General features: G+C 69.4%; 50 protein-coding genes (2 of these 50 running past the window's edge). 23 read left to right on the plus strand and 27 right to left on the minus strand.

From position 1 onward, the window contains the following. A protein-coding gene (locus B7438_RS07340) for a CHY zinc finger protein (RefSeq protein ID WP_179150751.1) crosses the window boundary here: on the plus strand, positions 1-183 show its 3' portion. It extends 138 nt beyond the left edge of the window; only the last 183 of its 321 coding nucleotides appear in the window; its start codon lies off the left edge, out of view; it ends in the stop codon at positions 181-183. Positions 184-209: 26 nt separating this feature from the next. On the opposite strand, the gene B7438_RS07345 is transcribed toward B7438_RS07340, so the two are convergent. The 4 genes from B7438_RS07345 to B7438_RS07360 all read right to left on the minus strand — a co-directional run bounded on the left by B7438_RS07345 (position 210) and on the right by B7438_RS07360 (position 7,020). After that, positions 210-1,202: an NAD(P)-dependent alcohol dehydrogenase gene (locus tag B7438_RS07345; RefSeq protein ID WP_256921905.1), complete on the minus strand. Its 993-nt coding sequence runs from the start codon at positions 1,200-1,202 to the stop codon at positions 210-212. A 34-nt stretch (positions 1,203-1,236) separates the two neighbouring features. Then, on the minus strand, positions 1,237-1,455 hold the full coding sequence (locus B7438_RS07350; RefSeq protein ID WP_143465690.1) for a helix-turn-helix transcriptional regulator: 219 nt from the start codon (positions 1,453-1,455) through the stop codon (positions 1,237-1,239). Then, complete coding sequence (locus tag B7438_RS07355; RefSeq protein ID WP_256921906.1) at positions 1,449-1,907, minus strand: hypothetical protein; 459 nt, start codon at positions 1,905-1,907, stop codon at positions 1,449-1,451. The genes B7438_RS07350 and B7438_RS07355 overlap by 7 nt, the downstream gene beginning before the upstream one ends. 109 nt (positions 1,908-2,016) lie before the next feature. Further along, complete coding sequence (locus tag B7438_RS07360; protein ID WP_143465692.1) at positions 2,017-7,020, minus strand: ExeM/NucH family extracellular endonuclease; 5,004 nt, start codon at positions 7,018-7,020, stop codon at positions 2,017-2,019. 214 nt (positions 7,021-7,234) lie between these two features. Here B7438_RS07360 and B7438_RS07365 point away from each other — a divergent pair, with 214 nt between their 5' ends. Beyond that, entirely contained in the window at positions 7,235-8,116 is an 882-nt protein-coding gene (locus B7438_RS07365; RefSeq protein ID WP_085368940.1) for a LysR substrate-binding domain-containing protein, read from the plus strand. Positions 8,117-8,189: 73 nt separating this feature from the next. Beyond that, the gene (locus B7438_RS07370) at positions 8,190-8,756 is read left to right on the plus strand and encodes a GIY-YIG nuclease family protein (RefSeq protein ID WP_085368893.1); all 567 of its coding nucleotides are present in this window, start codon (positions 8,190-8,192) and stop codon (positions 8,754-8,756) included. On the opposite strand, the gene B7438_RS07375 is transcribed toward B7438_RS07370, so the two are convergent. Continuing rightward, on the minus strand, positions 8,695-9,414 hold the full coding sequence (locus B7438_RS07375) for a TetR/AcrR family transcriptional regulator (RefSeq protein ID WP_085368894.1): 720 nt from the start codon (positions 9,412-9,414) through the stop codon (positions 8,695-8,697). The two genes, B7438_RS07370 and B7438_RS07375, sit on opposite strands and share 62 nt — an antisense overlap. A 69-nt stretch (positions 9,415-9,483) precedes the next feature. On the opposite strand from B7438_RS07375, the gene B7438_RS07380 reads away from it, so the two are divergent. The 3 genes from B7438_RS07380 (at position 9,484) to B7438_RS20510 (ending at position 11,923) form a co-directional block, all read left to right on the plus strand. After that, entirely contained in the window at positions 9,484-10,803 is a 1,320-nt protein-coding gene (locus tag B7438_RS07380) for a glycosyltransferase (RefSeq protein WP_085368895.1), read from the plus strand. A gap of 243 nt (positions 10,804-11,046) precedes the next feature. Continuing rightward, entirely contained in the window at positions 11,047-11,493 is a 447-nt protein-coding gene (locus B7438_RS20505) for a hypothetical protein (protein ID WP_179150752.1), read from the plus strand. A gap of 85 nt (positions 11,494-11,578) precedes the next feature. After that, entirely contained in the window at positions 11,579-11,923 is a 345-nt protein-coding gene (locus tag B7438_RS20510) for a hypothetical protein (RefSeq protein ID WP_085368897.1), read from the plus strand. 9 nt (positions 11,924-11,932) lie between these two features. Here the strand turns inward: B7438_RS20510 and B7438_RS07395 are convergent, their stop codons facing one another. Then, the gene (locus tag B7438_RS07395) at positions 11,933-13,519 is read right to left on the minus strand and encodes a phospholipase D-like domain-containing protein (RefSeq protein WP_085368898.1); all 1,587 of its coding nucleotides are present in this window, start codon (positions 13,517-13,519) and stop codon (positions 11,933-11,935) included. 148 nt (positions 13,520-13,667) lie between these two features. Between B7438_RS07395 and B7438_RS07400 the strand changes: the two genes are divergently transcribed. Further along, a complete protein-coding gene (locus B7438_RS07400; protein ID WP_085368899.1) occupies positions 13,668-16,043 on the plus strand; it encodes an excinuclease ABC subunit UvrA in 2,376 nt (791 codons plus the stop codon). Positions 16,044-16,090: 47 nt separating this feature from the next. Here the strand turns inward: B7438_RS07400 and B7438_RS07405 are convergent, their stop codons facing one another. The 6 genes from B7438_RS07405 to B7438_RS07430 form a co-directional block, all read right to left on the minus strand. Then, entirely contained in the window at positions 16,091-18,208 is a 2,118-nt protein-coding gene (locus B7438_RS07405) for an RICIN domain-containing protein (protein ID WP_256921907.1), read from the minus strand. Between the two features lie 141 nt (positions 18,209-18,349). Then, the gene (locus B7438_RS07410; protein ID WP_085368900.1) at positions 18,350-19,885 is read right to left on the minus strand and encodes an alpha-N-arabinofuranosidase; all 1,536 of its coding nucleotides are present in this window, start codon (positions 19,883-19,885) and stop codon (positions 18,350-18,352) included. Positions 19,886-19,897: 12 nt separating this feature from the next. Continuing rightward, complete coding sequence (locus B7438_RS07415) at positions 19,898-21,199, minus strand: family 1 glycosylhydrolase (RefSeq protein WP_085368942.1); 1,302 nt, start codon at positions 21,197-21,199, stop codon at positions 19,898-19,900. 5 nt (positions 21,200-21,204) lie between these two features. Next, the gene (locus B7438_RS07420) at positions 21,205-22,083 is read right to left on the minus strand and encodes a carbohydrate ABC transporter permease (RefSeq protein WP_085368901.1); all 879 of its coding nucleotides are present in this window, start codon (positions 22,081-22,083) and stop codon (positions 21,205-21,207) included. Continuing rightward, positions 22,083-23,033, minus strand: a complete 951-nt coding sequence (locus B7438_RS07425) for a carbohydrate ABC transporter permease (RefSeq protein ID WP_085368902.1) — start codon at positions 23,031-23,033, stop codon at positions 22,083-22,085. The genes B7438_RS07420 and B7438_RS07425 overlap by 1 nt, the downstream gene beginning before the upstream one ends. Positions 23,034-23,126: 93 nt before the next feature. Continuing rightward, a complete protein-coding gene (locus B7438_RS07430) occupies positions 23,127-24,389 on the minus strand; it encodes an ABC transporter substrate-binding protein (protein WP_085368903.1) in 1,263 nt (420 codons plus the stop codon). A 167-nt stretch (positions 24,390-24,556) separates the two neighbouring features. Here B7438_RS07430 and B7438_RS07435 point away from each other — a divergent pair, with 167 nt between their 5' ends. Next, positions 24,557-25,156 (plus strand): gamma carbonic anhydrase family protein, encoded by a 600-nt coding sequence (locus B7438_RS07435; RefSeq protein WP_085368904.1) that lies wholly within the window; start codon positions 24,557-24,559, stop codon positions 25,154-25,156. A gap of 9 nt (positions 25,157-25,165) precedes the next feature. Here the strand turns inward: B7438_RS07435 and B7438_RS07440 are convergent, their stop codons facing one another. Continuing rightward, entirely contained in the window at positions 25,166-26,209 is a 1,044-nt protein-coding gene (locus tag B7438_RS07440) for a LacI family DNA-binding transcriptional regulator (RefSeq protein WP_085368905.1), read from the minus strand. 367 nt (positions 26,210-26,576) lie between these two features. Here B7438_RS07440 and B7438_RS07445 point away from each other — a divergent pair, with 367 nt between their 5' ends. The 4 genes from B7438_RS07445 to B7438_RS07460 all read left to right on the plus strand — a co-directional run bounded on the left by B7438_RS07445 (position 26,577) and on the right by B7438_RS07460 (position 30,634). Further along, positions 26,577-27,479, plus strand: a complete 903-nt coding sequence (locus tag B7438_RS07445) for a UbiA family prenyltransferase (protein WP_085368906.1) — start codon at positions 26,577-26,579, stop codon at positions 27,477-27,479. A 13-nt stretch (positions 27,480-27,492) separates the two neighbouring features. Continuing rightward, positions 27,493-28,539, plus strand: a complete 1,047-nt coding sequence (locus tag B7438_RS07450) for a sensor histidine kinase (protein ID WP_085368907.1) — start codon at positions 27,493-27,495, stop codon at positions 28,537-28,539. Further along, on the plus strand, positions 28,536-29,168 hold the full coding sequence (locus tag B7438_RS07455) for a response regulator transcription factor (RefSeq protein WP_085368908.1): 633 nt from the start codon (positions 28,536-28,538) through the stop codon (positions 29,166-29,168). The genes B7438_RS07450 and B7438_RS07455 overlap by 4 nt, the downstream gene beginning before the upstream one ends. 116 nt (positions 29,169-29,284) lie before the next feature. Next, a complete protein-coding gene (locus B7438_RS07460; protein ID WP_085368909.1) occupies positions 29,285-30,634 on the plus strand; it encodes an MFS transporter in 1,350 nt (449 codons plus the stop codon). A gap of 44 nt (positions 30,635-30,678) precedes the next feature. Here B7438_RS07460 and B7438_RS07465 read toward each other — a convergent pair whose 3' ends face one another. Next, positions 30,679-31,713: a LacI family DNA-binding transcriptional regulator gene (locus B7438_RS07465; protein WP_085368910.1), complete on the minus strand. Its 1,035-nt coding sequence runs from the start codon at positions 31,711-31,713 to the stop codon at positions 30,679-30,681. Between the two features lie 206 nt (positions 31,714-31,919). Between B7438_RS07465 and B7438_RS07470 the strand changes: the two genes are divergently transcribed. Genes B7438_RS07470 through B7438_RS07480 form a run of 3 tightly spaced genes read left to right on the plus strand, consistent with a single transcriptional unit; the run spans position 31,920 to position 35,029 of the window. Further along, positions 31,920-33,233, plus strand: coding sequence for an ABC transporter substrate-binding protein (locus B7438_RS07470; RefSeq protein WP_256921908.1), 1,314 nt, complete (start codon positions 31,920-31,922; stop codon positions 33,231-33,233). A gap of 6 nt (positions 33,234-33,239) precedes the next feature. Beyond that, positions 33,240-34,202 (plus strand): carbohydrate ABC transporter permease, encoded by a 963-nt coding sequence (locus B7438_RS07475; protein WP_085368943.1) that lies wholly within the window; start codon positions 33,240-33,242, stop codon positions 34,200-34,202. Further along, positions 34,199-35,029 carry a carbohydrate ABC transporter permease gene (locus tag B7438_RS07480; protein ID WP_085368912.1) on the plus strand — a complete coding sequence of 277 codons (831 nt, stop codon included), beginning with the start codon at positions 34,199-34,201 and terminating at the stop codon, positions 35,027-35,029. Before B7438_RS07475 ends, B7438_RS07480 begins: the two co-directional genes overlap by 4 nt. Positions 35,030-35,038: 9 nt before the next feature. Here B7438_RS07480 and B7438_RS07485 read toward each other — a convergent pair whose 3' ends face one another. The 8 genes from B7438_RS07485 to B7438_RS07520 form a co-directional block, all read right to left on the minus strand. Next, the gene (locus tag B7438_RS07485; RefSeq protein WP_085368913.1) at positions 35,039-36,004 is read right to left on the minus strand and encodes a Gfo/Idh/MocA family protein; all 966 of its coding nucleotides are present in this window, start codon (positions 36,002-36,004) and stop codon (positions 35,039-35,041) included. 14 nt (positions 36,005-36,018) lie between these two features. Further along, complete coding sequence (locus B7438_RS07490; RefSeq protein WP_306293888.1) at positions 36,019-36,966, minus strand: aldo/keto reductase; 948 nt, start codon at positions 36,964-36,966, stop codon at positions 36,019-36,021. Next, on the minus strand, positions 36,963-38,042 hold the full coding sequence (locus B7438_RS07495) for an NAD-dependent epimerase/dehydratase family protein (RefSeq protein WP_085368914.1): 1,080 nt from the start codon (positions 38,040-38,042) through the stop codon (positions 36,963-36,965). Before B7438_RS07495 ends, B7438_RS07490 begins: the two co-directional genes overlap by 4 nt. Beyond that, complete coding sequence (locus B7438_RS07500; RefSeq protein WP_085368915.1) at positions 38,039-38,395, minus strand: tautomerase family protein; 357 nt, start codon at positions 38,393-38,395, stop codon at positions 38,039-38,041. The genes B7438_RS07495 and B7438_RS07500 overlap by 4 nt, the downstream gene beginning before the upstream one ends. A 19-nt stretch (positions 38,396-38,414) precedes the next feature. Beyond that, the gene (locus B7438_RS07505; RefSeq protein ID WP_085368916.1) at positions 38,415-39,203 is read right to left on the minus strand and encodes a carbohydrate ABC transporter permease; all 789 of its coding nucleotides are present in this window, start codon (positions 39,201-39,203) and stop codon (positions 38,415-38,417) included. Next, positions 39,203-40,138: a carbohydrate ABC transporter permease gene (locus B7438_RS07510; protein ID WP_085368917.1), complete on the minus strand. Its 936-nt coding sequence runs from the start codon at positions 40,136-40,138 to the stop codon at positions 39,203-39,205. Before B7438_RS07510 ends, B7438_RS07505 begins: the two co-directional genes overlap by 1 nt. Continuing rightward, entirely contained in the window at positions 40,135-41,511 is a 1,377-nt protein-coding gene (locus tag B7438_RS07515) for an ABC transporter substrate-binding protein (protein ID WP_085368918.1), read from the minus strand. Before B7438_RS07515 ends, B7438_RS07510 begins: the two co-directional genes overlap by 4 nt. 247 nt (positions 41,512-41,758) lie before the next feature. Continuing rightward, positions 41,759-42,790 carry a LacI family DNA-binding transcriptional regulator gene (locus B7438_RS07520; RefSeq protein ID WP_143465696.1) on the minus strand — a complete coding sequence of 344 codons (1,032 nt, stop codon included), beginning with the start codon at positions 42,788-42,790 and terminating at the stop codon, positions 41,759-41,761. Between the two features lie 138 nt (positions 42,791-42,928). Here B7438_RS07520 and B7438_RS07525 point away from each other — a divergent pair, with 138 nt between their 5' ends. Next, positions 42,929-43,708, plus strand: coding sequence for an SDR family NAD(P)-dependent oxidoreductase (locus tag B7438_RS07525; protein WP_085368920.1), 780 nt, complete (start codon positions 42,929-42,931; stop codon positions 43,706-43,708). Continuing rightward, positions 43,705-44,568, plus strand: a complete 864-nt coding sequence (locus tag B7438_RS07530; RefSeq protein WP_218775146.1) for an SMP-30/gluconolactonase/LRE family protein — start codon at positions 43,705-43,707, stop codon at positions 44,566-44,568. The genes B7438_RS07525 and B7438_RS07530 overlap by 4 nt, the downstream gene beginning before the upstream one ends. Position 44,569: 1 nt before the next feature. Here the strand turns inward: B7438_RS07530 and B7438_RS07535 are convergent, their stop codons facing one another. The 5 genes from B7438_RS07535 to B7438_RS07555 are packed head-to-tail and all read right to left on the minus strand — an operon-like array spanning position 44,570 to position 51,208. Beyond that, positions 44,570-46,027, minus strand: coding sequence for an aldehyde dehydrogenase (NADP(+)) (locus B7438_RS07535; RefSeq protein WP_085368921.1), 1,458 nt, complete (start codon positions 46,025-46,027; stop codon positions 44,570-44,572). Beyond that, positions 46,024-46,908 carry a fumarylacetoacetate hydrolase family protein gene (locus B7438_RS07540; protein WP_085368922.1) on the minus strand — a complete coding sequence of 295 codons (885 nt, stop codon included), beginning with the start codon at positions 46,906-46,908 and terminating at the stop codon, positions 46,024-46,026. The genes B7438_RS07535 and B7438_RS07540 overlap by 4 nt, the downstream gene beginning before the upstream one ends. After that, positions 46,905-48,674, minus strand: a complete 1,770-nt coding sequence (locus B7438_RS07545) for an IlvD/Edd family dehydratase (RefSeq protein WP_256921909.1) — start codon at positions 48,672-48,674, stop codon at positions 46,905-46,907. The genes B7438_RS07540 and B7438_RS07545 overlap by 4 nt, the downstream gene beginning before the upstream one ends. Beyond that, positions 48,643-49,746: a zinc-binding dehydrogenase gene (locus B7438_RS07550; protein WP_218775147.1), complete on the minus strand. Its 1,104-nt coding sequence runs from the start codon at positions 49,744-49,746 to the stop codon at positions 48,643-48,645. The genes B7438_RS07545 and B7438_RS07550 overlap by 32 nt, the downstream gene beginning before the upstream one ends. 4 nt (positions 49,747-49,750) lie before the next feature. Beyond that, complete coding sequence (locus B7438_RS07555; protein ID WP_218775148.1) at positions 49,751-51,208, minus strand: glycoside hydrolase family 5 protein; 1,458 nt, start codon at positions 51,206-51,208, stop codon at positions 49,751-49,753. Between the two features lie 139 nt (positions 51,209-51,347). On the opposite strand from B7438_RS07555, the gene B7438_RS07560 reads away from it, so the two are divergent. The 6 genes from B7438_RS07560 to B7438_RS07585 all read left to right on the plus strand — a co-directional run. Next, positions 51,348-51,638 (plus strand): hypothetical protein, encoded by a 291-nt coding sequence (locus tag B7438_RS07560; RefSeq protein WP_085368948.1) that lies wholly within the window; start codon positions 51,348-51,350, stop codon positions 51,636-51,638. A 71-nt stretch (positions 51,639-51,709) separates the two neighbouring features. Then, positions 51,710-52,267, plus strand: coding sequence for a MarR family winged helix-turn-helix transcriptional regulator (locus tag B7438_RS07565; RefSeq protein WP_085368924.1), 558 nt, complete (start codon positions 51,710-51,712; stop codon positions 52,265-52,267). Continuing rightward, a complete protein-coding gene (locus B7438_RS07570; RefSeq protein WP_085368925.1) occupies positions 52,264-53,043 on the plus strand; it encodes an SDR family oxidoreductase in 780 nt (259 codons plus the stop codon). Before B7438_RS07565 ends, B7438_RS07570 begins: the two co-directional genes overlap by 4 nt. Positions 53,044-53,149: 106 nt before the next feature. Continuing rightward, the gene (locus tag B7438_RS07575; protein ID WP_085368926.1) at positions 53,150-54,466 is read left to right on the plus strand and encodes an MFS transporter; all 1,317 of its coding nucleotides are present in this window, start codon (positions 53,150-53,152) and stop codon (positions 54,464-54,466) included. Then, positions 54,463-56,286 (plus strand): glycoside hydrolase family 2 protein, encoded by a 1,824-nt coding sequence (locus B7438_RS07580; protein WP_085368949.1) that lies wholly within the window; start codon positions 54,463-54,465, stop codon positions 56,284-56,286. The genes B7438_RS07575 and B7438_RS07580 overlap by 4 nt, the downstream gene beginning before the upstream one ends. Continuing rightward, positions 56,261-56,685 carry the 5' portion of a DUF2804 domain-containing protein gene (locus tag B7438_RS07585; protein WP_085368927.1) on the plus strand. 586 nt of this gene lie beyond the right edge of the window, so the window shows 425 of its 1,011 coding nt (coding positions 1-425); it begins with the start codon at positions 56,261-56,263; its stop codon lies off the right edge, out of view. Before B7438_RS07580 ends, B7438_RS07585 begins: the two co-directional genes overlap by 26 nt.

Genomic DNA, 56,685 nt, shown 5'->3' on the forward strand with positions numbered 1-56,685 from the left:
GCTGCGGACCATCCGGCGGAGCAGTGGCCGCTCGACCGGCGCGACGAACGCGCGGTGCTGTGCGGGGTGTGCGAGCACGAGCTGACCGTCGCCGAGTACCTCGGGGTGGATGCCTGCCCGGCGTGCGGCGCGGCGTTCAATCCGGGGTGCAAACTGCACACCGAGCTGTACTTCGAGGTCTGACGCGACGGGCGGTCGGGGTCAACCCCTCACGGAACCACGACCACCTTCCCGCACACCGCGCCGGACGCGACCAGGTCGATGGCCTCGCCGGCGCGGTCGAGCGGGAGCACCACATCCACCATCGGCGTGAAGGCCCCGGCGTCGACGAGGTCGGCCAGGTCGGCGAGGTCGGACGCGTTCTCTTTCGAGACCAGGCCGATCAACCGCTGGCGGACGAACCGGTTGGCGACGGCGGCGGCGAGCACTCGCTCCATGCCGCCGAGGACCGGACCGCCCATCCCTCCGACGATGACCAGGCTGCCCGACGGCGCCAGGATGCTGCGCAGGCGGGACAGTCGGCGGTCGCCCGCCGTGTCGATGATCGCGTCCCAGCGGCGGCCGGTCGCCGTGACGTCGGTGGCGCGGTAGTCGATGACCTCTGCCGCGCCGAGACCGCGCACGAACTCGGCCTTGGCCGTGCTGCACACCCCGGTGACCGTCGCGCCCGCGGCGACGGCGAGCTGCACGGCGTAGTGACCGACGCCGCCCGATGCTCCGAGCACCAGCACGCTCCCGCCCGCGGGGACGGCCGCGGCGCGCAGCGCCTGCAACGCGGTCACCGCCGAGACGGGGACCGCGGCCGCCTGCTCGTAGCCGATGGATGCGGGCAGCCGCACGAGCGCGGACCGCTGCGCGCGCACGAACTCGGCGAACGCACCGTCGGCCGAGCCGAACACGTCGTCGCCGGGCCGCAGATCGGTCACCTCGGCGCCGACCGCCGAGACGCGGCCGGCGAACGCGAGGCCGCGCACCCGCGCCTTGGGGCCGCGGACACCGAAGCCGATCAGCCGCATCAGGTACGGGCGGCCGGTCATCAGGTGCCAGGTGCCCGCATCCACTCCGGCGGCGCGCACGGCGACGACGACATCGGTGGGGCCTGCAACGGGGACGGGGACGGTCTCGACGCGGAGGGCGTCGCTGGTTCCGTATGCGTGCTGCACGACGGCGGACATTGTCGTCGCTGTTGCGGTGTCGCTCATGGGTCCTCGATCCGGTGGAGGGGCGCGGACGCGCTCAGCCTTCGGGGTACTGGAACACGTCGTCGAGCGGCACCCCGAAGACGCGCGCGATCTGGAACGCCATCTCGAGCGACGGCGAGTACCGGCCCTGCTCGATGGCGATGACGGTTTGCCTGGTCACTCCCACCCGCTCGGCCAGCTCGGCCTGCGTCATCTCGTCCGCCGTGAACCGCAACGACCGGATGCTGTTGGTCACCCTGGTGGGCTTCACCATGCCGGCAGCCCCTTGCGGTAGGCGACCAGCGTGGCGATGGAGCCGACGACCGCGGAGAGCACGAACATCAGGTAGACGACGTTGGCGATCCAGAACCAGTCGGCGCGGACCAGGGCGAGCAGGAGGGCGGCGACGGCGCCGATGATGACGAACGCCTGACCGACCCTGTCGCCGAACGCCTTGACCTCGCGGTCGCGCTGGTCGCGCTTGTCAGCGCCCTTCGGCTCTGCCAGGCCGATCACGATGCCGGCGACGATGCCGGCCACGATCGCGCCGCCCACCGTCCAGAGCAGGATGGGCGCGTAGTCCACGTCGGTGAGCGGAGCGCCGGCCGCGGTGCCGAACAGCACAGCCAGGTAGGTGGTGTACCCGGCGATCGCGATCACCAGGAACGCCCACGCGTTCTTCTCGTCGTACGTCATCTCAGCTCCCATGTCAAACAAACCTGACATGATCAAAGTAAAGCAAACTCCACTCCATGTCAATGATTCTTGACACGTGATGGAAAGCGAGTGGCCCCGGACGTCCGCCGTGCGCGGAGGTCCGGGGCCACTCGGTTGGCTACGCCTGCGAGCCGCGCCTGCGCGCGACGATCAGCAGCACGACGAATCCGCCGAGGATGCCGAGCAGTGCAGCACCGAACGCCGGCGCCAGGTCGGCGCCCGTGTTCGCGAGACCGGACTGGATGACGTCGTTACCGCCACCCGAGCCCGCCGCGCCGTTGCCGTTGCCGGTGCCGGTGCCGGGGTCGCCCGGCGTGCCGGGGTCGCCCGGCGTGCCGGGGTCGCCCGGCGTGCCGGGGTCGCCGGGGCCGGTCGCCGCCGCCACCGTGATGGCGGTCCAGCCGATCACGTCGCCATTGGCGTCCTGCACCGCGATCCGGTGCTCACCGGCGGGCAGGTCGGCGGGCAGGGTCACCGTGAGCTGACCGCTGGCCGGGACCTGCATCCACCCGCCGCCGAGCTTCTGCGGGGTGGAGTGCACCCACGCGGAGACCCAGCTGCCGGAGAAGGCCGAGCCGACGTTGATCGTCACCGTGCCGCCGGGGTGGAACACCCCGTGGTCGCTGCCGAGCGCATGGATCAGATCCTTGAGCGCCTGGATCAGCTTCTCGATGGCGGCCGCGATGGGGTTCGTCGGCGGCTTCGGGTGCGTGCCGGGTCCGGTCGCGTCCGCGACCAGCAACGGCACACGCACCGTCGTTCCGGAGTCGGGGGCGCGCAGCACGAGCACGCTCGCTCCCGCCGCATCCGCCGGGACCGTGAAGCTCACGGTCGCCGCTCCGTCCGCATCCACCGGGATGGACGGGAGGGTGGATGCGCTGCCCTGCCAGGTGAGGTCCAGCGAGGTGTTCGCCGGGCTGCCCAGGGAGGTCAGGTTGAGCTTCGACACCTGGAAGGTGACCTGCTGGCCACGGTCGAGGGTGCCGGTCGGCACGCCGGAGACGGCGACGCCGCGGCGCTCGAAGCTGGGCGAGAGCGGGCTGTTCGCGGTGATGTACGCGATCCAGGCGTCGCGGTCGATCAGGCCGGAGTCCTTCGTGTTCGCACCCTGCGCGAAGGCACGGAAGTTGTCTCCGCCCTGCAGCAGGAAGCTGAACGATCCGATCCGGTAGGACTTCGCCGGGTCGATCGGGGCTCCGTTGACCAGGATGCTCGTGATGCGGTCACCGGCGGCGCGGGCTGCGTCGTAGGTGTAGCTCACGTTCTTCGACAGGCCGAGGTTGAGGAACGGACGGCTCGGGACGGACCCGTCCGCGTTCGTCTGCCACTGCTGTTCGAGCGCCTGCTTGAACTGCGCGCCGGTGAGGCTCGTGGTCCACAGGTTGTTCACGAACGGGAGCACCGCGTTGGCCTGTGCGTACGTGACGGAGCCGTCGGTGCCCTTCAGCAGTTCGGCCCGCAGTCCGCCCGGGTTGACCACGCCGATCTCCGCGCCGCCGAGGTCGGGGGCGGAGAGCGTCGACACCAGCGAGTCTGCGACGAGGTTGCCGAGCGTCGACTCGGACATCCGGTCGTCGCGGGCCGCGCCGATGTACGCCGTGGTGATGTCGGCGGTCACGGAACCGATCTTCTGGTTGCCGATCACCGCCGCGTCGGCGAGCGCCTTGTCGACGATGGTCTTCACCGCAGCGACCCGGGGGTACGCGGCGACGAGGTCGCTGTCGGCGTCGGTCGTGCGCGCCACGTTGGCCGCGGTGTATCCGGTGACCTTTTTGGTGTCGCCGTCGACCGAGAGGGTGATCTGGCCGATGTTCTCTCCGTAGCTCCCGGTCTGGACGATCGGCCTGGTGGCACCCGAGACGCCGGGGATCGGCGCATCCCACGCGTACTGCTTGTGCGTGTGACCGGTGAAGATCGCGGACACCTTCGCCGAGGTCTTGGTCACGATGTCGGCGAACGCTCCGCCGGCCGCGACCTCCTTGTCGAGCGTCGCACCGTCCGGCGTGCCGAAGCCTGCGCCCTCGTGGTATTCGGCGACGATCACGTCGGCCTCGCCGTTGGACGTGTTGCCGTCCGTCAGCTTCGCGGCGACGCGGTTGACGGCGGCGACGGGGTCGCCGAAGTCCAGCGATGCGACGCCGCCCGGCGACACGAGCGTCGGGGTCTCCTGCGTCACGGCTCCGACCACGGCCACCTTCAGCCCGTCCACGGTGAAGGTCGCGTACTCCGGCAGCGCCGGCGTGGTCGTGCCCTTCGTGTAGACGTTCGCACCGAGGTAGCTGAAGTCGGCGGCGGAGGTGACCCGGCCGGTGAGGTCGGAGAAGCCCTTGTCGAACTCGTGGTTGCCCACGGCGCTCGCCTTCAGGCCGAGCGTGTTGAGCACCTCGATCGTCGGGAGGTCACCGGCGGACGCCGAGGCGAACAGCGACGCCCCGATGTTGTCGCCGGCGGAGAGGAAGAGTGTGTTCTGCTCCCCCGCTGCCGCACGCAGCTTCTCGATGGTTCCGGCGAACTTGACCGTGTTGCTGTCGATCCGACCGTGGAAGTCGTTGATGTTCAGCAGGTTGACGGTCTTCGCGCCGGCGCCGAGCCCCATCCCGATGACGATCGGGTCGTGGTCGCTCGACCGGTACTGGTCTGCGACGTAGAAGTTGGTCGCGTTGTAGTTGTACCGGCTGTACTCGAGCGCGATGGACTCACCGGAGTTGATGTTCCAGACGTCCGCGCCGGTGATGACCGCATTGGCGGCAGGAGAGGCGAGGACGTGGTCGAGCGAGCCGACCGTGCCACCGAACGAGTACGTCGCCTTGGTGGTGCGGGTGTGCACCTGGTCGATGTACCCGGCGTCGGTGATGACCTTGATCGGGTCTTCGTTGAGGTAGGCGTTGAAGTCGCCGATCAGCAGCACCTTGTCGGAGCCGAGCGTGGACTTCAGCGTGTTCGCGAACCCGACGAGCGCCGTCGCCTGGGCGACTCTGGAGGCGTTCGACGCACCCTGCCCGTCACCCTGGTCGGCGTCGGCTCCCGTTCCCGACCCCTTCGACTTGAAGTGGTTCACGACCGCGATGAACGCCGAGGAGTCCGGCGTGCCGACCTTCTTGAACGCCTGGGCCAGCGGCTGGCGCGCATTGGCGAACGCCGCATCCATCAGGATGCGCGACTCGCCCACCGGCACAGCGTGCGCCTTCTTGTAGATGAACGCGGTGCGGATGACGTCCTCGCTGGACGGCACGGCTGCCGGAGACGGCACGAACGCCCAGACCTGGCTGCCCGCCGCGGTGTTGAGCGCGGTGACCAGCTTCGAGAGGGCGTCGTCGCGGTTCTTGCCGAAGCGCGCGGAGTTCTCGATCTCTTCGAGGGAGACGACGTCGGCGGAGAGCCCGTTGATGGCCGCGACGATCTTGTCCTGCTGGCGCTTGAGGTTGGCGGCGTCCGCTGCTCCTCGCGCGTCGCATCCACTGTTCACCGTGATGTTGTTGCCGTCGCGGTCGGTGTAGAACGTGCAGCCGGTGAGCTGGTCGCCGGTGGTGGTGAAGTAGTTCAGCACGTTGAAGGTGCCCAGCTTCAGGTCGCCGCCCACGGCGGCCGGGGCGGCGGCGCGGGTGTTGCCGAAGGTGACCGGCTGCACCGTGGATGCGGTGGCCGGCGTCAGCTCGGAGGTGGGCTGGAACTTCCACACGTTGTTGCGGAAGTCGAGGACGACCGGCTTCGTGAAGGTGACCGGCGCGCCGACGCGCACGGGCGCGGTGACCGACAGGTACGGCAGCGGCTTGGCCTTGTTGGCCGCGCTGAGGAAGTTGGTGGACGCTCCGTCGTCGAGCGTGACGGCGCGGGCGGCGTTGTCCGCCACCGCCGCCGCGTACTCCGGCGTGCCGGGGCGTGCGGTCTCCGTTGGCTGGACCAGCGGCGTCTCTCCGGCCGCGAGGCCGATCTCGCCGTACTGGTTCGTGGAGTACACGTCGGTGACGGTGAACGCGCCCTGCGGTGCGAGCAGCATGCCCTCGAGGGACTCGCGCTGCGCTGCGGTCGCCGGGAGGCCGACAGTCGCGGGAGCAGGGGCGGTGAGTCCTGCGGGGTCGAGCGCGACGACACCGGCAGCAGATGCCGGGGTGATCTCGGTGAGGCCGGCGAACTCGCTGACGGCGCCGGTGACCTGCACGTACTGGCCGACGGTGACCGCTGCGGTGGCCGCGGAGCCGTAGACGTAGACCGCGTCGGAGGCCTGGTGCATCGCGAGGTCGATCGCGCCGCCCGTGCCAGGGGTCTGGATGTAGAAGCCGTTGAAACCGCCGGTCGCGTACGCGGCCGTCACGAATCCGCTGGTGGTGACCGTCGTGCCCGCCTTCGGGCTGACATCGGTGGTGCCCTGCACCTCGGCGATCGGGATGCTGTCACCGGCCGGTGGGCTGGGGTCGCCTCCCGTGCCGGGGTCGGTGCCTCCGGGTGCCGGCTCCGTGGCCGGGCCGCCCGCGGGCGTCGCGGCGTTCTGCGGCGTGATGGTGGCGGTCAGGGTGAGGTCTGCGCTGTTGTCGTCGCTGTCCCAGAACCCGGTGCGGGTGAGCGACTTCACGTCGGTGTTGCCTGCCGGCGCCGCGGCTGCCTTCGTCTCGAATGTGTTCGACGTGCCGTAGCCGACGAGGTCGACGATCCCGGATGCGTTCCTCGCGTCGCCGACGGGCGGCGTCACTGCGGTGGCGGTGTTCGAGAGGATGACGGTGCCGCCGGAGCCGGACGGGTTGAGCGTTCCCGTCGCATCCGGAGTCGGAAGAGCCGCGCCGTTCGCCCCGTTCGAGCTGCCCTGCACGAGGTAGTAGCCGTACGCGGCGATGCTGCCGGTGAGAGCGGTGAGGCCGGTGGCCGCCGCCGTGCCCGTGGCCGGGCGGTACTGCACCGACCAGCCGTCGACCGTGACGGGCTGGCTCGACGGGTTGTAGAGCTCGACGAACTTGCTGGAGTACGCGGCGCCCGCGCTTCCCCCTGACAGGTACACCTCGTTGATGACGACGCTCGTGGCGTCGACGCTGGCGGTGGCCGGCACCGCGGTGAGAGGCGCGGCAGCGAGCCCGACCCCCACAGCGGCTGCGGTGGCGATCTGCCACGCTCTGCCGAATCTTCTCAACATGCTTCTCCTCGGTCGGGACTGGTCGGACGGCTGGGTCCTGGCACACCGTATGGAGCGCAGTGAACCGGACCGTGACTCCTGAGTGAACGTACAGACAACACCCCCTGTTCGAGGGTGCTCATTCGAGCACGGGTTCCGGCTGATATACTCACATGTGACATTGAATCACGGGCCACCGACACACGAAGGGGCGATGGTCCGGCATGATGGCACCATGCGGATCGAAGAGATCGCCCAGTTCAGAGCGCTGGCGGCAGACGGACATCTCGCCGACACAGCGGACACTCTCGGCGTCTCCCAGTCCACGCTGACCAGGACCATCGCCAGGCTCGAGGCGGAGATGGGCGTCGAGCTCTTCGACCGCAAGAAGAACCACCTGGAGCTGAACCAGTACGGCGAGATCCTGCTCGCCCACGGCATCCGGGCGCAGACCGAGCTGGAGGAGGCCCGCGCGCGCATCGACGCGCTGCGCGACCCCTCGGCGGGCACGGTGTCCGTCGCGTACGTGTCGTCGTTCGGCCACTGGCTGATCCCGCGCGTGGTGAGCGAGTACCGCGCGCTGTTCCCGGACATCCGGTTCGTGCTGCGCGGAGGGACGGCGGACACGGTGCTGGATGCGCTGCGCGAGGGAGCGGCCGACCTCGCGTTCACCAGCCCGGACCCCCGCGACCGCGAGATCGAGTGGCGACCACTGACCTCCGAACGACTGGCGGTCGGGGTGCCGGATGCGCATCCACTGGCCGGACGCGCGGTGATCGACGTGGACGACCTCGAACCGTTCGAGTTCGTCGCGCTGCGCACCGGATCCGGGCTGCGGCACATCGCCGACGCATACTTCGCCCGGCGCGGGATCGTGCCGAACATCGTGCTGGAGGTCACCGAGCTGGTGACGCTGCAGGCGCTGGTGCGCGACGGGGTCGGGATCGCGCTGCTGCCGGACTCCTCGACCGAGCCGGGCGTGACGCTGGTGCCGCTGGCGGAAGAGGCGGTGCGCGTGATCGGGCTTGCCAGGAACCTGGCGCGCAGCGAATCGGCCGCCGCGTCGCAGTTCGCGCGGTTCGTGCGCGAGGAACTGGGGCTGGACGGGCGGCGGTAGGCCGGCCGGCGGTAGGGCGGGCTGCGACAACGCTGCTCGCGCCGGTGTCGGTCGCCGCCGTTACGCTTCCCGCATGACAGGCACCACCCCGTGCGCCGTCGTCACCGGTGGCGTCGCGTGCACGAACCCCGCGCATCCCGGGGCGCCGCTGCCGCTCTGCCTGCAGCACCTGCTCGTCGCGGCCGACTGGGTGGCCGACGAGTGCGGGCAGATGGATGCGCTGCCGTCGCCGTGCGCGCTCTGCGGCTCGCGGCTGGGGGTGCGCTACCCGTCCGGCTGGCTGTGCGCGGTGTGCGAATGGCGGGTGGGCGAGACCGTGTCCGGCGAGCTGCCGCCGCCGCGGGTGGACGTGGTCTACTACCTGCGATTCAGGGACAGGGTGAAGATCGGCACCACTGCCAATCCGCGCGTGCGGTTCTCGAGTCTGCCGCACGACGAGGTGCTCGCGTTCGAGCGCGGCGACCGGGCGCTCGAACAGCGCAGACACGCGCAGTTCGCCGCCCACCGCATCCCGCGCACCGAGTGGTTCGAGCGCAGCGACGAGCTGGATGCGCACCTCGCCGCCGTGCGCGCCGGCGTCACCGATCCGTGGTCGCTGCTGGCGCTGTGGCGGAGTCAGGCGATCGCGTTGCGGGGATAGGAGACGCGACGGTCGACGTCACCGTGGCGATCAGCCAGTCCCGGTAGCGCTCGTAGGTCCACCCGCTCTGCTGCACGAGCTGCTGGTGGCCCTCGGGCGACATGAGGAAGGAGAGCACGTCGGCGAGCACCTGGAGGTCGTCGTCGGACGCGGCCCGCGCATCCACTGCCCCGCGGGAGGCGAGGAGGTCGACCAGGCGGCGGTAGTCGGCGTGGCGGCGGTCGAGCAGGGAGGCGAGGACCTCTCCGACGTGGGCGTCCTCTGCCGCGGCGGCGAGGAAGGCCGCCCAGAGGCCGCTGGTCCTGGCGTTCGCCTCGGCGATCATGCCGACCATCGCCGTGAGGAATTCGCCGGTGTCTTCGATGCCCATGATCGCGGCGACCTCCGGCCGCTCGCTCAGCGACTCCTCGCCGGCGCTGCCGGCGAACGCGAGCTCGAACGCGCCGAGCAGCAGGGCGCGTTTCGGGCCGTGCACCTTCACGCTTTCGACCGAGACCCCGGCGCCCGCGGCGATGTCGGCGAGGGAGGCGCCGGTGTATCCCTTGGCCGAGAACACCTCGAACGCGGAGGCGAGGATGCGCTGCCTGGTCTGCCGCGCCTGCTCCTCGCGGAGCGTCGAGCGGTACTGCCGCGGGGCGACGTTCTCCGAATCAGCCATTGACTACCCTTCGTGTGTAGTGAATACTATCAGCGTTCATCAAACTCTAAACCCGAATGCGAGCATCCCATGACCACCCTCCTCCTCTGCAGCACACCGGTCCACGGCCACGTGACCCCGCTGCTCGCCGTCGCCAGGCACCTCGTCGACCGCGGCCACCGCGTCCTCTTCCTCACCGGCGGCCGCTACGCCGCGCGCGTCATCGCCACCGGCGCCACCTTCCTCCCGCTCCCCGCCGAAGCCGACTACGACGACACCGACATGGATGCGGCCTTCCCCGGCCGCGTCGGACTCACCGGCCCGGCGGGCATCCGGTACGACATGACCACGATCTTCCTGCGCCCGGCCAGCGCGCACCTCGCCGCCGTCGACGCGATCGTCGCCGAGCACGGGGTGGACGTCGTGCTGGCGGAGAGCCTGTTCCTCGGCGCCGCCCTGCTCTCCACGCGGCCCCGCGCATCCCGGCCCGCTGTGGTCAACCTCGGCATCGTGCCGCTCGGGCTGAAGAGCAAGGACGTGGCTCCGTTCGGGCTCGGGGTCCAGCCGAAGCCCGGGATCGGCGGGCGCCTGCGGAACGCCGCCCTCACCGCCGTCGCGGAGAAGATCATCTTCGCGCCGGTGCAGAAGGCGGCGAGCAGGATCGCGCACGAGGCGACCGGCGCATCCCTCGACGGGTTCATCCTCAACTGGCCGGCGCACGCGGACGCCGTGGTGCAGTTCACGGTTCCGGAGTTCGAGTACCCGCGCTCCGACCTGCCGTCGACGGTCCACTTCGTCGGGCCTGTCTCCCGCACCCGGCCGTCGGATACGCCGCTCCCGGCCTGGTGGGACGACCTCGCGGACGGGCGCCCGATCGTCCACGTCACCCAGGGAACCGTCGCCAACCGCGACTTCGGCGACCTGCTGCTGCCGACCATCCGGGGACTTGCGGGCGACGACGTGTGGGTGGTCGCCAGCACGGGAGGGCGGCCAGTCGCCGAACTGGATGCGGACCTGCCGCCGAACGCTCGCGTCGCCGCCTACCTGCCGTACGACGCGCTGCTCCCGCGCACCTCGGTGTACGTGACGAACGGCGGGTACGGCGGCGTGCACTACGCGATGGAGCACGGCGTCCCCGTCGTGATCGCGGGGACGACGGAGGACAAGGTGGAGGTGTCTGCGCGCGTGGCGTGGTCGGGCGTCGGCGTGAACCTCGCGACGAACCGCCCGACCGACGCGGCGGTGGCCGAGGCGGTGCGGACGGTGCTCGCCGAGCCGGGGTACGCCGAACGCAGCGCCGCCATCGGGGACGCGATCCGCGCATCCACGGGGCTGGCCGGACTGGAACGCGCCGTCCTGGGGCTGGTGGATGCGGCGCGCGGCACCCGCATTCATTCGTCGCGTCGCTGAATCGCAGAAACGCGCGCTGTTGGATTCGATGAATGGCGCTGCGTACGATCGGAGAAGGCAGACCACCGTCGCTCGGCCACCCCACCACCGCCGAACGATCTTCGAGGAGTCGCCATCACCGAGTTCCGCATCGAGCTGGTCGCTCGCGACGAGCTCGGCTCGATCGTCACCCTGTTCACGTCACACGGCGCCGTCGACGCCGCGACGGCCGCCGCCGAGATCGCGAACGGCACCGCCACATACGTGACAGGACCGGACAGCTATGTGCGCGCCGTCGTCAACCCCATCTCGTCGCCGGTCGGGCCGTACCTCTACGTGAACTGGGACGGCACCCGCCGCAACAACCTGCACGACCTGTCGACGGGCAGGCGGGTGCCGCTGCCGCGCCGGTCGGCGGCGGCGGCGCGTGCGGCGGCGCGGGATGCGGCGGCTGCAATGGCGCGGGACGCCGCGGCGCAGGGCGCGACGGCGGCGCAGGGCGCGACGGCGGCGCAGGGCGCGACGGCGGCGCAGGGCGCGACGGCGGCGCAGGGCGCGACGGCGGCGCAGGGCGCGTGGATGCGCATCCTCACCTCCCTCACGCGCCCGGCGACCCTGCCGCGCCGGCGCCCCGCCCTCTTCGCCCCGCTCTTCCTCGACCTCCTCCGCCCCCACGGCGTCACGCCGCGCCGCCGCACGAGACACCAGTAACTGCGCCACATCCCGGGCGTTTCGCGACAGTTACTGGCGTCTCGCCGCCGCGGCACCGGGAGGCGGCGCCGCTAGGCTCTGCCGCATGGATGCGACATGGCTGCGGTCCCCGGAGGAACCGACCTGGGATCGCGGAGGGCAGACGGTGTACCGCGTGCGCCTCTGGGCTCGACCGCCGGAGCCGTACACCGGCTGGAACCTCGACGACTGGGAGGTCACCGGCGCCACCGCCGTGACAGAGGTCATCGCCTGGGGGGAGCAGGAGGCCGCGCGCCTCAGGGGCGGGCGGTGCGAGGTCTTCGTGCAGGCGACAGACCACGGCACCCTCCGCGACGGCACGCTCGCCGAGCAGGTGCACCACATCCGGGTGTACGGCGAGCCGGCGGACACCGCCGCGACGGAGACTGTGCTGACGTTCCGGACGGAGTGACCGCGCGCCTCAGTCCGGCGCGACGGAACGCGACGCCAGCACGGCCCAGTCGTGCTCGAACAGCTGGGTGAAGTATGCGGCGATCTCCGCGTTTTCGAGGATCACGCCCGCATCCCGGTTGGTCAGCGTCCCGGCCGGCGACCAGTTCTGGCTGCTGACGAGCGCGGCCCGGCCGTCGACGACGATGCCCTTGTTGTGCACGTTGTTCTGCAGCTTCACCCTGTTCACGACGTCGAGGCCTTCGGCCTGCAGTTTCTCGAGGTAGCCGGCCGTCTCGAACTGGCTCATGATGATGCGCACGTCGACTCCGGCCTGCTGCCGGTCGATCACCGCGTGGATCAGCGCGAGAAACTCGGCGGGGGCGTCCGCGACCGTCTTCGGCAGCTCGATGTACTGGAACTGCATCAGCAACGACGTCGTGGCGCTCCGGATGAGGTCCAGGATGTGCGGGGCGTAGCTGCCAGCATCCGGGGTGAGCAGCGGCGTCACCGTCAGTTGCCGCTCGGCGGTGTCTGCGGCGAAGAAGCGCTGGTACGGCGGCGTGGTCGCGAGCGGGGCGAGCAGGGCCGGGACAGGCCCGGCGGCCGGAGTGGTGGCCTGGTGCTGCGCGGCGACGGCGAGGTCGTTGAGCAGGAAGGCCTCGAACGTTCGCGCCAGCTGCTCGTTCTCGATGACGACGTGCCAGTCGCGGTCGCCGGAGCGGGCGGCCGAGGCGTCGGCCGGCGTGGTCACCGGGTCGATGTCCGGCTGGTTCGAGTTGTTCCAGTTGCCGCTGGACAGCCAGACGGCGGACGAATCCCGCACGGCGAGCTTGATGTGGTACGCGGACGGGAAGATCCAGGCGGCGGCGAGCGGGTCCATCCTGGAGAGCGCCCACGCCTGCGTGAGGTGGTCGCCGAAGGCGGTGGTGAGTGCCGCGACGGTCTGCTCGTCGGTCTGGTCGGCGGTGGGATTCTTGGCGGGATGATCGAGGACGAGCCGCACGGTTCGGCCCGCGAGGACGGTCTCGACGGTCTGCAGGATGTGCCGCGAGGTGAAGTCGTAGAGGCCGACGGTGAGGGTCTCGCGCACCCCGGAGAGGAACGCGCCGAGCGTCGGCCAGCCGGAGTCCGGACTCGCGCTCAGCGTCACGCGCATGGTGCCGGAGACCGGGGCGAGGGCGCCGCCGGGCGGAGGTGCGTACGGGAGCTGGGGTTTGGCGGCGGCGGCGAAGTCGACGCCGGGGACGATGGATGCGCCGGGCGCGGCGGCCGCGCCCGTCAGCTCGTACTCGTCGGCGAACTCCGGCACCGCGCCGCGATCGGGCGCTGGCCCCGCCGTGCGCGCGAAGGCGGCGGGCTCGGTCAGCATGCGCTCCTTGGCCGCCGACGCAACGCGCGCGTCCACGGGGAGGCCATCCACCTCGGCGGGCAGGGCGTCGCGCACGGTGGGGAGCGACGCATCCCGTGCGATCGTCACCACGATGGCCGGGGTGTCCGTGATCCACCCGTCGGCCAGCAGGTAGCCCGGTCGCACGCTGAGGGCACCGGGGACGGCGAACTCGGGGAGGTGCTCGCGGATGACGGAGCCGATGCGTTCGGCGTTCAGGTTCGGCATACCCCTGGCTTACCCCGCGAAATACCAGTTTCTGTCGCGAATCCCGGGCGTGTTGCGACAGTTTCTGGCATCTCGTAAACCCGCTGAATACGTGCAATTCTGTGGCATCTAAGATGAGGCGCACAGCCAGAAAGATGGAGATCGCACCATGAGCACCGACGCGCCGACCGCCGCACACCGCGCCGACAGTCACGACCTGATCCGCGTGCAAGGGGCGCGCGTCAACAACCTCAAAGACGTGAGCGTCGAGATTCCGAAACGGCGGCTGACGGTCTTCACCGGCGTCTCCGGCTCCGGCAAGAGCTCGTTGGTGTTCGGCACCATCGCGGCCGAGTCGCAGCGGATGATCAACGAGACGTACAGCGCGTTCGTGCAGGGCTTCATGCCGACGCTCGCCCGGCCCGACGTGGATGTGCTCGACGGGCTGACCACGGCGATCATCGTCGACCAGGAGCGGATGGGGGCGAACGCCCGGTCGACGGTCGGCACGGCCACCGACGTGAACGCGATGCTGCGCATCCTGTTCAGCAGGCTCGGTCAGCCGTACATCGGGTCGCCGCAGGCGTTCTCGTTCAACGTCGCGTCGGTGTCCGGCTCCGGCGCCATCACCATCGAGCGCGGAGAGGCCACCACGAAGGAGCGGCGCAGCTTCACGGTCACCGGCGGGATGTGCCCGCGCTGCGAGGGCATGGGCAGCGTCAACGACATCGACCTCACGCAGCTGTTCGACGAGACGAAGTCGCTGGCGGAGGGTGCACTGACCATCCCGGGGTACACAGCGGACGGCTGGAGCGTGCGTATCTTCACGGGCTCCGGATTCCTCGACGCCGACAAACCGATCAAGGACTACACGAAGAAGGAGCTGCACGACTTCCTCTACCGCGACCCGGTCAAGGTGAAGATCGGCGACATCAACCTCACCTACGAGGGTCTGGTGCCCAAGCTGCAGAAGTCGATGCTGTCGAAGGACCGCGAGGCCATGCAGCCGCACATCCGCGCGTTCGTCGACCGCGCCGTCACGTTCACCACCTGCCCGGATTGCGGAGGCACCCGGCTGAGCGAGGCCGCCCGCTCGTCGAAGATCGGCGGCATCAGCATCGCCGACGCGTGCGCCATGCAGATCAGCGACCTCGCCGAGTGGGTGAACGGGCTCGACGAGCCGTCCGTCGCTCCCCTGCTGAGCGCACTGCGGCAGACCCTCGAATCGTTCGTGGAAATCGGCCTCGGCTACCTGTCCCTCGACCGGCCGGCGGGCACGCTGTCCGGCGGAGAGGCGCAGCGCACGAAGATCATCCGGCACCTCGGCTCGTCGCTCACCGATGTGACCTACGTGTTCGACGAGCCGACGATCGGGCTGCACCCGCACGACATCCAGCGCATGAACGAGCTGCTGCTCCGCCTGCGCGACAAGGGAAACACCGTGCTCGTGGTCGAGCACAAGCCGGAGATGATCGCCATCGCCGACCACGTCGTCGACCTCGGGCCGCGCGCGGGCACCGCGGGCGGGACGATCACATACACCGGCAGCCTCGACGGCCTCCGCGCGAGCGACACCCTCACCGGCCACCACCTCGACGACCGCGCCACCCTCAAAGACACGGTGCGCACCCCCACCGGCACACTCGCCATCCGCGGCGCGAGTTCCCACAACCTGCGCGACGTGGATGTGGACATCCCGCTCGGGATGCTCGTGGTCGTCACCGGCGTCGCCGGCTCGGGCAAGAGCTCGCTCGTGCACGGGTCGATCCCGGCCAGCGAGGGCGTGATCTCCATCGACCAGGCCGCGATCCGCGGCTCCCGGCGCAGCAACCCCGCCACGTACACCGGCCTGCTCGACCCCATCCGCAAGGCCTTCGCGAAGGCCAACGGCGTGAAGCCCGCGCTGTTCAGCTCCAATTCCGAGGGCGCCTGCCCCAACTGCAACGGCGCTGGCGTGATCTACACCGATCTCGGCATCATGGCCGGGGTCTCCACGGTCTGCGAGGTGTGCGAAGGCAAGCGGTTCCAGGCGTCGGTGCTCGAATATCGCCTCGGCGGCCGCGACATCAGCGAGGTGCTGGCAATGTCCGTCACCACCGCCGACGAGTTCTTCGGCAGCGGCGAGGCGCGCACGCCCGCCGCCCACAGCATCCTGAGCAGGCTCGTGGATGTGGGACTCGGCTACCTGAGCCTGGGCCAGCCGCTCACGACCCTCTCCGGCGGGGAACGTCAGCGCCTCAAACTGGCGACCCACCTCTCCGAGCAGGGCGGCGTGTACGTGCTCGACGAACCGACTACTGGCCTCCACCTGGCCGATGTGGAGCAGCTGCTCGGACTCCTCGACCGCCTGGTCGACTCCGGCAAGTCGGTGATCGTGGTGGAGCACCACCAGGCCGTGATGGCGCACGCGGACTGGATCATCGACCTCGGCCCCGGCGCCGGCCACGACGGCGGGCTGGTGGTGTTCGAGGGCACGCCGGCGGAGCTGGTAGCAGCCAAGTCGACGCTCACCGGGCAGCATCTGGCGGCATACGTGGGGGCGTAGCGGAGCGGCCACCCGCGTACGAGCGGCCGCTCCCTCCTCCACACTCCCTACTGAATACCCTCGCGCACGAACTGCCACTGCTGGTTCGCGGCGCCCGTCGCCGCGTTCTGCTGGGCGGCGACGCCGTTCGCCGTGGACGAGCCGGCGATCTCCAGGGGCTTGCCGCTGTTCGCGTTGGTCAGCGTCCAGTAGCCGCCGCTGGTCGTGAGGTTCCAGTTCTGGGTGGCGTTCCCCGTCGGACCCCACTGACCCGCCTGCACAGCGTTGCCCGTTTGCGCGCCCGGGATCTCGAGCAGCTTGCCGCTGTTGTCGTTGAACAGCTGCGTGCTTCCCGTCACCGGGTGGACGTTCCAGATCTGGGTGGGGTTCGCGGTGTCCGCCCACTGGCCGGCCAGCGCGCCGTCGGTGGTGAGCGCCGAGGCGATCTCCAGCAGCTTGCCGCTGTTGCGGTTCACGATCCGGAACTGCGAGTCGAGCTGCGTGCTCGGCTGGTAGACCTGCAGCTGGTCGAGTTCCGCGTACGACGTCCCCTTGCTGAACGCGATCGTGTTGGCGCCCGCATTCAGCGTCACCGTCTTCTGCGCCCAGCCGAAGCGGCCCCAGTCGACCGTCGCCGGATAGCTGATGCTCGACGCCGTCCCACCGTTCACCGAGACGTTGTGCGTGCTCGCCGCACCTGTGCCGTTGTCGTACCGCACGTTGAGCGTGTACGAGCCCGCGCTCGGAACGCGCACCGTGAACGTGACGGCACTCGTGCTGTTGTTGATGTTGCCGACCTTGCTTCCGTTGGCGGCGTTCACGTCGGTCACCAGCGAGGTGTCGGACGTGCGTGCCGCCTTCTCCGCCTCGTACTGCTGCGCATCCAGCGGGATCGAGCCCACGCGGATGTCGTTGTACGTGGTCGCCGCGTTCTCCACGTTCGTCGCCTGGTAGAGCGTGCGCCCGTCGACGCTGGTGTCGAAGCTCTGCGCGAACCCGGAGAAGGTGCCGCCCGCCGTGTCCGTCGAGTCGTAGGTGACCGCCATCGGCAGCCGCTCCCACGGTCCGGCACCCAGGTTGTAGTTGACGTAGAAGTCCTGGCCGCCGCTGATGTTCCCCGAGGCGTCGAGACCCCACTTGGATGCGACGACCACCATCCCCTTCGGGCCGCCGGTCGGCACCCACTTCACGTACGGGGACGAGCCGATCCCGCGCCCGTTGGCGAGGGCGATCTGCGTGCCGATGCTCGTGCTGGGCGACCAGCTGACCCCATCCGGAGAGATCTTGAAGTACACCGGCGCCGTGTTGTTGGTCTGGCTCGGCCGGTTGACGACCTCGAACGTGGCGAGGTAGCGGCCGTCCGGCAGCTTCGTCACCGTGATCATGCCCGGGCGGTCGCTCTGGTTGGTCGGCGCGGACACGTTGCCGAGCGCACCCCAGGTGAGACCGCCGTCGCTGGACTCACGGTACGAGACCGCCTGCAGCACGCCGTTTGCCTTCTGCCGCTCGTCCGAGAAGTACGCGGCGAGCTTGCCGTTTCCGTCGACGATCAGCGACGGCTCCCACACCGTCGTGGTGGTGGAGGTGGGAGACGGGTCGTACGTCGCCGGGCCGCCGGTGTCGATGGTGCTGAGGTACGACCAGGTGGCTCCGTGGTCCGCGCTCTTGTAGACGACGAGCCTGCTGCTCGACCGGTCCGTGGGCATGATCATGCCGGAGAGCAGGATCGTGCCGGCCGGGAGGCTGCCGACCTGCTGGGGCAGCTCGTAGAGGAACGGCTGCGACGTGCGCGCGAGCGTCGGGAAGTCGTTGTTCGGGACGACGTCGGTGAGGTGCGTCCACGTCGTCCCGTTGTCGGTGCTCCGGTAGATCGGGTACACCTGCTTGCCGCCGACGAGCACCAGCTGGTCGTAGGTGACGAGCTGGGTGCCGTTGGATGTTCCGCTGTTCTTCAGGACGATGTTCTTGGCGTAGGTGGTTCCCGCCGCGCGTCCGCCCTCCGGATTGAAGGACGTCCCGGCCGCGGGCGAGTACACCAGCGCGCCGTTGCCTGTCGTGACGGCCTCGGCGGGAGGGGCGATCGCGGCCTGGGCGAACACGGCCACTGCTGCCGCGGTGAGAGCTGCCGCCAGCATCCGGCGGCGGAAGGTTCGCGGCTGGGCCGCTCCCCCGGTGGATCCGATCATCGTGTGTCTCCGATCTGAGAGTTCGCGTCGCGGGAATCCGTGGCGCAGTGCCGACGCCGTTTGCGCCGTCACGCCTGAGGGGGTAAGCGTGCTGGGGGTGGGAGGTTCTACCGGTGGGGAGGTTCTACGGGTGGGAAGGGTCTAAGCGGTGACCGGGTTCTGTGCGGTGAGCAGGATCTCCGTCCAGGAGACGGCGGGCAGGTCGATCCGCAGGACGCCTCCGTCCGTGCTGACGGTGGTGTTGTCGGCGAGGACGACGCGTTCCGGGTTCTCGCGGTTGTTGGAGGCGGTGATGTCCGCGTCGCTCAGCGTGCGCGCGGTGACCGCGTATGTGCCGGGGTGCGCGCGGGACGGGAGGTCGATCTCGAGGGAGGTCCCGGCATCCACGGCCCGGTTGACGACGTAGACCGCGATGCTGCCCGTGCTCTCGTCGAGGCTCGCGACGGCGTCGACGAGCGGCACGTCTCCGAAACGCTCGGTCGGGTAGCTGTCGCTCACCGGCGTCACGTCGAGGGCGATGCCGGTGGCGTTGGCCGCCGTCGCCGCGAACGGGAGGAAGGTGGTCTGGCGCCAGGATGCGCCACCCGGCTCCGTCATGATCGGCGCGATCACGTTGACCAGCTGGGCGAGGGAGGCGCTGGTCACCCGGTCGGCGTGCTTCAGCAGGGTGATGAGCAGGCTGCCGAACACCACAGCATCCGCCACCGTGTACTCGTCTTCGAGCAGGCGAGGGGCAACGGGCCAGTTGTCGACGCCGGTGATCTTGTCGACGTTCTCGTAGCGGCTGTTGTACCAGATGTTCCACTCGTCGAACGAGATGTTGATGGTCTTATCGCTGCCGCGCACCGCTTTGACGTGGTCGGCGGTGGCGGTGACGCTGCGGATGAAGTGGTCCATGTCGATCCCGGATGCGAGGAAGCTCGCCAGGTCGCCGGTGTTCTCGTAGTACGCGTGGCAGGAGATGTAGTCGACCGCGTCGTACGCGTGGGTGAGCACGACGCGCTCCCACTCGGCGAACGTCGGCATCGACGAACTCGACGAGCCGCAGATCACCAGCTCCAGGTCGGGGTCGAACGCCTTCATCGCGCGTGCCGTCTGGGCGGCGACCTTGCCGTAGTCGTCGGCAGAGCGATGTCCGAGCTGCCACGGGCCGTCCATCTCGTTGCCGAGGCACCAGATGCGCACGTCGAACGGCTCCGTGCGTCCGTTCGCCGCCCGCCGGTCCGCGCGCGCCGTGCCCTGCGCGAGGTTGGCGTACTCGAGCAGCTCCAGCGCCTCCGGCGTTCCGCGGGTGCCGAGGTTCACGGCGAGCATGAGCTCGCTGCCCACGGCGTCCAGCCAGCGCTGGAACTCGTGCAGGCCCACCTCGTTCGTCTCGGTGGTGTGCCAGGCCAGGTCGAGCCTGGTCGGCCGTTCCTCCCGCGGCCCGACGCTGTCCTCCCAGTTGAAGCCGGAGACGAAGTTGCCTCCCGGATACCGGATCGCGGTGACGCCGAGCTCCTTGACCAGCTCGATGACGTCGGTGCGGAAGCCGTCGCCGTCGGCCAGCGGGTGGCCCGGCTCGTAGATGCCGTCGTAGACCGAGCGGCCGAGGTGCTCGACGAACGAGCCGAACAGCCGAGGGTTGATGGCGCCGATCCTGGCCGACGTGTTGATGGTGAGGTGTGCGATGTGCATGGATGTGTTCCGTTACGGGTTCGGCGTGAGGCGGCTGGCGGACGGGGCGGGAAGGGCGGACAGGTCGGACGTGGCGTGGTGCCGATAGCGGTCGGCGACCGGGTTCCGGGAGCGGAGGAGACCGTCGCCGGTCTCGACGAGGTCGTAGAGGCCCATCGTGAGCAGGTGGTCGGCGCGCGGGTTCTCGCTGTGCCGCCAGGTCCACTCGTACATGTCGAAGAGAGGCCACCAGGTGTAGCCGACGATGTCTGTCCCCTCCGCGCGCATCCGGTGCACGAGCGCGACGGAGTCGTCGAGCCAGGCGATGCGTTCCTCGACGCTTCCGGTGACGCAGGTCTCGGTGACCATGACGGGCGCTCCGTACCGGTCGGCGTACGACTGCAGCGCATCCCGGAGCCCGGCGGCGCCCCTGTCGACCGATGGCCGGGGGTCGGCGAAGCCGCCCGCGTGGTGCACGCCCGCCTCGAACAGCTCGGTGGAGTGGCGCGGGTAGTAGTTGACGCCCATCACATCCGGCCGCACGATGTGCTCGGCGAACCAGGCGAGGTCGTCGTCGCTCAGCCCGTTGGCGCGGAGGCCGACGGCGAGCGGATGGCCGTCGTCCACCCGGCCCGTGACGAGGTCCTCCACCAGGTGCACCTGCTCGGAGAGCCGCTCCGCCTCCTCCGCGTGTTCGGGGGCCGTGTCCGCGCCGACGAACGTCATCGCCGCATCCACGTGGACGAAGGATGCGCCGGGCAGCACCTCTGCGATGCCGAGCTGCGTGTGCACGAAGCCGCGCGCGAGGTTGGCCGCGATGGTGGTGAAGCCGCGCGCACCGGAGAGGTACGGAGGCCAGTACGCGTACTCGCCGGCGAACAGCGCGTGGATCACCGGCTCGTTCACCGGCGTGTAGTCCTGTGCGACGTCGGCGTAGCGCTCGGCGAACCGGACGGCGTACTCGGCGACCTGCTGCGGATAGTCCGGATGCGCGAACTGGTCGTCCAGCCAGGTGGGCGTTCCGTAGTGCAGCAGGTCGACGATCGGCCGCAGCCCGGCGTCCGCCATGCTCGCCAGCGCGCGGTCGGTCCACGACCAGTCCCAGCGTCCTGGCTCCGGTGCGACGCGGTACCAGGGCACGCCCCAGCGCAGCAGCTCAGCACCGACCCCGGCCGCGAGCCGGAAGTCGTCGTCGAACCGTTCGTAGTGCTCTGTCAGCTCGTATTCGTCGATGGCGCGCTCGCCCGGCCGCGTCTGCGGCACGAAGGTGTCCTCGATGCCGAGCGCGAAACGCAGGCGGCCGTCCTCGAACCAGCGAGGGGTCTGTCGGGTCATGCCGGTCACTTCAATCCGGTTGTCGCGACCGATTCGATGAACCGGCGCTGGACGATCAGGAACAGGATGGCGAGGGGCAGCACTGCGATCAGCGAGCCGGCCATCATCGTGCCGTACGGGATGATCCCGCTCGGCCCGGTCAGCAGCGTGAGCCCCGACGTGACGGTTCCCATCTCCGGCGTCGTCGTGAAGACCAGCGGCCAGAGCAGGTCGTTCCAGTTGTTCACGAAGGTGAAGATGCCGAGCGTGAGCAGGGCGGGAAGCGCGTTCGGCAGCACGACGCTGCGGAACACCCGGAACTCGCTCGCGCCGTCGATGCGCGCCGCGTTGTCGAGGTCGCGCGGGAGGGCGATGAAGAACTGGCGGAGGAAGAAGATCCCGAACGCGTCCGCGGCGCGCGGCAGGATGAGCCCGGCGAACGTGTTCACCAGCCCGAGGTTGCCGACCAGCTGGTAGATCGGGATGAGCGTCGCCTGGAACGGGATCATCAGGCTCGCGACGATCACGATCAGGAGCACCCTGTTCCCGCGGAAGTCCAGCCGCGCCAGGGCGTACGCCGCCAGCGAGTCGAAGACGAGGGCGAACAGCGTCACCCCTCCCGCGAACACGAAGCTGTTCAGGAACAGCCTCGCGAACGGCAGGTCGGCGAAGATGCGCGTGAAGTTGTCGAGCGTCCAGGCGCCCGGCGCGAGCGTCGGAGGGTACGCGTTGATCTCGGAGGACGGCTTGAACGCCGTGAAGACGATGACGATCACGGGCAGCAGCACGATCAGCGTCAGCGCGAGCACTGCCGCGAACAGCAGCCATTTGGATGCGCGCTTGCCGACGCGCAGGCCTGGCCGCGTGAGCGTTCCCCGTCGGTTCTGGATGGTCGAAGTGGTCATCAGCTGAGGTCCTTTTCACGACGGCCGAAGAAGCGGAACTGCACCAGGCTGAGGATCAGCGTCGCCAGCAGCAGCACGTACGACAGGGCGGACGCGAGGCCGAGGTCGAGCTTCTTGAAGCCCTCCTGGTAGATCTCCATGACGACGGTCTGGGTGCTGCGGTACGGGCCGCCTCCCGTCATCACGTAGATCTGGTCGAACGCCTGCAGCGCGGCGATCATGGCGAAGATCACGACGAAGGCGAGCGTGTTGCTCAGCTGCGGCAGCGTGATGTTGGTGAACCGCTTCCAGGCGCCCGCACCGTCGATGCGGGCCGCCTCGTACAGGCTCACCGGGATCTCCTGCAGTCCGGCGATGAAGATCACCATGTAGAAGCCGAAGCTCTTCCACACGGCCACCAGCACGACCGTCGGCATGGCGAGCACGGGGTCCTGCAGGACGTTGCCGAGCTGGATCCCGACCGACCGCAACCAGAAGTTGAGGAGCCCGACCTGCGGGTCGAGCAGGTACGACCACGCGAAGGCGGCGACCGCGAGCGAGACGATGAACGGCACGAACAACGCCGTGCGGAAGAACCCGCGCCCGGCCAGCCGGGGGTTGTTGAGCAGCAGCGCGAGGGCGAGCGCCCCGATCAGCGCGGTCGGCGTGAACAGCACGGCGTAGAGGGCGGTGGTCGACAGCGTGCCCAGGATGCTCGGATTCGTGAAGATCTCGACGTAGTTGCCGAAGCCCACCCACTGCTCCGGCCCGAACCCGCTGCTGTCGGTGAACGACGTGCGGAGCGCCGAGAGCATCGGCCAGGCGACGAAGGCGGTGAGGATGATCAGCGCCGGCAGCAGGAAGATCAGCGCGATGCGGGCCGATCCCTTGCGCGTCCTGATCGGTCCGCGACCCCCGAGGGGCGCCGGAGGCCGGTAGGCCCGTTTGGGTGGTCTGACGGTCGTTGTCATGGTGTCTCCACAGCGGTAGCCGCCGCGCCGGACGGGCGGCGGCTACCGGGTTGTCGGAACTGCTCTGTTACGTGCTCAGCGCTTGCTCAGCGCCTATTTGCTCAGCGCTTGGGCGACCTTGGTGGACGCCGCGCTCAACAGATCGCTGGGGTCTCCCCCCGCGAGCGACTTCTGCGTCGCCTCGTCGACCGCCGAGAGCACATCCACACTGTTGGCCACGCCGGGCAGCAGCGGACGGGCGGTTCCCGAGATGGCCGTCAGCGCCGCGACCACCGGGTTCGACGACACGTCGGAGGCGGGGATGTCGGTGCGCAGGGGCGGCCAGCCGGAGCCGAGGGACCACTTCGTCGCGACCTCTTTGGTGAAGAAGTAGTCGAAGAACTTCTTGGCCGCAGCCTGCTTGGTCGAGTCGGCCTGCGCGGTCACGGCCGCGCTGATGCCGATGGCCGACGCCGCCTGCTCCTTCGGGCCGGCGGGGATGCCCGCGATGCCCCAGTCGATCTTCGCGTCTGCCGCGACCCCTGCCATCCACGGGCCGCCGATCTCCATCGCGGCCTTGCCGGAGCTGAACAGCTTGTCGGACGCGACGCCGTCGAGTCCGGTGGGCGAGATGTGCCCGGTGGTGACCGCGTTCGACCAGAACTTCAGGGTCTCCACGTTGGCGGCGGAGTCGACGACGGACTTGCCGCTCTTCACGATGTCTCCGCCGTTGCCGTAGAACAGGCTGGCCCAGACGCCGTTGCCGACGGTGGCGTGGTCGGGCAGCGCGAGGCCGTACTGCTCCGGCGTGCCGTCGCCGTTCTCGTCGACGGTCAACTTCTTGGCGTCGGCGACCCACTCGTCCCAGGTGACCGGGAAGGTGGTGATGCCGGCTTTCTCGAACAGGCCCTTGTTGTAGATGACGGAGAGCGGGACGAAGCCGGTCGGCACGCCGAAGTACGAGCCGTCGACCTTCTCCATCTCGACGGCGCGCGGGTTGAGGTTGGCGCTCTTGATGCTGTCGGACGCGTAGAAGTCGTCGAGCTTCGCGAACGCGCCCTTGCTGGCGTAGACGGGGAGGTTCTCTGCGGGGAGGGCGACGATGTCCGGGCCCTTCTTCGCGCTGAGCGCCGGGAGGAGGGTGTCGCCGATGACGGCCCAGGTCTTGGTGGTGGTCTTGATCGTGATGTTCTTCTGCGACTTGTTGAAGTCGTCGACGATCTGATCGAGGACCTTGCCGTCTGCCTCGGTGTATCCGTGCCAGAAGGTCAGATCGACGTGGGAGGAGGACGATGAGCCGGTGCCGGAGCCTGAGCAGCCCGCCAGCGCGACGGCCGCCCCCGCCGCGAGCGCGACGGCCGCGATGAGTTTCTTCATTGAATGCCTCTCAGAGTGACCGACGACGGCGTCGATCCACGGGTTTTTACAACGTTGAATTTTCAACGTTGTATCGGATTATAGAAAGAACCATTTCCGGATGTCAACGTTCGGTATCGTTAGCGTCTCACGCCCTCGATGGCGCGACCGACGAATGGAGTCGCCGAATGCTCGTCAGACACCGCGATGCCGAACCCTCGATCGACCCCGCCGCCTTCGTGGCGTCGACGGCCGTCATCGTGGGGAACGTCCGGATCGCGGCGGGCGCCCGCATCCTGCACGGCGCTGTGATCAGCGCAGAAGACGGCGAAGTCGTCATCGGCGAGGACACCGTCGTCATGGAGCACGCCGTCATCCGGGGCAGGGCCGAGCATCCCGCCCTGGTCGGCGCCGCCGTGATGATCGGTCCGCACGCGCACATCAACGGGAGCACGGTGGGCGACGAGGCGTTCATCGCGACCGGCGCAGCGCTCTTCCCCGGAAGCACCGTCGCTGCGGGAGCCGAGGTCCGCATCCACGGCGTCGTGCAGGTCAACACGACGCTGCAGCCCGGCGCCGTCGTCCCGATCGGCTGGGTCGCCGTCGGAGACCCGGCGGTCATCCTCCCGCCGGACCGTCACGACGAGATCTGGGCGATCCAGCGCGGACTGGACTTCACCGGCACCGTCTACGGTGTCGGGCCGGATGCGGGGATGCGGACGATCATGCGGAAGCAATCCGATTTCTACGGTGCGCATTCCGCCGACCAGGCCGTCGACCCGCACTGACCCCGTCCGTCAGCTGCTGTGCGCCGACGTGACCGCCGACATCGACAGGGTGGACTCCCTGGCGACCGTGGTGAACGGCACCTCGATCATCCTGGGCGCTCCGATGTGCCCGTCACGGTCGCCGATGCGCTCGATGAGCGCTGCGACGGCGCGCTCGGCGATGTCGGCGCGGCCGGGGTCGATGGTGCTCAAGCTCGGCATCGCGAACTGACCTTCGATGAGGTTGTCGAACCCGATCACCGCGACGTCGTCCGGCACCCGCACGTTGTCCTGGTGCAGCACGCGCAGGGCGCCGAGGGCGAGTTCGTCGTTGAGTGCGAAGATCGCGTCGAACGGTGTGCCGGAATCCAGCAGCTCGCGCGTCGCTGCCGCGCCGTCCGTGCGGTGCCAGCCCTCCCGGAACACGACCAGCTCGTCCCCGGTGTCGATGCCGGCATCCGCGAGCGCCCGACGGTACCCCTCCAGCCGCAGGGACGCGGAGCCGACCCGCTCGGCGACGTGCGCGCCGAGCACGGCGATGCGCCGCCGGCCGGAGTCGATGAGATGCGCGGTGGCCGCATACCCGCCGTTGACGTTCTGCATGACGACGTGGTCGGTCGGGCCGCCGAAGATGCGCTCGCCGAGCAGCACCAGCGGGTAGTCGACGTTCAGGGAGTCCGCGTCGTCGGTCGACATGCCGAGCGGGGAGAACAGCAGGCCGTCGAGCATGGACAGCCGCGACCCGCGCAGCAGCTCGAGTTCCGCATCCCGGTCGCCGCCCGTCTGCTCGATCAGGGTGACGAAGCCGAGCTTGCGTGACGCCTCGAGCACGGCGTCCGCCAGCTCGGCGAAGTAGCTGAAGCTGAGGGACGGGACGGCGAGACCGATCACCCCGGTGCGGCCCGCCCGCAGATTCCGTGCGGCCAGATTCGGCTGATAGCCGAGCTCCTCGATGGCGGAGAGGACGCGCTCCCTCGTCGACGCTTTGACGAACTCGTACCCGTTGACGACGTTGGACACGGTCTTCACGGAGACACCGGCCGCCCCGGCGACATCCTTCAGCGTCGCGACCACCTGGCGCCTCCCTCGACGGATTTACAACGTTGCTAGCTTCGCACACGTTGCCGTCACGACGTCAAGGATCGCTCGATTCGGCCTCTCAGCGCGCCGCCCGGGGCCCCGGTCAGACACCGGGTGTATTCACCCAGTGTCTGACCGCTCCCCCCAACACGGCGCGACGCGCATGCGCCACCCGAGACGTAGCGCCATCGGTGCCAGAGTGGCGAAGCCGAATAAGCCACTCCCCCTTAACGTACGAACTCTCCACGGCGAGCGAAATGCCACTTTGGTCGCATATCCGGCGGCGCGGTCGGCAAAGATGTGACTTTGGTCGTACGCTCCGGCATCGTGCTGCGGGCCGCGGCATACGCATGATGAGCGGGTGACCCGAACCATCGGGGTCCGCGCAGAGGCGAGCGGGCCCCTCTCCGTCCTGCGTACCCTCTGCTGGTCGTACACCGAAGCACGGCCCATCGTGCTGTGGGTGTTCAACCTGCGGTTCCTGGTGGGCGGGATGCTGGCGTTCGGCGGGGAGATCCCGGTCCTCAAAGCAGTGGGCGGGGGCGCGTCGTGGTTCCTGGCCGTGTGGGTGGTCTACCTCGTGAACGGCATCAGCGACATCGCGGGAGACCGGGCGAACGGATCGCATCGGCCACTCGCGTCCGGGGCGCTCACGACGAACGCGGCCGGCTCGTGGTGCGTGGTGCTCGCCGTCGCGTCGCTGGCGATCGCCGTGCACGTCACGCTGGTGTTCGTGCTGCTCGTCGTCCTGATGCTGACCCTCGGCCTCGCGTACTCGCTCGGTGCTCACGCCGCGAAGAAGTGGGCGGTGCCCGCCCTGGCGGTGGCCGCATCCGGTGGCCTGCTCACCTACCTGGCCGGAGCGGAGGCGTTCCACGGCACCATCCCGTCGGCCGTGCCGGTGTTCGCGGTGGTGATGGCGCTGTGGATCGCGGTGGTCGGGCACGCGAAAGACTTCGGCGACGCCGTCGGAGACAGGATCGCCGGGCGGCGGACGCTGCCGATCGTGCTGGGCGAGCGGGCCGCGCGGCTGGCCGTCGCCACCGGGTCAGCGGCGATCGGCGGGCTGGGCGTGCTGGCCGCCGCGCTCAATCCCGCTCTGCTGTCGCTGGCCGCACTCGGCCCGTGCGCCGTCGCCGTCAGCGGCCTGTCGATCGCCGGACGCGGACAGGACCGGCGCGCGCAGCGGCGGCCGTATCGCGCATTCATGGTGTCTCAGTACACGGTCAACCTGCTCGCCGTGGGCCTGGCGGCCACGCCGTGATAGAAAGCACAGGATGACTACGAGACCGATCGACGCCGACCTCGCCGGGGCGCGCGCCGCCGTCGTGGAGCGCGTGACCAGCGCTCTGCGTTCGGCGGACAGCGTGCTCGTCTCCGACTCGTACATCGAGGCCGAGTTCGTGGCGCAGGTGCAGCGCATCCTCGCGCAGACCTTCTCGCGGCTCGGGCTGCTACTGCCCTCCGAGCCGCGGCAGGCGTCGCGCGGCGCGGAGGTGGGCGAGCAGCGGGCCCGCCAGAACGTGCATCCGGTGGACAGCCTCAAGGCGGCGACGCTGCTGTTCGACGAGGCGCTCAGCGTGCTGGTGGATGCGGTGGGCCACCTGGTGGGGAACGACGAGATCGCCAGGGCGCTCAACGCATCCATCATGGGCAACGTCATCCCCGCCTCCGTCGCATACGTGAACGTGCTGCTGGAACGGCTCGCCGTCGCGCACAGCGAGGAGCGGCTCGGCATCTCCCGCGAGCTGCACGACAGGGTCGCACACAGCATCGCGGCCGGGATGCAGCGCGTCGACCTCAGCGGCCTCTCCGACCCGGAGGGCAGCGCCGCCCAGGCCAGGCTGGCGGAGGGCATGGCCCTGTTCGACGGCGCGCTCGACGAGACGAGGGCCATCGCCAGGGATCTGCGGCACTTCGTGGGAGACAAGCGGCTCGACGAAGCGCTCGACGACTACGTCGCCGACCTCGACGAGGCTGGACCTCCGGTGATCGTCGAGCTGGACGGGCAGCCGTTCCGGCTGGGCACCGGAACGCAGGAGGAGGCGTTCATCATCGTGCGCGAGGCCATCCACAACGCCCGCCGCCACTCCGACGCCGACAGCATCGTCGTGCGCTCCACCTGGCGGCCGGAGAGCGTGCTGCTGTCGGTGCGCGACGACGGTCACGGGTTCGAGCACGACAGGATCCGCTCCGGCGCTCTCGGGCTGGTCGCCGCGCAGGAGCGCGCGGAACTCATCGGAGCCGACCTCACCATCGACCCCGGCCCCGGCGTCGGTACGAGGGTCGAGCTCACCATCCCCGTTCAGGAGGCCGGCCTATGACGGCGGAACGTCGCAGCATCGTGATCATCGACGACCACAGCCTGTTCCGGCAGGGCATCCGGGCGCTGCTGGAGAGCGCGTTCGACATCGTCGGAGAGGGCGGAACGAGCTACGACGCTCTCCGGCTCGTCGCGGACAGCGCGCCCGACGTGCTCCTGCTCGACGTCGAGCTGCCCGGCATCCCCGCCGAGCAGACCATCACGCGCATCCGGAGGGACCACCCCCAGGTGGCGGTGGTCGTGCTCACCATGCACAACGACGTCGCCCTGGAACGGCAGCTGCTGCGCGCGGGGGCGAGCCACTACGTCACCAAGAAGATCAGCGGGGAGGACCTCTCGATGATCGTCTCCGGCGCGCGACCAGCACCGGCCACCCCGCATCCGGCGGGAGACGACGTGGATGCGGGCGGCAACGCCATCCTGACCAGCCGCGAGCTCGAGGTGCTCCGGATGATCGCGCAGGCGTACACGAACCGCGACATCAGCCTGCAGCTGCACATCGCGGAGGGCACCGTGAAGCGCCACACCACGAACATGTACCTCAAGCTCGGCGCCACCTCCCGCATCGACGCCGTGCGCAAGGCGGCCCGACTCGGCCTGCTCGACGGCCCCGCCCCTTACGCGCCCTGAGGTCGGCCAGCAGCGTCCCTGATGTCCCTCTGTCGCCCGCGTCCGTCATCCGCTTCCGTCGCCGGATGCGCCGCGACCCGGTGACAGGACCGGCCGCGTCCCGTAGCCTCGACAGCATGACGGAGCCGTTAGCAGCCGCGTCAGTCACGTCCGCCTCCCCACCGGCGGGCGGCACCCGCACGTTCATGCAGGTGCTCGTCAACACGATGATCGCCAACGTCACGACGAGTTTCCTCTGGTTCGCACTCACGTTCTGGGTGTACCTGGAGACGCGCTCCGTGCTCGCGACCGGCATCGTCGGCGGTGCGTACATGCTGCTGGTCGCCGTGTTCTCCATCCTGTTCGGCTCGATCGTCGACCGCTACCGCAAGCACGCCGTGATGGTGGTGGCGAGCGCCGTCACGCTGGTGTCGTTCTGCATCGCCGGGGTCTTCTACCTGCTCTACCCGGAGTCGACGCTGCTCGACCTCGGCGGGCCGATGTTCTGGGTGTTCGCCGGCATCATCCTGTTCGGGTCGGTGATCGAGAACATGCGCAACATCGCGCTGTCGACCACGGTGACCCTGCTCATCCCGGTGGAGCGCCACGCCAACGCCAACGGACTGGTCGGCACGGTGCAGGGGCTCGCCTTCATCGTCACCAGCGTGTTCAGCGGTCTGGCCATCGGGATGCTCGGGATGGGCTGGACGCTCGTCATCGCCATCGCGGTCACCGGGCTGGCGCTGCTGCACCTGCTGTTCCTGCGCATCCCGGAGGACGCACCGCACGCGGACGGGGAGAAGCCGCCCGGCATCGACCTCCGCGGCAGCATCGCGGCGATCCGCAGTGCGCCCGGCCTGTTCGCGCTGATCGTGTTCTCCACGTTCAACAACCTGATCGGCGGCGTCTATCTGGCGCTGATGGACCCGTACGGGCTCGAACTGTTCCGGGTGGAGGCGTGGGGCATCGTCCTCGCCGTCACGGCGACAGGGTTCATCATCGGCGGGCTGCTGGTCGCGAAGTTCGGGCTGGGCGCGAACCCGATCCGCACGATGCTGCTCGTGGTGATCGCGATGGGGGTCCTGGGCGCGCTGTTCACCATCCGGGAGTGGTGGTGGCTGTACGCGCTCGGCATCTGGCTGTACATGACGCTGATCCCCGTGGTCGAGGCGGCGGAGCAGACGGTGATCCAGAAGGTGGTGACGTTCCGGCGCCAGGGGCGCGTGTTCGGGTTCGCTCAGGCGATGGAGTCCGCCGCCGCACCGATCACGGCGTTCCTGATCGCGCCGATCGCGCAGTTCGTCATCATCCCGTACATGGCCGGCGACGACGGGCAGGCGACGTGGGGCTGGCTGCTCGGGGAGGGCGACACCCGGGGCATCGCGTTCGTCTTCCTGGTCTCCGGTCTCGTGATGGTGCTGCTCGGGGCAGGGGCGTTCCTCACCCGCTCGTACCGGATGCTCTCCCGGGAATACGAGACGGCCTAGCGAGATACCGGTAACTGCGGCGCATCCCGGGCGTTTCGCGACAGTTAGTGGTGTCTCGCGGTGGAGTCGCGCGGGATGAGGGTGGTCGAGAGTTCGATGCGGGGTGGACGGGAGGGCTCGTCGTCCGGGTGGGTCTGGCGGGTTTGGAAGAGGAGGCCGACGGCGCCCGCTCCCATCTCGGCGACCGGCTGGTGCACCGTGGTGATCGCGGGCGTCGCCCACTCGGCCTCCGGGCCGTCGTCGAAGCCGACGACGCTGAGGTCGCCCGGGATGCTCAGGCCGAGCGAGCGCGCTGCGTCGTACACGCCGAGCGCCATCAGGTCGGAGCAGGCGAAGACGGCAGTGGGCCGGTCGTCGGCCGACAGCAGCTCGACGGCGCGCTCGGCGGCCAGTGGCCTGCTCCAGTCGGCGAACGCGACGGCCGGCTCTGCCACTCCCGCTTCGCGGAGGGCGGAGCGGAAGCCGTCGATCCTGGCCGTGTTGTAGAGGTGGTCTCGGCCGCCGCCGATGACGCCGAAGCTGGTGTGGCCGAGCTCCAGCAGGTGCTCGGCCGCGGTGCGGCCTCCCTCCCAGTTGGTGACGCCGACGCTTGGCACCGGCGCGGCCGGCCTGCTCATCGGCGTGACGAGGACGACGGGGACGCCGCCGGCCGACAGGGCGGCGAGCTGCGCATCCGTCGGATCGACGAGCACGATGACGGCGCCCTGCGACGGCCGCCGGAGCAGGCGGGAAACCCAGTCGCCGTCCCCGCGGGCGATGGTGATGACCACGTCGACGTTGGCGGCGGCGGCCGCCCGTTCCACGCCGACCAGCACCCGGTTGGCCCAGCTGCCGTCGACGTGATTGACGACCAGGTCGATGAGCGGTGGAGCCTCGGAGGAGACCGGCCTGGCCCGTGGGCGCGGGGCGCCTTTCGCGTATCCGACCTCCCGGATCGCGGACATCACCCTGTCCCGCGTGGCCGGAGAGATGTCCGTTCCGCCCCGCAGGACTTTCGAGACCGTCGGCACGCTCGTGCCGGCAACGGTGGCGACGTCCGACAGGGTCGGCTGCCGCTCCCGTTTCTTCTCTGGGGACATGATCAGAGCATATACATACAATCAACTTGCGCAAGTTTTCGCGATCTGAATCGGTTGCATCCGTTGTATTGACTGTGCGAGGATCGCACCGTCGCTTCGCTCTGAATGCTTCTTTTGCGCAATTTCTTGCACTCCAGAGGCCGGCGGGCCGGCACTCCATCACTCAACGATGACCACCGGCAAAGCTGCCGGGAATGGAGAAGACGATGCCCGGGTTCGACAACCCCCTGACGGTCTCCCGCCGCGGACTGCTCGCCGGCGCCGGAGGAGTCGCCGTTCTCGCCGCGCTCGCGGCGTGCGCACCGGCCGGTGGAGGCGGAGGTGGTTCGGGAGCGATCAAGTTCTGGAACATGCCGTGGGGGAACACCCAGTTCACCCCGCTCGACAAGAAGATCACCCTCGGATACAAGCCGAAGAGCGGACTCCCCTCCGCCAGCTACCAGGCCGTGCAGTGGGCGAACTTCACTACCACGTTCGCCTCGGCGGTCGCATCCAACACGGGCCCGGCGGTCAGCAGCGGAAGCGGAACGCAGGCGTTCCAGTTCTCGCAGCAGAACCGGATCGCGTACGCGGACCACCTGCTCGAGTCGTGGAAGTCGAACGGCATGTACGACGACTTCCTCCCCGGCCTCCTCGACACGATGAAGACGTCGCGCGGGTACGTCGCCCTCCCGTACAACCTCGACATGCGCGCCCTCTGGTACCGCAAGTCGCTGCTCGAGAAGGCCGGCGTCGAGCCGCCCACCGACTGGCAGTCGTACCTGGACGTCTGCGAGGCGCTCAAGAAGATCGGCATCTTCGGCTACGGGATCGCGGCCGGCGCACAGGGCAACGGCGCGCAGGGCATCGTCGGACTGATGATCAACAACGGCGGAGGGCTCTTCGACCACGACCAGAAGCCGAACTGCGTGACGCCGCAGAACATCCAGGCGCTCGAGTTCATCGTCGAGATGGTGAAGAAGGGCTACATGGACCCCGGCAGCGTGAGCTACTCCAGCAGCAACGCGCAGGCGCAGTGGAAGAACGACAAGTTCGCGATGGGGTTCGAGGCGCCGTCCCTCGCCCAGATCCTCGGCGGGACGGTCCAGGACGACATGAGAGTCGGCGACCCGCTGGTCAGCGCGAACGGCACCAAGGGCGCGCTCTACTTCCCGAACAACATCATGATGTACAAGAACACCCCCAGCCAGAAGGGCTCCGAGGCGTTCCTGACCTACTACTACCAGAGCATGAAGCAGCTCTGGACGACGAGCACCGGAGCCGGCCTCCCCGTGCTGCGCTCGATCGCCGAGACCCCGGAGTTCCGCGCGGATGCGAACGCGGCCAAGATGGTCGACGTCTGGCAGCCCGTCTGCAAGACGTGGGCCGCCCCGGGGAACGACGCGCTCTTCCCCAACGTCGCCCTCGTGGACAGCACCCCGGCCATGTCGACGTTCGCGCAGAGCATCCTCTCGCTCAAGGTCACTCCGAAGGATGCGCTCAGCACCCTGCAGAAGGCCATCACCGCCGGGATGAAGTGAGTGGCGATGTCCACCGAAACTCTGCGGCGATCCGTCGACAGGGCGCGCAGCGGGGTCGGCTCGTCCGGCCGCGGCCGCCCGGCAGGCGCCGGACGCCCCCGCCGCCGCTTCAGCGTCTCGTGGACGCTGCTGCTGTTCGCGCTCCCCTCGCTCATCCTGCTCGTCCTGCTGAACGCCTATCCCGTGGTCTACGCCGCCCTGCAGTCTCTGCGGAACGGCGACCTCATCGACGCGGGCGAGTTCGTCGGCCTGGCCAACTACGTCACGGTGCTGCAGTCGCCCGAGTTCTGGCGGGCGGCGCAGTTCACGGTGGTCTTCACGATCGTCGGCGTCTTCGGCAGCTGGGCGATCGGACTCGCGCTCGCCCTGCTGCTCCGGCCACGCACCCCGGGCGGCGGCATCTTCAAGGTGCTGCTCCTGCTCCCCTGGGTCGTGCCGATCGTCGTCTCCGCGATGTCCTGGAACTGGCTCGTCGCGACGCCGCAGAGCCCCCTGCCGATGCTGACCAAAGCGCTCGGTCTCGGCGACACCCTGTTCCTCGCGGACCCAACGCTCGCGCAGATCACCGTGTGCATCTTCAAGGTGTGGATCAGCTTCCCGTTCATGATGATGATGATGAGCTCGGCGCTCGCGTCGGTGGACGCCAACGTCTATGAGGCGTCCCGGGTGGATGGCGCAGGACCCTGGCAGACGTTCCGCCACATCACGCTGCCGATGATCTCGCGCTCCACCTTCATCAGCTGGATCCTGATGACCATCTTCTGCGTCAACGACTTCCCCACGGTCTTCCTCCTCACCGGGGGCGGCCCGCTGCAGTCGACGCAGACGCTCGTCGTGCTCGCGTATTCGACGGTCTTCCAGAACTTCCAGACCGGGCCCGGGGTGGCGATCGCCTTCCTGATGACGCTCGTGCTCGTCGTGATCTCCGTGTTCCTCTACCGACGGATTCGAAAGGTCGACATCTCGTGACCACCACCACCGCCGAGACGACAGGAGGGCGCATCCAGTGGCTGCGGTTCTCCGCCCTGCTCCTGATCGCCGCTCTCGTGCTCGTTCCGCTCGCCGCCGTGATCTTCCTCTCCCTGCAGCCGGCCTTCGGCAGCAGCACGCAGGGACTCACCCTCGACAACTACGCGACGGTGTTCTCGGAGACCGGGGTCGCCGCCTGGCTGGGCAACAGCGTCCTGGTCGCTCTCATCACCGTCGTCGTCGCGATCGTGGTCGCCGCCCCTGCCGGATACGTCCTGTCTCGCGGACGCGGGCGCCTGGTCTCCGGATACTCGCTCGGCCTGTTCGTGATCCAGTCGCTGCCGGTGATCACCTCGATCATCCCGCTGTTCATCCTGTTCGCGAACCTGGGGCTGGTGGACAGCCTCGGCGGCATCATCATCCTGTACGTGGGCGGCACCCTGGCGGTGGCGACCTGGATGATGGCGGCGTACTTCGACTCCATCCCGATGGCGCTCGAGGAGGCGGCCTGGATGGACGGCTGTTCGGTTTTCACCGGGTTCCTCCGGATCGTGCTCCGCAACTCGCTCCCCGGCATCCTGTCGACGGCGATCTTCTCGTTCCTGCTCTCCTGGAACGACTACCTCGTCGCGGTGATCTTCCTCCGCTCCGAACAGAACTACACACTGCCGATCGGCCTGCAGACCTTCTTCCAGCAGAACGCCACGGACTGGGGACCGGTGATGACGGTGGCGGTCGTGATGATGGTGCCGCCCATCCTGATCTTCGCCTTCCTGAACCGCTACTTCAGCGTCGGAGGCATCGGCGGGTCGCTGGCGGGTCGCTGAGCCCGTCGCTCAGCGGACACCCGCGGCGGCATAGACGGCATCGATGGCCGCCATGTTCCCGACGTAGTCCGCCCCCTCGGTGGCGAGGGGGCGGCCGGTCCTGAGCCCGTCGAGCACCGCGGCCAGCTGGTGATCGTACGTGTCGAGACCGGCGACGGTCTGGATGCGCGTGACGCCGTTCTGTTCGACAACGATGGAGTGGCCGGCCGCCGGGAAGACGAGATTGTCGATGTGCAGCGTTCCGCGCTCGGCGACCACGGTGAGCGTGGACGCGAGCGTCACCTCCGGCTTCATGCTGGCAACCACCGTGGCGCGCACCTCTCCCGCGAACGACAGGGCCGCCTCGATGCTGAGATCGGCTCCGAGCGGGTTCAGCTCTGCCGACGCCGCCACCACCCGGGGTTCGCCGAACAGGCTGCGCAACCAGTGGATGGGGTAGCAGCCGAGATCCATCAGCGCCCCTCCTCCGAGTTCCGGCGCGTGCCGGAGCGACCGGGGGTCGAACGGGTTCGCGCCGGTGAACGTCGCCGTCGCCTCGACGGGAGCCCCGAGAGCTCCGGAGCCGACGAACGTGCGCAACCAGTCCTGCAGCGGGTGGTAGTGATCGTGGAACGCCTCGATCGCCCGGCGTCCCGTGCGCTCGGCCGTCGCCAGCACGGCGCGCGCCTCGGCGGCGTCCATCGTCATCGGCTTCTCGCAGAGCACGTCCTTGCCCGCTTCGAGCGCCGCGATCGTCCAGCGCGCGTGCTCCGACGGCGGCAAAGCGATGTAGACGAGGTCGATCGTCTGGTCTGCGATCACATCGTCGTAGCTGTCGTACGCGGCCGCGATCCCGTGACGGGCCGCGTATCCGGATGCATCGTGCCGGGAGGCGACGGCGACCAGGTCGACGTCGTGCCTCCGCCGCACGGGGGCGATGATCGAGCGGGGCGCGATCCCCGCCGCCCCGAGCAGGCCGATGCGGAGCGCGTTCACGTTGGTCCCTCCACTCAGCCGAGCCAGTATTCCGGCGAAGGGACCAGCGCATCGAGCTCCGCCCAGAGCGCATCCGGGATCGGCAGGCCGGCGTACTCGATGGTCTGGGCGACCCGCTCCGGGGACGAGACCCCCACCACGGTCGCATCGACGAACGACGCGCGCAGCGAGAATTGCAGGGCGGCGGCCGCGAGCGGGACGCCGTGACTCGCGCACACGTCTGCCATCGCCCTGGCCGCCTCCGCGACGTGGTCGTCGCGCTCACCGTAGCCGTACTTCGCCTGCACGTCCGGACCCTTCGCGAGCATCCCTCCCCCGTACGGCGCCGCGTTGACGACGCCGATGCCGCGCTCCCGCGCAGCGACGAACATGGCCTCCGCCGAGCGGTCGAGCAGGGTGTACCTGTTGTGGCTCAGCACCACCTCGAAGGCGCCGGTGGCGAGATACCGCTCCAGCAGACCGACGGGGCCGCCCGCGACGCCGATGTGGTCGACGCGGCCCTCCTCCCTCAGCCGCACCAGGGCTTCGACGGGACCGCCAGGCGCGACGCCGTCCTCGAACGGGATGCGCTCCGGATCGTGCAGGTAGAGCAGCGGCACCCTGTCGAGGCCGAGCCGCTGCAGGCTCTCCTCGTATGAGGCGAGCACCCGGTCACCGGAGAAATCTCCGGTGACCGGGTCGGGGTCGACCTTCGTGGCGAGGACAAAGTCTCCAGGAAGGCCGACGTGTGCGGCGAGCGCGAGGCCGATGCGCTTCTCGGCCTCTCCGTGCTCGCCATAGCCGTTGGATGTGTCGATGAACCGGATGTCGCTGTCGAGCACGGCGTCGATGGTGGCGACGGCCCGCTCGTCGCTCACGTCGTAGCCGTACAGCTGCGGCATGCTCGCGAGCGGGCTCGTCCCCATGCACAGCGCGGTGACCTCGAGCCCTGTCGAGCCGAGTGGATGCACGGGCAGACTCACCGGGCGGCCTCCGCGAGCGCTGGTGCACGGTCGGCGAACGCACCCCTGGCCGCGTGGTACGCATCCACCACCCTGTCGAGCACGGCCTCCGTCTCCGCATCCCCGCCCGTCGACGCCGGATGCGCTGCGCGCCAGTCGAGCATCCGGCGCACGGCCCGCTCGAACGTCAGGTGCGGAGCGAAGCCGGGGACGAAGCGACGGATCTTGGTGGTGTCGAACACGGCGGAGTGCCCGAGGTCGCCGACGAACTCGCCGGACCAGAACCACTCGGGAGCAACGACGGGGAACAGCTCGCTCGCCACGTGCACCAGGCGGGGCTCGACGCCGAGCGCTGTCGCGAAGAGCGTGTAGATCTGGTCCCAGGTGAGCACGTCGTCCCCGGTGATGTGGAACGTCTCGCCGATCGCCCTGTCGCTGCCGAGCAGCCCGACGAGTCCCTGCGCGAAGTCCTCCGCGTGCGTGAGCGTCCACAGCGATGTGCCGTCGCCGTGCACCGGGATCTCCGCCCCGCGCGCGATGCGGTCGATCACGGTCCAGCCGCCCGGCAGCGGCGGGTTGGCGTCGTCGTACGTGTGGGACGGGCGGATCACCGTGACGGGGAAGCCGTGCTCGCGGTGCGCAGCGGCGAGCGCCAGTTCCGCCCGCCACTTGGCGGTCGCGTACGGCAGCGGCGGGTTCGGTCCGGTGGGCGTCGACTCGGTGATGGGCGTCACGAGCACCGGCTTGGCGTAGATCGATGCCGAGCTGATGTGCACGTACTGCCGCGTGCGCCCGGAGAACAGAGCGACCATCCTGGCCACGTCGTCCTCGGTGAAGGAGAGGAAGTTGACGACGGCGTCGAAGCTGCGGTCGCCGATGGCCGCGTGGACGGAGGCGTCGTCCGCGATGTCTCCTGTCAGCCGCTCCACACCGTCCGGCAGCGTCCGCCCCGCCGCGTTCGCCCCGCGAGTGAGCACGGTGACGGCCATGCCGCTCTCCGCCGCCAGCCGCACGCTGGATGCGCTGATCGTTCCCGTGCCGCCGATGAACAGCACCGTGATGGGCGCGCTGTCGTAGCGCAACGCCTGCGCGCTCATTTGCCCGCGAACCAGTCTTCGAAGCCGTTCTCGACGAGCGAGATGAGCACGTCCTCCTGGCGGATGCCGAGCGGGGCGAGCTTGGCGACGACGGCCTCGAAGAACCGGCGCTTCACCGCAACGGGGTACATGTGCACGGCGGTCACCTGGATCAGCAGGAGGCTCTGCCTGTCCACGCCGTTGTAGCCGGCGTCGAACTTCAGCTCGCCGTCGCCGTGCGGCCGGAAGACCTGGAAGCGGTCGTCGGCCGGGATGCCGAGCGCCTCGATCTGCGCCTCGTGGATCGCGTCGCCGATGGCGGCGTGCGCCGTGTCGAAGATGGTGCGGTCGAGGTCGACCTGGATCAGTGGCATTTCACTCCTAGGGTTTGGTTCACTTGATGGCACCGGCCGAGAGGCCGCGCTCGAACATGCCTTGCAGGCACAGGTAGGCCACGATCTCCGGGATGGCCGTGAGCACGGCGGAGGCCAGGATCTTGGTCTGGTCGTTGCTGAACTCGCCGACGAAGAACTGCGGCACGAGGGTGATGGTCTGCATCTCCTGCGACTGCAGGAAGACCAGCGGCATCAGGTAGTCGTTCCATGCTCCGATCAGCGTGAAGATCAGCACGGCCGCCGCGATAGGCCTGGTCAGCGGGATGATCAGGTGCAGGAATCCGCGCATCGATGTCGCACCGTCCACCCTGGCCGCCTCGAACATCTCGTCCGGGAGCCCGTTGATGAAGTTGCGTGTCAGCAGCACGGCGAACGGCACCTGCAGCGCTGCGAGGGGCAGGATCACCGCCCAGTAGGTGTTCGACAGCCCGATGGCCTGGGTCGTCGTGAACAGCGGGGTGAGGAGCACGACCTCCGGCAGGGTGAGGCAGGCGAGTAGCATCCAGAAGTAGACCTCGCGGAACCGGATGTGCAGCTTGGCGAACCCGTACGCGGCGAGCATCGTCACGGCGTAGACGAGCACGATGACGCCGGCCGAGATGATCGCGCTGTTCAGGAAGAACCGGAAGAATCCAGGCACCTGCAGCACATCGCGGTAGTTGCCCCACCCGTCTCCGGCGAAGGAGCCCTGCACCATCGCGATGAGCGGGAAGAGGTACGGCAGGACGAGGGCGGTCGCCAGCAGTTGCAGCAGGCCCTTGCTCCACCAGCGGCGAACCTCGAACATCAGCGTCCTCCGGTCTTCTCGCGCCCCGCGACCTGCAGGACGATCGCCATGACGAGGGCGATCACCAGCAGGACGATCGAGAGCGCTGCTCCGTAGCCGACGTGCGCCAGCTGGATGGTCATCTGGTAGATGTACGTGCCGAGGAACTGGGTCGAGTTGTTCGGCCCGGCGACGGTGACCAGCCAGGGCACGTCGAAGGTCTTCAGCGCTCCGATGGCGCTGAGGATGCCGAGCGCCAGCGTCGTTCCGCGCAGGCTGGGCCAGATGATCGCCGTCAGGGTGCGGATGTTGCCTGCACCGTCGATGCGCGCGGCCTCGAGCAGCGACGGGTCGATCTGGCTCATCGCCGCGTAGTAGAGCACGAAGGTCAGCCCGGTCCACTGCCAGATGGTGATCGCCATGATCACCGGGAGCGCCGTCGAGTCCTGGCCGATCCAGGGCTGCGCGAGGAAACCGAGCCCGATGTGGCTGAGCACCCAGTTGAGCTGTCCGTCCGCGGCGAAGATCTGCCGGAAGACCGGCGCCATGATGGCCGGCGCCAGCACGACCGGCACGAAGATGATCACCTTGTAGACCACCGCCAGCCGGATGCGCGAGTGCATGATGACGGCGAAGAGCACGCCGATCGCCGTCTGCACCACGAAGGTGACGACGAAGAACGAGACGGTGTGCCAGATGGCTTTCCAGAACACCGGGTCGTTGACGAGGTTCGTGTAGTTCTTCAGCCCGATGGACTGCGGGTCGGGGCTCGCGCCGTCCCAGTTGAGGGTGGAGAGGAACCCGGTGTATCCGATGCAGTAGTAGATGAGCCCGGCGCTCAGCACCAAGGCCGGGAGGATCCACGGCAGTCCCGGCGCCTGGATGCGCCCGCGGTGGCGGCGCGGCCGGCTCGGTGAGCCGACCGCGCTGTCCACCCGTTGGGTGGTGACCGTCATCCGTTCGCTGCCTTCGCGGCGTCCGCTGCCTGTTGCAGGGTCTTCGCAGCAGCCTGCGGGGTGGCGCTTCCGCTGCCGACCGATTGCGCCGCCGCGAGGAAGGCGTTCTCGATGTCGGCGTTCAGCAGGGCGAACCGCGGCTCGTTGATCGACGCCATGCTCTTGAGGTAGTCGTTGACCGGCCCGGACTGGGTGGCGTCGTTCACGAACTTGATGGTGGTGAAGTCCGGTGCGATACCGTTCAGCACGGGCGTGGTGTCGAGACGGTCGGCGACGACCTGCTGGCCCTCCTTGCTCGTCGCCATCCACTGCACGAACGTCTCCGCGGCCGCGCTGTGCTTCGACTTCGCCGCGACGGCCAGGCCGTAGTCCGCGTCACCGAACATCTCGCTCGTGTTCCCCTTGCCCGCCACATCCGGGAACTGCAGCGGCAGGATGGCGAACGGCTTCGCACCGGCGACACCCGCCGCCGAGATTGCCTGGGTCATCGCATCCTGAGTCGCGTACTGGGTGTACCAGCTGCCCATCATCACCATCGCGTACTTGCCGGTGAGGAAGGCGTTGTTGATGTCGGGGTACTGCTGAGCGCCCAGCGCGCCCTTCTGCATGATGCCGCTGTCGAACAGGTCCTTCCAGATCTTCAGCGTCTGCACGATCTGGGGGGAGTCCCACTTGGCGTCGCCCTTGGATGCCTTGGTCCAGTACCCGGGCTCGACCGAGTTCGAGATGGCCTGCAGGGTGTCCTGGTCGAAGCCCTCCTGGGATGCGCCCTGGGCGAAGCAGCCCTGGCCGGCGGCCTCGAGCGTCTGGCAGACCTTCTTCCACTCGTCGAGGGTCTTCGGCGGCTGCAGGTTGTTCGCGGCGAACACCTCGGCGTTGTACCAGAGCGACCCGGCGTACGACGAGCCGATCGGCAGAGCGGTGAGCTTGCCCTTGGCGGTGAGGCCGTCGACCGCGATCTTGGCGATCTTGGACTTCCAATCGCTGCCGAGCGCCTTCTCGGCGACGGGGGTGAGGTCTTTGGCGTATGTGCCGAACTGCTGCACGTATGCTCCCGGCTGCAGGTCGAAGACATCCGGCCCGCTGTTGGAGGAGAGCGCAGGCCGCATCGCGGCCTGGTAGTCGGAAATGCCGATCAGCTTGAAGTTGACCTTGATGTCCGGGTACTTCTTGTTGAACGCGGCGATGAAGTCCTTCGCCTCGTCGGTGTTCGTCGGGGTCCAGCCCCACCAGTTGATCGTCCCGCTGGTCGCGGAGCCTGCTTCGCCTTGGCTCGACCCCGAGCAGGCGGCGAGTCCGAGGCTCGCCAGCCCTGCAACGGTCAGGGCGGCGATCGACCGAAGCGCTGTCTTCGATGTGAATCTGAATCGCATGTCAGTCCTCTTGCGTCGCGGACACAGCAGCGTGTCCGGGTGAGCGCCGGGCCAGGGGACCCGGCGGGGATCGAAGGTCGCCGAGGTCGGGGAGACCTCGTCGTCTTTCGCGAGACGCGTCCTGCGGGGCGCGCCCTACCACTGGGGATGAATGTAATGACGAGGGTAAACGGAAGTCAAGTTTTACGTCGATCTTGGAAACGTTTCGCGATCAGGGCGCGCGAAAGCGCGCCTCACCCGGGGTGGGTCAGACGCGCGGGGGCGCAGTGCTCTCGCGCACGACCAGGGAGGTCGCCAGCTCGATCCTGCTGAACGCGAGCTCCGGCTCGTCACGCAGCCTGGTCACCAGGTGCGTCGCCTGCTCGGCCATCTCGGCGAGCGGGACGCGCACCGTGGTGAGCGGCGGGCCGGCCCACTGCGCGATGGAGAGGTCGTCGTAACCGACGACGGAGAGGTCGTCCGGCACCCGGAGACCGAGAGTGCGCGCCGCCTCGTAGACGCCGAGCGCCTGCAGGTCGCTCGACGCGAAGATCGCGGTGGGCGGCTCGGAGGACGACAGCAGATCGCGCGCTTCCGTGAGGCCGTCGTCCCGGTGGAACTTGCCGGGCCGGATGTACTCCCGCCTGACCGGGATGCCGGCCGCATCCAGTGCTGCACGATAGCCGGAGAGCCGGGCGGTCGACGCCATCATGCTGTCGGGACCCGTGACGATGGCGATGCGCTCGTGCCCCAGCCCGATCAGGTGCTGGGTGGCGAGGAACGCACCGTTCCAGTCGGCGGAGCCGATCGAGGGTGCGTCCGTCGCCGGGGCGCCGTACGGATCGATCATGACGATCGGGATGGCGCGACTGCGCAGCCGCGCCTTGTCCTTCTCCGGCAAGAGCGCCGCGACCAGGATGATGCCGAGCGGCTGCCTGCGCAGCACGCCGTCGACCCAGTCCGGCCCGGGGAGGTGCGACTCCTCCGAGCCGGTGACGACCATCCCGATGCCGTGCTCGCGGGCGACACGCTCGATGCCGACGATGGCGGCGCCACCGAACGGGCTGTCGATCTCGAAGCAGAGGACCTCGATCAGGGGCGCCGTGCTCTGGGCGCTCAGCCGTCGGTTGTAGTTGCGCTCGTCGAGCAGCGCCTCGATGCGGCCCCTGGTGTCGTCCGAGACGCCGGTCCGGCCGTTGAGCACCTTCGAGACGGTGGCCACGGACACCTTCGCGAGCGCCGCGACCTCCGAGAGGGTTGCCCGCGTCGGCGGCGCTTCACCGGTGGCGTCGTTTCCCATGAGCCTCATCGTATCCGCGGCCGCTGCCGCGCCGCGTCCGCCGCCCTGAGCGGTTGACGACGTGCGCGCGACCTCCTAGTGTGGCGGTTCAGATAGTTTTCTCTCTGATCTGGAAACATTACATCGCAAAGGGCATCAATGACGATCACCGACGCTCGGTTCGCCCGCTACCCGTCCCTGGCGGGCCGCACCGCGTTCGTCAGCGGAGGAGCGACGGGACTCGGCGCCGAATTCGTCTCCCAGCTCGCCGCACAGGGCGCCAGGGTCGCGTTCATCGACATCGACGAGGCTGCGGCGGCGGAGCTCGCCGCGACCATCGCAGAGCGCGGAGACCCGGAGCCGTACTTTCAGCGCGTCGATGTGCGGGACGTGCCGGCTCTGCAGCGGGCGGTCGACGCCGCATCCACTCGGGTGGGGCCGCCGACCGTGCTCGTCAACAACGCCGCCAACGACACCAGGCGCGCGGTCGCCGACATCGACCTCGACGGGTGGGACGACGGGATCGCCGTGAACGTGCGCCACCACTTCTTCGCCGCGCAGGCCGTCTGGCCGCTGATGAAGGCCGCGGGCGGCGGCTCGATCATCAACCTCGGCTCGATCAGCGCGCACATCGACCTGGTCGACCTTCCCGTCTACATCACGGCGAAGGCGGGCATCGAGGGGCTGACCCGCACGCTGGCCAGGGAGCTGGGGCCGGACGGCATCCGGGTGAACTGCATCATCCCCGGCTGGATCATGACACCCAGACAACTGGAGAGCTGGGTCGGCGAGGCCGAGCACGAGAAGATCCTCGCCGCTCAGTGCGTGCCGGAGCTCCTGTATCCCGCCGATATCGCCAGACTGATGCTGTGGCTGGCGGCCGACGACTCCCGGCTGGCCACCGGGCAGACGTGGGTCATGGACGGAGGCTGGCAGTGAGGGCTGAACAGGTCACGGCGCCGGTCACCTGGCACGGAGAGGGGCCGTCGTGGGACCGGGTGGGTCAGCGACTGCTCGTGGTCGACATGCTCGCCGGCGCTGTCGTCGACCTCGCGTCGTTCGAGCGCCCGCGGCGCTACGACGTCGGCAGCCCTGTCGCCGCGGTGATCCGGCGCAGGGCCTCCGGCGGTTTCATCGTGGCGACAGAGCACGGCTTCTCGCTGTTCGATGAGGAGTTCTCCCTCGACCGGCGCCTGCCCGACGTGCTGACCGACCCCGGCATCCGGCTCAACGAGGGAGGCTGCGATCCGTTCGGCCGGTTCTTCTGCGGCTCGATGGCCTACGACGCCACGCCCGGCGCCGCCGCGATCTACCGGCTCGAACCGGACACCACCACCTCCGTTGCCCTGACCGGCGCCACCATCTCGAACGGCCTGCAGTGGAGCGCCGACGGGTCGGTCGCCTACTACGTCGACACGGACACCAGGCGGGTGGATGTGTTCGACTACGACGGCACCGACGGCTCGTTCCACGATCGCCGCCCGCTCGTGACGATCGGCGACGACGTCGCCGGATCGCCGGACGGCATGACCATCGACGCGGACGGCGGACTCTGGGTGGCCTTCTGGGGAGGAGGCGCCGTGCGACGCTACGACCAGACGGGAGCTCTGACGGCAGTGCTCGACGTGCCAGGCGTCACGAACACCAGCGCCGCCGCCTTCGGTGGGCACGACCTGGACACCCTCTACATCACGTCGTCCAGGCAGCACCTTCCGGACGACGCCGAGCCGCAGGCGGGGGCCGTGTTCGCCGCGCAGCCGGGGGTGCGCGGCGTCGCACTCCCCGACTACGCCGGCTGAATCAGGGCAGCTGGATCGTGCCGTCCACCAGGCGCGGGATGCCCAGCGGGTTCGCCTCCTTCAGGGCGGGCGGCAGCGCAGCATCCGGAGTGTCCTGGTAGGCGACCGGCCGCAGGAACCGCCCGATGGATGCGGTGCCCACCGAGGTGAAGTGCGGCGCCGTCGTCGCCGGGTACGGCCCGCCGTGCTGCTGCGCGTACGTCACGGACACGCCGGTCGGCCAGCCGTTCCAGAGCACGCGGCCCGCCTTCGCGGCGAGCAGCTCGATCAGGTCGCCGACGCTGTCGTCGTCCTCGCCGTGCACCGTCGCGGTGAGCTGGCCGTTCAGGCTGCGAGCCGCGGCGAGCAGCTCGTCGTCCGAGCCGTAGCGGACGAGCAGGGCGGCAGGCCCGAAGTGCTCCTCCAGCAGCTCCTCCGGATGCGCGAGGAAGGTCGCGACGTCTGTGCCGTACACCGTCGGCGTCGGCTGGTCTCCGCGCTCGGCCGACCCGGCGAGGAGGTCGACGCCGTCGCGACCGGCGAGCGGGTCGAGGCTGCCGTAGAAGCCGTCGCGGATCGTGTCGGAGAGCATCGGGCCTCCGTTGCTCGCGCGCACCGCATCCACCACCAGTTGCTGGAGCGCAGACGACTCCGGCACGAACAGGACGCCCGGCTTCGTGCAGAACTGGCCGACGCCGAGCGTCATCGACGCCGCGAAGCCGTCGGCGATCCGCTCCGCCCGGGCCGCAGCGGCCGCCCGCGTCACGAAGACGGGGTTGACGCTGCCGAGCTCGCCGTAGAACGGGATCGGCTCCGGCCGGGATGCTGCCAGGTCGAACAGCGCGCGCCCGCCGGACAGCGACCCGGTGAAGGTCGCGACCGCGAGCCGCGGGTCGAGGACGAGTGTGCGCCCCTCCTCTCTGCCCTCGACGATCGCGAACGTGCCGCCGGGTGCCCCCGCCTCGTCCAGTGCAGCCAGAATGTGCCCCGCGACCGCCCGGCTGAGCTCCGGATGCGCGGGGTGCGCCTTCAGGACCACCGGCGCTCCCGCCGCGATGGCCGCCGCGGTGTCTCCACCGGCAACGGAGAAGGCGAATGGGAAGTTGCTCGCCGCGTAGACGGCAGCCGGCCCGATCGGGCGGAGCACCCTGCGCAGGTCGGGGCGGGCGCCCATCGGCCAGTCCGGATCGGCGTGGTCGATGGTCGCGTCGAGGTAGCGGCCGTCCTCGACCGTCTGCGCGAACAGGCGCAGCTGGAAGGTGGTGCGCACCAGTTCGCCGGTGAGGCGCTGCGTGGTCAGGTGGCTCTCGCGCGCGGCGAGGTCGACCAGGGCGTCCGCGTCGGCATCCAGCCGGTCGGCGATGGCGCGCAGCCAGGCGGCGCGCGCGGCGGGGGTCGAGAGGGCCAGCTGCGGGGCGGCGGCTGCCGCGTCCGTCATGGCGGTCTCGACGTCCACGGTGATCGTGTCCGATGCTGTCATCGCGTTCCCTCCTTCTGGGTGCCGACGAGCGATACCCCGTTGACCAGGCGCCCGACCCCGGCGATGTCGACGGCGACCTCGTCGCCGGGCAGCAGCGTGAAGTCCGCATCCGGCACCACGCCGGTGCCGGTCAGCAGGATCACGCCGTCGGGGAAGTCCAGCCCCCGGAACAACCAGTCGGCGAGGTCGTCGAGCGTGCGCGCCATCTGATCGGTCGACGCAGAGCCGCTGAAGACCGTCTCGCCACCCCGGCTGATCTCGAGACCGATCGCGAACGGCGCCGCCACCTCCCAGGCCGGGACGATCTCCGGACCCAGCCCGCAGGCGGCGGTGTACACCTTGGCCTGCGGAAGGTAGAGCAGGTTCTCCCCCTCGATCGACCGGCTCGACGCGTCGTCACCCGGCACGTAGCCGAACAGCCCGCCGTGGGCGTCGAGCACGAGGCCGAGCTCCGGCTCCGGCACGTTCCAGGGCGAATCCGCGCGGACGCCGACGTTCCCTCCTGGCCCGATCACCCGCGCGCCCGTCGCCTTGAAGAACAGTTCGGGGCGCTCGGCGGCGTAGACCTTGTCGTACGGTGTCCCGTCGCTCGCCTCCTCGATGCGGCCGTCCCTGCTGCGCAGGTAGGTCACACCGGCGGCCCAGACCTCCTGCTGCGGATCGACAGGCGCGAGCACCCTGGCGGGCACGATGCCGCCGCCGGATGCGCGCTCGACGGCGCTGCGCGCATCCGGAGCAGGCAGCCGGAGCAGCTCGGTCAGGGTGAGGCCGAGCGGCGAGTACTCCTCACCGCGGCGGACCGCCCAGACGATCTCGCCGCCGGCCTCCACCCTGGCGATGGCCGTGTGCGGCCGGGCTGTGGCGGTGTTCTCGGTGCTCAATGGGACTCCCTCGTGACCACCGAGCCGCTCGACCCGACGAGGAAGTCGAGGTCGGCGCCGGTGTCTGCTCCTTGGACGTGTTCGATGTACAGCTTCTGCCAGCCGCGGTCTGCCGTCGCGAAGCCGTCGACCTCGCGCTGGGCAGCGGTCCTGCCCGCCAGCTCCGCCCCGTCGACCAGGAGTTCCAGTCGCCGGTTCGGCACGTCGAGCGAGATCAGGTCGCCGTCCTGCACGAGCGAGAGCGGTCCGCCGGCGGCCGCCTCGGGGGCGACGTGCAGCACGACGGTGCCGTATGCCGTTCCGGACATACGTCCGTCGCTGATCCTCACCATGTCGCGAACGCCCTGCTTCAGCAGCTTCTGCGGGATGGGCATGTTGCCCACCTCCGGCATTCCGGGGTATCCCTTCGGCCCGCAGCCGCGGAGGACGAGCACGGAGTCCGCGTCGACGTCGAGGTCCGGGTCGTCCAGGCGCGCGTGGGCGTCTTCGATGGAGTCGAAGACGACGGCCCGCCCGGTGTGCACCAGCAGCTCGGGGGTCGCGGCGGCCGGCTTGATGATCGCGCCGCGCGGGGCGAGATTGCCGTGCAGGACCGCGATACCCGCGTCGTCCTGCAGCGGGTCGTCGCGGAGCGTGATCACGCCGCTGTCCCACACCTGGTTGCCGCCGAGGTAGTCGGTGAGCGGACGCCCGGTGACGGTCTGCGCCGCCGGGTCGAGCAGATCGGTGAGCTGGTCGAGCACCGCGAGGAAGCCGCCTGCGCGGAACAGATCCTCCATCAGGTATGCGCCCGCCGGCTGCAGGTTGACGAGCAGCGGCACCTGGCCGCCGATCCTGTCGAAGTCCTCCAGGGTGAGGTCGATGCCCAGCCGCCCGGCGATCGCCAGCAGGTGCACGACGGCGTTGGTGGATCCGCCGATCCCGGCGAGCGCGACGATCGCGTTGTGGAAGGACTCCTTCGTGATGACCTGCGAGATGCGGCGGTCCTCCAGCGCGAGCTCGACCGCGAGCCTGCCGGACGCGTGGGCGGCTTCGAGCAGGCGGCTGTCCGCGGCAGGCGTGCCCGCGACACCGGGGATCGTCATGCCGAGGGCTTCGGCCATCAACCCCATCGTGGATGCGGTGCCCATCGTGTTGCAGTGCCCCTTGCTGCGGATCATCTTCTTGTCCGTCGCCTCGAACTCCGCCTCGCTGAGCGTGCCGGCCCTGACCTCCTCCGAGAGCTGCCAGACACCGGTGCCGCAGCCCATCCGCTCCCCGCGGAAGTAGCCGTTCAGCATCGGGCCGCCCGGCAGCACGACGGCGGGGATGTCGACGGACGCCGCTCCCATCAGCAGGGCGGGGATCGTCTTGTCGCAGCCGCCGAGCAGCACGGCGGCGTCGATCGGATTGGCGCGCAGCATCTCCTCGGTGGCCATCGCGGCCAGGTTGCGCCAGAGCATCGCCGTCGGCTTGACCAGGGTCTCCCCCAGCGACACCATCGGCACGTTAACCGGGACGCCGCCCGCCTCCCACACTCCCTGCTTGACGTATTCGGCCACCTCGTTGAGGTGCATGTTGCACGGCGTCAGGTCGCTCGCCGTGTTCGCGATGGCGATCTGCGGCCTCCCGTCGAACGCGTGATCCGGCACGCCTCTGCGCATCCACGCCCGGTGGATGTACGGGTCGCGGCCGTCGCCGCCGTACCAGCCCTGTGATCGGACCATCGAGTGAATCTCCTTCGATTGATGTGCCCTACGGCACGAGTATGCCCCGCCCGACAGCACCGGCGGTGAGCCGCCGGTACGCCTCGGCGAAGTCGGTGATGGGGAGGCGGTCGCCGATCAGCCTGTCGATCGGCAGCTTCCCCGCGAGATAGAGGGCGAAGATCCTCGGCAGGTCGAGCTGCGGGTTGCTCGACCCGTAGAGCGAGCCGACGACGCGCTTCTGCCGCTGCACGAGCTGGTTGAGCGGCACCTGGAATCCGGCGCCCGCCGCTCCCAGGCCGACGGCGACCAGGGTGCCGCCCGGCGCGACGCACTCCACGGCCTGCTCCAGGGTCTGCGCTCGGCCGACGGCCTCGATCGCCCACGGCACGCCCGCGCCTCCGGTGATCTCGAGCACGCGAGCGACCACATCCTCGTCGCGACCGTTGATGGTGTGCGTCGCGCCGAGGTCGCGGGCGAGTGCGAGTTTGGCATCGTCGACGTCGATGACGATCAGTGGATGCGCGCCGACGAGGGCAGCGCCCATCACGCTGGACAGCCCCACCCCTCCGGCGCCGAGCACGAGCAGCGGCCGCCCTGCCGCCTCCCGCACCTCGTGGAACACCGCCCCGACACCGGTGATCACCGCGCAGGCCGAGATCGCCGCTACCTCGGGCGGCACCCCATCCGGCACGGGAACGGCCGCGTTCTCGTTGACCACGACACGGTCGGCGAAGCAGGAGACCCCCATCAGGTGGTGCAGCGTTCCGCCGTCCGGCAGCGACAGCCTGCTCGTGCCGTCCGGCAGCCCGCCCGACCCGGCCTGAACGGGGCCACGCTCGCAGAGCACCGGATTTCCGGAGATGCACGCCGCGCAGGTGCCGCAGCGCGGACGCCACAGCAGGGCCACCCTGTCGCCGACGGCGAACCTGCCGGACGAGCCTGCACCGACCTCCTCGACGATGCCCGCCCCTTCGTGCCCGAGCACGAGGGGCAGCGGCGCCGTGAGGTCGCCGGTCATGTAGTGGTAGTCGCTGTGGCAGACACCGGCGGCCTCGATGCGGACCAGCAGCTCCCCGGCACGCGGCGCCGACAGCTCCACCTCTTCGAGCAGCGGATCGGCGTCCGGAGACCGGAGCACGATGGCGCGCACGGCGTCAGGCCTGACCGGCGGAGGCTGTGGGGACGGTCGGCTGGTCCTGACCGCCCACCAGCTGATCCAGCAGGCTCTCGCGCACAACGCACTGCTCGAACGAGAACGAGTCGGCGAGCGCATCCAGTTCGTCGTCGGTCAGGCCGCGGAACAGCTCGGCGTACTCGTCGGCGAGCGGCTGGGCGAAGAGGATGTTGTTGAGCACGGTCGCGACGGTGTCGAACCGGCCCCACGGGTACGGCGTCCAGGCCGGGAATTCGCGCGCGGCGAGGTCCTGCACGGCCTGGCTGACCTCGCGGACGCCGTCGCCGCCGAGTCGGTCGCTGCCCCACTGGTCGGCGGCGAGGCGGTTCTTCTTGGCGACGAAGGCGTCGAAGCGGCGGCGGTACGGCGAGTCCTCCGTCACGGCGACGAGACCTTGCCTGCCGAGATCTTTGTACATCCAGCTGGTCCAGCTGACCTCGAACTCACGGTAGAGGTCGAGCTGGTCGGCGAGGAGCTGCCTGCGCATCGCGTCCGTGCGCTCGTCGCCGGTGTAAATGGGAGCGAACTCTCCGACGAAGATCGGCGTGCCCGTCCGCCTGGCGTATTCGGAGCGCTGCAGGAACTTCTGCCTGGCGTAGTCGGCGTCGATGTACGTGCCGTCCGTGTATCCGGGGTAGTCGCCTCCGCGGCCGAGCCCCGCCGCGACGTAGTCGTGCAGCGAGTACACGGTGTTCGGCCACGGTTCCGCGTCGAACATGTCGAACTCCGTGGAGTAGGTGTTCCCGTCGAGGTAGATGGTGTGGTCGGGGTCGATGGCGCGCACGGCCTCGAACAGGCGGCGGTAGAGCGGGCCGACGACGACACGGGACTCGTCCGCCGGTTCGTTCATCAGGTTGTATCCGGCGACCCAGGTGTTGTCATTGTAGTGCTCGGCGATGGCCTTCCAGATGTTCTCAACCCGGTCCTGGAAGTGCGGGTGCTGCCACAGGTGCGGCTCGTGGGTGGAGTTGTCGGAGTGCCAGTGGTGGTTCTGGCTGCCGGGGAGGGCGTGCAGGTCGATGACCGAGTAGATGCCGTGGCGGCCGGATGCCTCGATCGCGCGGTCGAGGTGGTCGAACGCGGTGGGGAGGATCGTGAACGGGTCGGCGTCCGACTCGAAATGGCGGTAGTTGACCGGGATCCGGACGATCGTCATGCCGAGCGAGCCCAGGAACTCCGCGTCGGCCTCTCCGTAGAACGCGCTGAGCAGCCGCTCGAAGAACCGGCCGGCTCGGTCGGCCCCGATCACGCCGGCGACCTTGTCGCGCATCAGCGACTCGTTGGCCGCATAGCCGGTGATGAAGTTCTCCATGTTCAGCCATCCGCCGATGCAGACGCCCGTGAACCGGATGGGACGCCCCCATCCGTCCAGGAATCCGCTACCGTCGATGGAGACGAAACCGGGTGGACGTCCGGAGCTCTCGTTGCCTGATCCCACTGTTCTGACCTCACTGTTCTGACCACGTCGTCACGAAAAGTTTCGTTAAATTTACGACTTATTTCGTCGCGCTCTCAGGCTAGGGATGCGGCCGGAAGGTGTCAAGCGCGCCGATGCGGAGCGCGGCTATCCTGTGCCGATGAGCCTTGAACTGTGCGTCCTGCTCTGGGCGTCCGACGGCAATGACGACGCCCTCTCCCGCTACGAGGACACGGTCCTCGCACTCGTGCCCGAGCATGGAGGCCGGGTGGTCAGCCGGGTGCGCCGCATCGGAGACGGCGACGCCCCGCTCGAGGTGCAGGTCATCCATCTGCCAAACGACGCAGCACTGCAGGCGTACCTGACCGACCCGAGACGAGTGGCACTGGCCGACGTGCACCGCGAGGTCGTGGCCCGCACGGAGCTGATCCGGGTGGAAACGCTGGTCTAGCCATCGCCGCCCCCATCCGCCCGGACGGAGGATATACTGTCCTCAAGACAGCATTTCGAGAGGCGGCAGCGATGGCAGTGGATGAGGTTCCCGGCACGACCCCCGGGCTGCCCTATCGCTCCGGCCAGCTGGCCGCACTGCTCGAGGTCTTCGCGCTCTGGTCGTCCGGCGCGTTCATCCGGGGTCTCGCCGGCCGGGTCGGCGTCGAGCTGGATACCACGGCGATCGTCGCCATCACCCTGCTGGCCAGGGACGGCGAGCAGCGCGCATCCACCCTCGCCTCCCGGCTGCACGTCGGAGCGTCAGCGATCTCGAAGCTGAGCGCCAGGCTCGGCGCGCACGGGCTCGTCGAGAAGCGCGACGATCCGGAGGACTCCCGCGCGACACTGCTCCGGCTGACGGAGGACGGCACCGCTGCGGCGAACGCCCTGGTCGACGCGGGCGACGCCATGATGGCCGACCTCCTGCAGACCTGGCCGGACCGCGACCGCGACGACTTCCGCCGCCTCCTGCAGCGCTTCAGGGACGAGGCCGTCGCATACGCTGCGGGCGTCTCCGACCCCGCAGCCACCACAGCACGACCGCCTCAGACCGACACACCCGCATCACCCGAGAAAGAAGAGAAATGACCCGCACCTACCTCGTCACCGGAGCCGCGAGCGGCATCGGCAAGGCCACAGCCGAACTCCTGCGCTCCGGCGGACACCGCGTGATCGGCGCCGACCTCGCCGGCACCGACATCTCCGCCGACCTCTCCACCGCGGAGGGACGGGCGACGCTCGTCGAGAAGGCGACAGAGCTCTCCGGCGGAGTGCTCGACGGCGTGCTCGCCGTCGCCGGGCTGAGCGCCGGCATCCCCGTCACCGCAGCCGTCAACTACTACGGCGCCATCGCGACGCTCGACGGGCTGCGCCCGCTGCTCGCCGCCTCCAGCGCTCCCCGCGCCGTGGCCGTGGCGTCGATGGCCTCGCTGCAGAGCCACGACGAAACGCTGGTCGACCTGCTGCTCGACGGCACCGAGGAGGATGCGCTCGCCCGCGCCACCGTGCTCGCCGAGTCCCCGGCCACCGCGCACCAGATCTACTCGTCGAGCAAGCGCGCGCTCGCCCGCTGGCTGCGCCGGAACGCCGCGACACCGGAGTGGGCGGGCGCGAGCATCCCGCTCAACGCCATCGCCCCCGGCGTCGTCCTCACCCCGATGACCGCGGAGCTGGTCGCCACCCCGGAGGGCCGCGCCCGTCTGAACGAGCAGGTGCCGATGCCCCTCAACGGGCCGTTCGGCCCCGAGGTCGCCGCCGAGCTGCTGGTCTGGCTCGCCGGCGAGCAGAACTCGCACCTGTGCGGACAGGTGATCTTCGTCGACGGCGGCTACGAAGTCACCGTGCGCGGCGACAGCACCTGGTGAGCTGATCCGGACGGCCGCGAGCGGAGGGATGTCCGCTCGCGGCCGCTTTTGTTGCTATGGTCTGGATAGTTATTTCCACGTTGCAACTCTCGATGATGAGGATGTGATGGGTCCACGAACCGAACCCGCAGCCCCCGCAGCAACCCGCGCGACCCGTCCCGTCCTCGGCGGCAGGACCTGGCTGGCGCTCGTCGTCGTCGGTCTGGTCGGCCAGCTGGCCTGGACCGTCGAGAACATGTACCTCAACGTGTACGTGTACGACACCATCTCCCCCGACCCCAACGTCATCGCCATCCTGGTCGGGTCGAGCGCGGTCGCCGCGACCGTCGCCACACTGCTTGTCGGAGCCTGGTCCGACCGGATGGGTCGCCGCCGCGCGCTCATCGCCGTCGGCTACGTCGCCTGGGGCATCTGCACGGCCGCGTTCGGATTCGTCGGAGCCCCGTCCGGTGCTGAAGCTCCCACCGGGGCCGCCCTCATCGGCGCCATCGTCGCGATCGTGCTGCTCGACTGCGTGATGAGCGCGTTCGGCTCCGGCGCCAACGACGCCGCATTCAGCGCGTGGGTGACAGACTCCACCGCTCCGGCCAACCGGGGCAGGGTCGACGGCGTGCTCGCCGTGCTCCCGCTGATCGCCATGCTGCTGGTGTTCGGGCTGCTCGACGGCCTCACCCGCGCCGGAGACTGGAAGCTGTTCTTCGGCGTGGTCGGCATCATCACCATCGCGACGGGCGCGCTGTCGTGGTTCCTCATCCGGGATCGCGGCGTTCCGGCCAGGCGGGAGCGCATCCTGAGCGCAGTGGTGCACGGTCTGCGCCCGAGCACGGTCAGGCGACAGCCCGCCCTCTATCTCACGCTGGCGATCTGGGCCGTCATCGGCACGAGCACCCAGGTGTTCCTGCCCTTCGTGATCATCTATCTGCAGCGCTACCTCCGCATCGAGTCGTACGCGCTCGCCCTCGGAATTGTCCTGATCCTGGCGTCCGCGCTGAGCATCGTCGCCGGCCGCGTGATGGACAGGGTCGGCAAGGCCAGGTTCCTGCTCCCCGCCGTCGGCGTCTTCGCTGTCGGCCTGATCGCCATGACCTTCGCGCGCGACCTGCCGCTGGTCATCGCGGCGGCCACGGTGATGATGGCGGGCATGATGGCGTCACTGGCGACGGTCTCCGCGATGACCCGCGACCACACCCCGGCCGACCGTGCGGGTGCCGTGCAGGGCATCCGGATGATCCTCGCGGTGATGATCCCGATGATCGCCGGTCCGTTCCTCGGTGCCGCTGTCATCTCCGGTGCGGCGAACACGTACACCTCGCTCGGCGTCGTGCAGCCGGTGCCCGGTCCGGAGATCTTCGCGACGGCGGCCGTGGTGCTCGTGCTCGTTCCCGTGCTCGTCGCCGTGCGCGCGAAGTGGGGCCGCTCGTGAGCCTGAGGACGCCGTGGGCCGACTCCCTCGACCGGGATGCCGTGCTGCAGGAGTACCCGCGACCGCAGCTCGTGCGCGACAGCTACCTCAACCTCAACGGCCGGTGGGAGTACGCGATCACCGACAGCGCAGAGCATCCGGTGGACTGGGACGGAGACATCCTCGTGCCGTTCTCCCCGGAGGCGGAGCTCTCCGGCGTCGGGCGGCAGCTGCTTCCTGGACGGCACCTCTGGTACCGGCGCACGGTGCGCATCCCGAGCGGGTTCGCGGAGGACAGGGTGCTGCTGCACTTCGGGGCCGTCGACCAGGACTGCGTCGTGTACCTCGACGGCGTTCGGGTGGGCGGGCACTCCGGCGGGTTCCTGCCGTTCTGCATCGACCTCGGTTCCGCTCTGTCCGACGAGGCCGAGCACGTACTGACCGTCGACGTGGTCGACGTCAGCGACACGAGCCACCGTTCCCGCGGCAAGCAGGCGTTGCGCCGCGGGGGCATCTGGTACACCGCGCAGTCCGGGATCTGGCAGACGGTCTGGCTGGAGTCCGTGCCGGCGGTGCACGTGCAGCGGCTCGACATCCGGCCGCTGCTCGCGGACGCCACGGTCGAGGTGACCGTGATCGGCAGCGCCGCCTCGACGACCACCGAGGCCACGGTCGTCCTGACCGCCGACGGCGCGGTGGTGTCGAGCGGCAGCGGCAGGCCGGGCGAGCCGATCACCCTCCCCGTCGACGACGTGCGTGCGTGGAGCCCGGAGGATCCGTACCTCTACGACCTCGAGGTGCGACTCGGCACCGACAGCGTCACCAGCTACGTCGGGATGCGCTCCGTCGGCGTCGAGCGCGACGGGAACGGCATGCCCCGGCTGCTCCTCAACGGCCGCCCGTACTTCCACGCCGGCGTCCTCGACCAGGGCTACTGGCCGGACGGCCTGCTCACCGCACCCTCCGACGACGCGCTCATCCACGACATCCAGAGCATGAAGGAGCTCGGCTTCACGATGCTGCGCAAGCACATCAAAGTCGAGTCGCTGCGCTGGTACCACCACTGCGACAGGCTCGGGATGCTCGTGTGGCAGGACATGGTGAACGGCGGCCGCCGGTACAACCCGGCGGTCATCACCGCACCGGTTCTGCTGCCCGTGCGCATCGACGACCGGCGGCATCTTGTCTTCGGCAGGCAGGATGCCGCGGGGCGCGAGGAGTTCCAGCGCGAGCTCGCCGAGACCGTCACGCTGCTGACGAGCGTGCCGAGCGTGGTGGCCTGGGTGCCGTTCAACGAGGGCTGGGGGCAGTTCGACGCCCTCGACGCCGTGGAGCGCATCCGGTCGCTCGACCAGGACAGGGTCATCGACCACGCGAGCGGCTGGCACGACCAGGGCGGCGGCGACCTGCGCAGCCTGCACGTCTACTTCCGCCGCATCCGGCCGTCCAGGAGCTGGGGCCGCGACGGGCGCGCCGTCGTCGTGTCCGAGTACGGCGGGTACAGCCTCCGCCTCGCGGGGCACGCGTTCAGCGACCGCGAGTTCGGCTATCGCAGACTCCCGTCCGTCTCCGCGTTCACGGATGCGTTCGCCGCACTGCACAGGAACGAGGTGCTTCCCGCCATCGCGGAGGGGCTGTCCGGGATCGTGTACACGCAGCTCGCCGACGTGGAGGACGAGCTGAACGGCCTCCTCACCGCCGACCGGACCGTGCTGAAGGCCGACGCGGACACCGTCCGCACGATCACCCGGGAGCTGGCCGCGCGGTTCGCGCTCGTCGCCCCACCGAACCTGCCGGCACACGAAGGAGTCCAGGATGGGTCACAGAATCGTCGAGCGTGAACTGACGGAGCCCGTGTCGCTCTGCCTCGCGGATGGGCGGCTCGACCGCCGCTCGGTCGGCTGGTCGCGCACACCGCTGCACGACACGTCCGGCATCGACGGCCGCACCGTCTGGGGCCGCAACAAGCGCTGGGAGTACTGGGCCGTCACGACGCCGACGCACATCGTGTCTCTCACCGTCTCGTCGCTCGACTACGCGGCGGTGCACGGGATCATGGCCCACGACATCCGGTCGGGCGCGACCGTCGAACGCGGAGCCGTCTCCCCCCTCGCTGGGAGCGCGACCCTCCCTGCCCGGCTGGGCGCGTCGTCCGCCAGGGCGCGCACCCGCTCGCTGTCCATCGACATCGACGAGCTGCCGGGCGGCACGCGCCTGCGGGGAACAGCACCCGGCGTCGC

It is taken from the genome of Leifsonia sp. NCR5, from assembly GCF_002105485.1.
In the GTDB taxonomy this organism is placed as follows: Bacteria; Actinomycetota; Actinomycetes; order Actinomycetales; family Microbacteriaceae; genus Leifsonia.

What these genes read in the sequence shown, in the direction of transcription:
- B7438_RS07435 (WP_085368904.1), top strand. Translation starts at nt 24,557, where the DNA reads ATGCTCGTCAGACACCGCGATGCCGAACCCTCGATCGACCCCGCCGCC.
- B7438_RS07420 (WP_085368901.1), bottom strand. Translation starts at nt 22,083, where the DNA reads ATGACCACTTCGACCATCCAGAACCGACGGGGAACGCTCACGCGGCCA.
- B7438_RS07355 (WP_256921906.1), bottom strand. Translation starts at nt 1,907, where the DNA reads ATGTCAGGTTTGTTTGACATGGGAGCTGAGATGACGTACGACGAGAAG.
- B7438_RS07350 (WP_143465690.1), bottom strand. Translation starts at nt 1,455, where the DNA reads ATGGTGAAGCCCACCAGGGTGACCAACAGCATCCGGTCGTTGCGGTTC.
- B7438_RS07460 (WP_085368909.1), top strand. Translation starts at nt 29,285, where the DNA reads ATGACGGAGCCGTTAGCAGCCGCGTCAGTCACGTCCGCCTCCCCACCG.
- B7438_RS07395 (WP_085368898.1), bottom strand. Translation starts at nt 13,519, where the DNA reads ATGCCGAACCTGAACGCCGAACGCATCGGCTCCGTCATCCGCGAGCAC.
- B7438_RS07365 (WP_085368940.1), top strand. Translation starts at nt 7,235, where the DNA reads ATGCGGATCGAAGAGATCGCCCAGTTCAGAGCGCTGGCGGCAGACGGA.
- B7438_RS07410 (WP_085368900.1), bottom strand. Translation starts at nt 19,885, where the DNA reads ATGCACATCGCACACCTCACCATCAACACGTCGGCCAGGATCGGCGCC.
- B7438_RS07565 (WP_085368924.1), top strand. Translation starts at nt 51,710, where the DNA reads ATGGCAGTGGATGAGGTTCCCGGCACGACCCCCGGGCTGCCCTATCGC.
- B7438_RS07505 (WP_085368916.1), bottom strand. Translation starts at nt 39,203, where the DNA reads ATGTTCGAGGTTCGCCGCTGGTGGAGCAAGGGCCTGCTGCAACTGCTG.
- B7438_RS07465 (WP_085368910.1), bottom strand. Translation starts at nt 31,713, where the DNA reads ATGTCCCCAGAGAAGAAACGGGAGCGGCAGCCGACCCTGTCGGACGTC.
- B7438_RS07345 (WP_256921905.1), bottom strand. Translation starts at nt 1,202, where the DNA reads ATGAGCGACACCGCAACAGCGACGACAATGTCCGCCGTCGTGCAGCAC.
- B7438_RS07510 (WP_085368917.1), bottom strand. Translation starts at nt 40,138, where the DNA reads ATGACGGTCACCACCCAACGGGTGGACAGCGCGGTCGGCTCACCGAGC.
- B7438_RS07575 (WP_085368926.1), top strand. Translation starts at nt 53,150, where the DNA reads ATGGGTCCACGAACCGAACCCGCAGCCCCCGCAGCAACCCGCGCGACC.
- B7438_RS07370 (WP_085368893.1), top strand. Translation starts at nt 8,190, where the DNA reads ATGACAGGCACCACCCCGTGCGCCGTCGTCACCGGTGGCGTCGCGTGC.
- B7438_RS07375 (WP_085368894.1), bottom strand. Translation starts at nt 9,414, where the DNA reads ATGGCTGATTCGGAGAACGTCGCCCCGCGGCAGTACCGCTCGACGCTC.
- B7438_RS07455 (WP_085368908.1), top strand. Translation starts at nt 28,536, where the DNA reads ATGACGGCGGAACGTCGCAGCATCGTGATCATCGACGACCACAGCCTG.
- B7438_RS07495 (WP_085368914.1), bottom strand. Translation starts at nt 38,042, where the DNA reads ATGAGCGCGCAGGCGTTGCGCTACGACAGCGCGCCCATCACGGTGCTG.
- B7438_RS07570 (WP_085368925.1), top strand. Translation starts at nt 52,264, where the DNA reads ATGACCCGCACCTACCTCGTCACCGGAGCCGCGAGCGGCATCGGCAAG.
- B7438_RS07535 (WP_085368921.1), bottom strand. Translation starts at nt 46,027, where the DNA reads ATGACAGCATCGGACACGATCACCGTGGACGTCGAGACCGCCATGACG.
- B7438_RS07360 (WP_143465692.1), bottom strand. Translation starts at nt 7,020, where the DNA reads ATGTTGAGAAGATTCGGCAGAGCGTGGCAGATCGCCACCGCAGCCGCT.
- B7438_RS07475 (WP_085368943.1), top strand. Translation starts at nt 33,240, where the DNA reads ATGTCCACCGAAACTCTGCGGCGATCCGTCGACAGGGCGCGCAGCGGG.
- B7438_RS07400 (WP_085368899.1), top strand. Translation starts at nt 13,668, where the DNA reads ATGAGCACCGACGCGCCGACCGCCGCACACCGCGCCGACAGTCACGAC.
- B7438_RS07430 (WP_085368903.1), bottom strand. Translation starts at nt 24,389, where the DNA reads ATGAAGAAACTCATCGCGGCCGTCGCGCTCGCGGCGGGGGCGGCCGTC.
- B7438_RS07405 (WP_256921907.1), bottom strand. Translation starts at nt 18,208, where the DNA reads ATGATCGGATCCACCGGGGGAGCGGCCCAGCCGCGAACCTTCCGCCGC.
- B7438_RS07470 (WP_256921908.1), top strand. Translation starts at nt 31,920, where the DNA reads ATGCCCGGGTTCGACAACCCCCTGACGGTCTCCCGCCGCGGACTGCTC.
- B7438_RS07520 (WP_143465696.1), bottom strand. Translation starts at nt 42,790, where the DNA reads ATGGGAAACGACGCCACCGGTGAAGCGCCGCCGACGCGGGCAACCCTC.
- B7438_RS07500 (WP_085368915.1), bottom strand. Translation starts at nt 38,395, where the DNA reads ATGCCACTGATCCAGGTCGACCTCGACCGCACCATCTTCGACACGGCG.
- B7438_RS07450 (WP_085368907.1), top strand. Translation starts at nt 27,493, where the DNA reads ATGACTACGAGACCGATCGACGCCGACCTCGCCGGGGCGCGCGCCGCC.
- B7438_RS20510 (WP_085368897.1), top strand. Translation starts at nt 11,579, where the DNA reads ATGGATGCGACATGGCTGCGGTCCCCGGAGGAACCGACCTGGGATCGC.
- B7438_RS07425 (WP_085368902.1), bottom strand. Translation starts at nt 23,033, where the DNA reads ATGACAACGACCGTCAGACCACCCAAACGGGCCTACCGGCCTCCGGCG.
- B7438_RS07415 (WP_085368942.1), bottom strand. Translation starts at nt 21,199, where the DNA reads ATGACCCGACAGACCCCTCGCTGGTTCGAGGACGGCCGCCTGCGTTTC.
- B7438_RS07380 (WP_085368895.1), top strand. Translation starts at nt 9,484, where the DNA reads ATGACCACCCTCCTCCTCTGCAGCACACCGGTCCACGGCCACGTGACC.
- B7438_RS07560 (WP_085368948.1), top strand. Translation starts at nt 51,348, where the DNA reads ATGAGCCTTGAACTGTGCGTCCTGCTCTGGGCGTCCGACGGCAATGAC.
- B7438_RS07525 (WP_085368920.1), top strand. Translation starts at nt 42,929, where the DNA reads ATGACGATCACCGACGCTCGGTTCGCCCGCTACCCGTCCCTGGCGGGC.
- B7438_RS07515 (WP_085368918.1), bottom strand. Translation starts at nt 41,511, where the DNA reads ATGCGATTCAGATTCACATCGAAGACAGCGCTTCGGTCGATCGCCGCC.